Origin of the sequence: Nitrosomonas sp. (assembly GCF_019635155.1) — a bacterium.
GTDB lineage: Bacteria > Pseudomonadota > Gammaproteobacteria > Burkholderiales > Nitrosomonadaceae > Nitrosomonas.
Map to the genome: position 1 here is coordinate 1 of NZ_JAHBZY010000011.1, position 57671 is coordinate 57671.

General features: G+C 45.9%; 53 protein-coding genes (1 of these 53 running past the window's edge). 27 read left to right on the forward strand and 26 right to left on the reverse strand.

Annotated elements, in window-relative coordinates:
• The 5 genes from KF839_RS08875 to KF839_RS08895 form a co-directional block, all read left to right on the forward strand.
• Positions 1–2368, forward strand: a 2368-nt coding sequence (locus KF839_RS08875) for a S8 family peptidase (RefSeq protein WP_292917478.1), incomplete at its 5' end; no start/stop codon positions are given.
• A gap of 13 nt (positions 2369–2381) precedes the next feature.
• A complete protein-coding gene (locus KF839_RS08880) occupies positions 2382–4088 on the forward strand; it encodes a site-specific DNA-methyltransferase (protein ID WP_292917479.1) in 1707 nt (568 codons plus the stop codon).
• Positions 4089–4182: 94 nt separating this feature from the next.
• On the forward strand, positions 4183–4308 hold the full coding sequence (locus KF839_RS08885) for a hypothetical protein (RefSeq protein WP_292917480.1): 126 nt from the start codon (positions 4183–4185) through the stop codon (positions 4306–4308).
• Positions 4305–4484 carry a hypothetical protein gene (locus KF839_RS08890; protein WP_292917481.1) on the forward strand — a complete coding sequence of 60 codons (180 nt, stop codon included), beginning with the start codon at positions 4305–4307 and terminating at the stop codon, positions 4482–4484. Before KF839_RS08885 ends, KF839_RS08890 begins: the two co-directional genes overlap by 4 nt.
• Positions 4481–7168, forward strand: a complete 2688-nt coding sequence (locus KF839_RS08895; protein ID WP_292917482.1) for a DEAD/DEAH box helicase — start codon at positions 4481–4483, stop codon at positions 7166–7168. Before KF839_RS08890 ends, KF839_RS08895 begins: the two co-directional genes overlap by 4 nt.
• A 32-nt stretch (positions 7169–7200) precedes the next feature.
• Here the strand turns inward: KF839_RS08895 and KF839_RS08900 are convergent, their stop codons facing one another.
• On the reverse strand, positions 7201–8022 hold the full coding sequence (locus tag KF839_RS08900; RefSeq protein ID WP_292917483.1) for an NYN domain-containing protein: 822 nt from the start codon (positions 8020–8022) through the stop codon (positions 7201–7203).
• 366 nt (positions 8023–8388) lie between these two features.
• Here KF839_RS08900 and KF839_RS08905 point away from each other — a divergent pair, with 366 nt between their 5' ends.
• The 7 genes from KF839_RS08905 (at position 8389) to KF839_RS08935 (ending at position 13392) form a co-directional block, all read left to right on the forward strand.
• Positions 8389–9033 carry a transcriptional regulator domain-containing protein gene (locus KF839_RS08905; RefSeq protein ID WP_292917484.1) on the forward strand — a complete coding sequence of 215 codons (645 nt, stop codon included), beginning with the start codon at positions 8389–8391 and terminating at the stop codon, positions 9031–9033.
• Positions 9034–9310: 277 nt separating this feature from the next.
• A complete protein-coding gene (locus KF839_RS08910) occupies positions 9311–9550 on the forward strand; it encodes a helix-turn-helix transcriptional regulator (RefSeq protein ID WP_292917485.1) in 240 nt (79 codons plus the stop codon).
• Between the two features lies 1 nt (position 9551).
• Entirely contained in the window at positions 9552–10406 is an 855-nt protein-coding gene (locus tag KF839_RS08915; protein ID WP_292917486.1) for a hypothetical protein, read from the forward strand.
• Between the two features lie 216 nt (positions 10407–10622).
• On the forward strand, positions 10623–12299 hold the full coding sequence (locus tag KF839_RS08920) for a DUF927 domain-containing protein (RefSeq protein ID WP_292917487.1): 1677 nt from the start codon (positions 10623–10625) through the stop codon (positions 12297–12299).
• 116 nt (positions 12300–12415) lie between these two features.
• Complete coding sequence (locus KF839_RS08925; protein WP_292917488.1) at positions 12416–12655, forward strand: hypothetical protein; 240 nt, start codon at positions 12416–12418, stop codon at positions 12653–12655.
• A gap of 39 nt (positions 12656–12694) precedes the next feature.
• The gene (locus tag KF839_RS08930) at positions 12695–12985 is read left to right on the forward strand and encodes a hypothetical protein (RefSeq protein ID WP_292917489.1); all 291 of its coding nucleotides are present in this window, start codon (positions 12695–12697) and stop codon (positions 12983–12985) included.
• On the forward strand, positions 12985–13392 hold the full coding sequence (locus tag KF839_RS08935; RefSeq protein WP_292917490.1) for a type II toxin-antitoxin system PemK/MazF family toxin: 408 nt from the start codon (positions 12985–12987) through the stop codon (positions 13390–13392). The genes KF839_RS08930 and KF839_RS08935 overlap by 1 nt, the downstream gene beginning before the upstream one ends.
• Before the next feature lie 55 nt (positions 13393–13447).
• On the opposite strand, the gene KF839_RS08940 is transcribed toward KF839_RS08935, so the two are convergent.
• The 4 genes from KF839_RS08940 to KF839_RS08955 all read right to left on the reverse strand — a co-directional run bounded on the left by KF839_RS08940 (position 13448) and on the right by KF839_RS08955 (position 15686).
• On the reverse strand, positions 13448–14005 hold the full coding sequence (locus KF839_RS08940; RefSeq protein ID WP_292917491.1) for a hypothetical protein: 558 nt from the start codon (positions 14003–14005) through the stop codon (positions 13448–13450).
• 26 nt (positions 14006–14031) lie between these two features.
• A complete protein-coding gene (locus tag KF839_RS08945; RefSeq protein WP_292917492.1) occupies positions 14032–14952 on the reverse strand; it encodes a site-specific integrase in 921 nt (306 codons plus the stop codon).
• A 9-nt stretch (positions 14953–14961) separates the two neighbouring features.
• Entirely contained in the window at positions 14962–15177 is a 216-nt protein-coding gene (locus tag KF839_RS08950) for a hypothetical protein (RefSeq protein ID WP_292917493.1), read from the reverse strand.
• Positions 15178–15377: 200 nt separating this feature from the next.
• Complete coding sequence (locus KF839_RS08955; protein ID WP_292917494.1) at positions 15378–15686, reverse strand: hypothetical protein; 309 nt, start codon at positions 15684–15686, stop codon at positions 15378–15380.
• Between the two features lie 522 nt (positions 15687–16208).
• On the opposite strand from KF839_RS08955, the gene KF839_RS08960 reads away from it, so the two are divergent.
• The 8 genes from KF839_RS08960 to KF839_RS08995 all read left to right on the forward strand — a co-directional run bounded on the left by KF839_RS08960 (position 16209) and on the right by KF839_RS08995 (position 25722).
• On the forward strand, positions 16209–18557 hold the full coding sequence (locus KF839_RS08960) for a heavy metal translocating P-type ATPase (RefSeq protein ID WP_292917495.1): 2349 nt from the start codon (positions 16209–16211) through the stop codon (positions 18555–18557).
• Between the two features lie 118 nt (positions 18558–18675).
• Positions 18676–19278: an NAD(P)H:quinone oxidoreductase gene (wrbA, locus tag KF839_RS08965; RefSeq protein ID WP_292917496.1), complete on the forward strand. Its 603-nt coding sequence runs from the start codon at positions 18676–18678 to the stop codon at positions 19276–19278.
• Positions 19279–19331: 53 nt separating this feature from the next.
• Positions 19332–20150, forward strand: coding sequence for a DODA-type extradiol aromatic ring-opening family dioxygenase (locus KF839_RS08970; RefSeq protein ID WP_292917497.1), 819 nt, complete (start codon positions 19332–19334; stop codon positions 20148–20150).
• A 25-nt stretch (positions 20151–20175) separates the two neighbouring features.
• A complete protein-coding gene (locus KF839_RS08975) occupies positions 20176–20505 on the forward strand; it encodes a c-type cytochrome (RefSeq protein ID WP_292917498.1) in 330 nt (109 codons plus the stop codon).
• A gap of 14 nt (positions 20506–20519) precedes the next feature.
• Positions 20520–21434: a hypothetical protein gene (locus KF839_RS08980; RefSeq protein WP_292917499.1), complete on the forward strand. Its 915-nt coding sequence runs from the start codon at positions 20520–20522 to the stop codon at positions 21432–21434.
• 11 nt (positions 21435–21445) lie between these two features.
• Positions 21446–22990, forward strand: coding sequence for an FAD-binding oxidoreductase (locus tag KF839_RS08985; protein WP_292917500.1), 1545 nt, complete (start codon positions 21446–21448; stop codon positions 22988–22990).
• Between the two features lie 50 nt (positions 22991–23040).
• Positions 23041–24153, forward strand: coding sequence for an NAD(P)-dependent alcohol dehydrogenase (locus KF839_RS08990; RefSeq protein ID WP_292917501.1), 1113 nt, complete (start codon positions 23041–23043; stop codon positions 24151–24153).
• Positions 24154–24216: 63 nt separating this feature from the next.
• Complete coding sequence (locus tag KF839_RS08995) at positions 24217–25722, forward strand: aldehyde dehydrogenase family protein (protein ID WP_292917502.1); 1506 nt, start codon at positions 24217–24219, stop codon at positions 25720–25722.
• Positions 25723–25806: 84 nt separating this feature from the next.
• Here KF839_RS08995 and KF839_RS09000 read toward each other — a convergent pair whose 3' ends face one another.
• Both KF839_RS09000 and KF839_RS09005 read right to left on the reverse strand, forming a co-directional pair.
• Positions 25807–26670, reverse strand: coding sequence for a hypothetical protein (locus KF839_RS09000; RefSeq protein ID WP_292917503.1), 864 nt, complete (start codon positions 26668–26670; stop codon positions 25807–25809).
• Between the two features lie 141 nt (positions 26671–26811).
• Positions 26812–28101 (reverse strand): tyrosine-type recombinase/integrase, encoded by a 1290-nt coding sequence (locus KF839_RS09005; protein WP_292917504.1) that lies wholly within the window; start codon positions 28099–28101, stop codon positions 26812–26814.
• Between the two features lie 244 nt (positions 28102–28345).
• Between KF839_RS09005 and mutS the strand changes: the two genes are divergently transcribed.
• Entirely contained in the window at positions 28346–30943 is a 2598-nt protein-coding gene (gene mutS, locus KF839_RS09010; RefSeq protein WP_292917505.1) for a DNA mismatch repair protein MutS, read from the forward strand.
• Between the two features lie 165 nt (positions 30944–31108).
• Here the strand turns inward: mutS and KF839_RS09015 are convergent, their stop codons facing one another.
• Positions 31109–31588, reverse strand: a complete 480-nt coding sequence (locus KF839_RS09015; protein ID WP_292917506.1) for an FKBP-type peptidyl-prolyl cis-trans isomerase — start codon at positions 31586–31588, stop codon at positions 31109–31111.
• Positions 31589–31873: 285 nt separating this feature from the next.
• On the opposite strand from KF839_RS09015, the gene KF839_RS09020 reads away from it, so the two are divergent.
• The gene (locus tag KF839_RS09020; protein ID WP_292917507.1) at positions 31874–32494 is read left to right on the forward strand and encodes a PEP-CTERM sorting domain-containing protein; all 621 of its coding nucleotides are present in this window, start codon (positions 31874–31876) and stop codon (positions 32492–32494) included.
• Between the two features lie 55 nt (positions 32495–32549).
• On the opposite strand, the gene rnhB is transcribed toward KF839_RS09020, so the two are convergent.
• From rnhB to rpsB, 12 genes are all read right to left on the reverse strand, one after another.
• Positions 32550–33158, reverse strand: coding sequence for a ribonuclease HII (gene rnhB, locus KF839_RS09025; RefSeq protein WP_292917508.1), 609 nt, complete (start codon positions 33156–33158; stop codon positions 32550–32552).
• A gap of 15 nt (positions 33159–33173) precedes the next feature.
• A complete protein-coding gene (gene fabZ, locus KF839_RS09030; RefSeq protein ID WP_292917509.1) occupies positions 33174–33608 on the reverse strand; it encodes a 3-hydroxyacyl-ACP dehydratase FabZ in 435 nt (144 codons plus the stop codon).
• Positions 33609–33676: 68 nt separating this feature from the next.
• On the reverse strand, positions 33677–34168 hold the full coding sequence (locus KF839_RS09035; RefSeq protein WP_292917570.1) for an OmpH/Skp family outer membrane protein: 492 nt from the start codon (positions 34166–34168) through the stop codon (positions 33677–33679).
• A gap of 68 nt (positions 34169–34236) precedes the next feature.
• A complete protein-coding gene (gene bamA / locus KF839_RS09040) occupies positions 34237–36561 on the reverse strand; it encodes an outer membrane protein assembly factor BamA (RefSeq protein ID WP_292917510.1) in 2325 nt (774 codons plus the stop codon).
• A gap of 3 nt (positions 36562–36564) precedes the next feature.
• Entirely contained in the window at positions 36565–37932 is a 1368-nt protein-coding gene (rseP, locus tag KF839_RS09045) for an RIP metalloprotease RseP (RefSeq protein WP_292917511.1), read from the reverse strand.
• Between the two features lie 155 nt (positions 37933–38087).
• Positions 38088–39275, reverse strand: coding sequence for a 1-deoxy-D-xylulose-5-phosphate reductoisomerase (gene ispC, locus KF839_RS09050; RefSeq protein ID WP_292917512.1), 1188 nt, complete (start codon positions 39273–39275; stop codon positions 38088–38090).
• Positions 39272–40096 (reverse strand): phosphatidate cytidylyltransferase, encoded by an 825-nt coding sequence (locus KF839_RS09055; RefSeq protein WP_292917513.1) that lies wholly within the window; start codon positions 40094–40096, stop codon positions 39272–39274. Before KF839_RS09055 ends, ispC begins: the two co-directional genes overlap by 4 nt.
• Before the next feature lie 13 nt (positions 40097–40109).
• Complete coding sequence (gene uppS, locus KF839_RS09060; protein ID WP_292917514.1) at positions 40110–40877, reverse strand: polyprenyl diphosphate synthase; 768 nt, start codon at positions 40875–40877, stop codon at positions 40110–40112.
• 1 nt (position 40878) lies between these two features.
• Positions 40879–41436: a ribosome recycling factor gene (gene frr, locus KF839_RS09065; RefSeq protein ID WP_292917515.1), complete on the reverse strand. Its 558-nt coding sequence runs from the start codon at positions 41434–41436 to the stop codon at positions 40879–40881.
• Between the two features lie 50 nt (positions 41437–41486).
• Positions 41487–42203, reverse strand: a complete 717-nt coding sequence (pyrH, locus tag KF839_RS09070; RefSeq protein WP_292917516.1) for a UMP kinase — start codon at positions 42201–42203, stop codon at positions 41487–41489.
• A 32-nt stretch (positions 42204–42235) separates the two neighbouring features.
• Positions 42236–43120, reverse strand: a complete 885-nt coding sequence (gene tsf / locus KF839_RS09075) for a translation elongation factor Ts (RefSeq protein ID WP_292917517.1) — start codon at positions 43118–43120, stop codon at positions 42236–42238.
• Positions 43121–43320: 200 nt separating this feature from the next.
• Positions 43321–44040 carry a 30S ribosomal protein S2 gene (gene rpsB, locus KF839_RS09080; RefSeq protein ID WP_292917518.1) on the reverse strand — a complete coding sequence of 240 codons (720 nt, stop codon included), beginning with the start codon at positions 44038–44040 and terminating at the stop codon, positions 43321–43323.
• 346 nt (positions 44041–44386) lie between these two features.
• Between rpsB and KF839_RS09085 the strand changes: the two genes are divergently transcribed.
• Together KF839_RS09085 and KF839_RS09090 are read left to right on the forward strand one after the other, a co-directional pair.
• The gene (locus KF839_RS09085; protein ID WP_292917519.1) at positions 44387–45661 is read left to right on the forward strand and encodes an ATP-binding protein; all 1275 of its coding nucleotides are present in this window, start codon (positions 44387–44389) and stop codon (positions 45659–45661) included.
• Positions 45654–46214, forward strand: a complete 561-nt coding sequence (locus KF839_RS09090) for a response regulator transcription factor (protein ID WP_292917520.1) — start codon at positions 45654–45656, stop codon at positions 46212–46214. Before KF839_RS09085 ends, KF839_RS09090 begins: the two co-directional genes overlap by 8 nt.
• A 7-nt stretch (positions 46215–46221) precedes the next feature.
• On the opposite strand, the gene ribD is transcribed toward KF839_RS09090, so the two are convergent.
• The 3 genes from ribD to glyA form a co-directional block, all read right to left on the reverse strand.
• Entirely contained in the window at positions 46222–47319 is a 1098-nt protein-coding gene (gene ribD / locus KF839_RS09095) for a bifunctional diaminohydroxyphosphoribosylaminopyrimidine deaminase/5-amino-6-(5-phosphoribosylamino)uracil reductase RibD (protein WP_292917521.1), read from the reverse strand.
• A 72-nt stretch (positions 47320–47391) separates the two neighbouring features.
• Entirely contained in the window at positions 47392–47877 is a 486-nt protein-coding gene (gene nrdR, locus KF839_RS09100) for a transcriptional regulator NrdR (protein WP_292917522.1), read from the reverse strand.
• 9 nt (positions 47878–47886) lie between these two features.
• Positions 47887–49134 (reverse strand): serine hydroxymethyltransferase, encoded by a 1248-nt coding sequence (gene glyA / locus KF839_RS09105; protein ID WP_292917523.1) that lies wholly within the window; start codon positions 49132–49134, stop codon positions 47887–47889.
• A 516-nt stretch (positions 49135–49650) separates the two neighbouring features.
• Here glyA and KF839_RS09110 point away from each other — a divergent pair.
• Entirely contained in the window at positions 49651–51042 is a 1392-nt protein-coding gene (locus KF839_RS09110; RefSeq protein WP_292917524.1) for an alkaline phosphatase PhoX, read from the forward strand.
• 615 nt (positions 51043–51657) lie between these two features.
• Here KF839_RS09110 and KF839_RS09115 read toward each other — a convergent pair.
• Positions 51658–53010 (reverse strand): IS5 family transposase, encoded by a 1353-nt coding sequence (locus KF839_RS09115; RefSeq protein ID WP_292917525.1) that lies wholly within the window; start codon positions 53008–53010, stop codon positions 51658–51660.
• 756 nt (positions 53011–53766) lie between these two features.
• On the opposite strand from KF839_RS09115, the gene KF839_RS09120 reads away from it, so the two are divergent.
• Positions 53767–54753, forward strand: a complete 987-nt coding sequence (locus tag KF839_RS09120; RefSeq protein WP_292917526.1) for a hypothetical protein — start codon at positions 53767–53769, stop codon at positions 54751–54753.
• Between the two features lie 369 nt (positions 54754–55122).
• The gene (locus KF839_RS09125) at positions 55123–55872 is read left to right on the forward strand and encodes a hypothetical protein (RefSeq protein WP_292917527.1); all 750 of its coding nucleotides are present in this window, start codon (positions 55123–55125) and stop codon (positions 55870–55872) included.
• Between the two features lie 100 nt (positions 55873–55972).
• Here the strand turns inward: KF839_RS09125 and KF839_RS09130 are convergent, their stop codons facing one another.
• Together KF839_RS09130 and KF839_RS09135 are read right to left on the reverse strand one after the other, a co-directional pair.
• A complete protein-coding gene (locus KF839_RS09130) occupies positions 55973–56761 on the reverse strand; it encodes a hypothetical protein (RefSeq protein ID WP_292917528.1) in 789 nt (262 codons plus the stop codon).
• Between the two features lie 15 nt (positions 56762–56776).
• Positions 56777–57671 carry the 3' portion of a TonB-dependent receptor domain-containing protein gene (locus KF839_RS09135; RefSeq protein ID WP_292917529.1) on the reverse strand. 2498 nt of this gene lie beyond the right edge of the window, so 895 of the gene's 3393 nt are visible here — the last part of the coding sequence; the start codon falls outside the window, past its right edge; the stop codon is at positions 56777–56779.

Consider the following 57671-nt stretch of genomic DNA (forward strand, 5'->3'; position numbering starts at 1 on the left):
CTATGAGCATATTCGCATTGAGAAAGAGCCACTTATCAATGATCGACGCACAGCGAAGCAGAGAAGTATTAAAGGAATTGTTCGCCCTGATCCGGCAGCCCATGGACGATTTCTAGGTACAGCATTAAGTGAGGCAGCCCAAGTTGCCAAAGCGCAGCCAGGAGCAGAAGACGGAAATCTCGTTCTCAAATTGAGTTATTCCGGCAGCCTCGATCTCGGCAAGCTCAATAAGCATGGTGTCGAGTTCATCAGTCAGGAAGACAAAACTGTTTGCATTGTCTTCACATCAGAACAAGGCTTGGCTGAATTTGCCGATCATCTTGCCCGATTGGGTCTTCCTGAAGGTCAGGATCTAAGCTATCAGAATTTGTTGCTCGCTCTTGATGGCATCGGCAATTGGCGTCGAGAAGACAGGGAAAGCTGGGCGATCAAACATTTTGGCATTCCTGATTCGGCCACGTTCAAGCTAGATGTTGAGCTATGGCCGTTGGGTGGTGTGCATAGCCCGGAGCGGACATCAACCGTGCATCGGTTTGAAGAATGGATCAAAACTCATGGTATTCATCAGATAGACCGGATTAACCGGGATAGCCTTTTATTGTATCGGCTTGATGTAACGAAAGAACAAGTCGCGCATCTTTTGGAACATAGAGATGTTCGTTTGGTGGACTTGCCGCCACGCACGGGAATTACCTACCAGCAAATGGATGTACTTGTTACGCCTCATATTGATGGGATCAGTGCACCTCCATCGGGTGCAGCAAAAGTATGTATCCTCGACAGCGGCATCAACAGCAATCACCCTTTGCTGCGAGCAGCATTCGGTGAGGCCGAAAGTTACATAGCAGGCCAAGACGCTGAAGACGACGTCGGGCACGGTACTGCCGTGGCTGGGATTGCCTTGTACGGAAATATCGAGGAATGCCTTGCCGCAAATCAATGGAAGCCTGAGCTAGTACTGTGCAGTGGTAAGATTATGACCAAAGCTGTCGGCACAAACGAGGCGGTATTTGATGAGAAAACCATCGAGCAGACCATCGAAAAGGCTGTCGAGTATTTCGCGGGAGAGTTAGGATGCAGGATTTTTAATCTTTCCCTTGGAAACGAGAACGTTCCCTATGATGGTCGACATATTCGTGGGATTGCCTATACGCTAGACAGACTTGCGCGGGAATATGACATTCTGTTCGTGGTTTCGGCTGGTAACTTTCGCGGTACCGAAACGATACCCAAGTCGGATTGGCGGGCAGAGTATCCAGAATACCTGTTAGCCCCGGAGTCTTTCATTATTGATCCGGCACCAGCATTGAATGTGCTGACCATCGGCGCGTTGGCAAACCACACCGCAAATTTGGACGAACAGAGATACGGAGACAGGGATATCAATGCGTTAAGCCCAGCATCGGAAGATCAGCCCGCCCCATTTACACGCCACGGCCCTTCTATCAAGGGCGCAATCAAACCAGACCTGGTTGCGCATGGGGGGAACTTGGCATCACCGATGCGGCATGAAGGGCAGCAGATTCACAAAGATAATCGTCGCCTTGGCGTTCTGGTTCCGAATCATAACTTCATCGGTTCTACTCTGCTCAAAGACATTTCCGGCACGAGCTTTTCTGCACCCTATGTCACTCATTTGGCAGGGCGCGTGCTCAACAGTTTTCCACGCGCATCGGCAAACCTGCTGAGGGCATTGCTGGTCAATCACGCCGATGTTCCATCCGCTTGTATTTCTGCTTTCCCCAAACAGATGCAAGAACATATGCGCCATATTGTGGGCTACGGCAAGGTCAATACCGACACGCTGTTTCGCTCTACAGATGACAAGGTAGTACTCCTTACCGAATCAGCCATCGAGAACGACAGCCATCAGTTTTACGAACTGCCATTGCCTGATGAGTTTTTGCGCAGCAACCGCGCTACACGCCAGATCAGGGTGACACTGGCTTATTGTCCACCCGTAAAAACCACGCGCATGGAATATGTAGCGACCAAAATAAGCTATCGCTTGGTCAAAGGGAACTCCCTGGATGAGGTGCAGCGGCATTTTAATCAAGCATTGAAAAAGGAAGAAGACACCAGCGGCGATTCCGCAGCAAGCAATCGGATTATTACGTCACAAGAACGAGAACGATGCACGGTACAGTCCTCAATCTGGACATTGAAACAGCTATCACCAAAGCAGAAATGGTTCGTCGTGGTTACACGCCAGGACAAAGAGTGGGGACGCGCAATTTGTCTGGATGAAGAAAACTACGCCCTGGTGGTCTCGGTCAGCGACCGCGAAAATCTTGAGGCTCGTCTGTACACTCAAATTCAAGCGCGTGTTCGTGTACAGGTGCAGGCTAGAGTGCGTCTTGGCGTTTGATTGAAAGAACTTTATGCAGAAAAAACAAAAACTCGAACTCACCTGGGTCGGCAAGGAGAACCGGCCTAAGCTGGAGCCGCGCATTCTGCTGGAAGGTCCGGAGAAGTCGTATCACGCAAAACATCGGATTACAGATCATGACATCTTTGATAATCGTCTGATCTTTGGTGACAATTTGCTGGCGTTGAAGGCGCTAGAGCAGGAATTCTCGAGTAAAGTGAAGTGCGTTTACATAGACCCGCCATTTAATACGCAGCAGGCATTTGAGCACTATGATGATGGCATTGAGCATTCTTTGTGGCTCGGCCTGGTTCGAGATCGGCTTCAAATAATCTGGAGGCTGATGACGGACGATGGAACTCTCTTTGTTCACATTGACGATAACGAACTCGGTTATTTAATTGTTCTGTTAGATGAAATATTTGAGCGGACAAATCGAGTGTCCATAGTTACCTTCAAACAAGGTTCTGCTACTGGGCATAAATCAATCAATCCAGGCGTAGTCAGCACTTCAAACTTTTTGTTGATCTATGCAAAGAAAAAAAGTGCTTGGATGCCAAGTCGTCTATATACAGCTAGAGCCGAACGAGATAAACGATATGGACAGTTTATCGAAAATTTTGATAAACCTTATGAGGGCTGGCGTTTTATTACGCTGACACAGGCTTTTGCTCGTGATCTCAAGCTCCCCGAGAAGGGACTCAAAAAAGTCATTGGCGATGAGTACGAAGAGAAGCTCTCAGAGTTTATTTTAAGAAATGCACAGAGGGTTATTCGTCAGGCAAGACCTGACTATTCTGCCGTAAGCGAAGCTGCTCGGAAAATGATTGATGAGTCCAAGAGTAAACCAGATCAGGTATTTAAACTGATGAGAGAAGGCTATTCTGATATGTTCTTCGTAAACGGAGAACGTATTCTTTTTTATGCAGAAAAGTTGAAGATTGTTGATGGTGAATATGTTGCAGGAGAGCCACTCACGAGCATTTGGGATGACGTGCTTTCGAATAATCTACACAATGAAGGCGGAGTGGAATTTCCTAAAGGTAAGAAACCAGAAGCTTTAATCAAAAGATGCTTGGAATTGGCCACCAAACCTGGCGACTTGGTGCTCGATTCGTTCGCAGGTTCCGGCACCACTGGTGCAGTTGCGCAAAAGATGAATCGCCGCTGGATTATGGTGGAATTGGGTGAACATTGCCACACACACATCATCCCGCGCTTGCAAAAAGTAATTGATGGTGAAGACCAAGGTGGCATCAGCAAGACAGTGAATTGGCAAGGTGGCGGTGGTTTTCGTTATTACAAACTCGCACCTAGCCTGTTGCAGCAGGATGCTTATGGGCAGTGGGTTATTAACAAAGAATACAACGCCGAGATGCTGGCGCAAGCCTTATGCAAGCTGGAAGGATTCACCTATGCGCCTTCTGAAGTGCATTACTGGATGCACGGACATTCCACCGAACGAGATTTTATCTACGTCACCACAGCAAATCTGAATCACGAGCAATTGCAGCAGCTTTCCGACGAAGTGGGGGCGGAACGAAGTTTATTGGTATTGTGTACTGCTTTCCGTGGCCGGGGTGATTATCCGAATCTCACCGTAAAGAAAATCCCTAAGCAGGTGCTATCGCGCTGTGAATGGGGGCATGATGATTATTCGCTGCAGGTGGAGAATCTGCCGAAAGCTCCAGTTAAACCCGGACAACAGGGGCTGTTTTGAAACAAAACATTAATTACCTGAAAGCACAAGCGGTAAGCCGCGTGGATTGCTGCCGAATTTTGGTAATAGAAGCCTCGAACAGAAGCGCTTGGTTTTGGATCTGCGAAATCTGCGGATGAAAGAATTTGAGCAGATTTATCGTGATGAAGTGGATGCTTGGGCGTTGTATGACAATGCAGGCGATGAGCCGGTGCTGATTAATTGGGGAGAAAAAGCATGAACCAAAAAAGTATTAAACTGGCAAAAGATCCGGATTTAGCGGGTTCTTTGGTTGCAATTCGCCGTGCTGCACAGCGGGCGAGACAATTGGCGGCCAACACAAACACTGAACTCGTCGTCTTGCGCGATGGTAAGTGTGTGCATATAAAGCCAAGCGGAGAACCAAAGCCGCGATGAATCGTCATGTCAACGCCATTGCCGGAAGGCTCAGCTTGCGTGCACCGCAGCGCCGTTCGTTAGAAATTCTGGATCGGATCACGGAGATTGCTCCGCCAAGAAAAGATAGTAATCTAATTGCGACATTGGAGATTATTCGCAGTGAATTTCCATCCGTCACAGATTTCGAACGCGAGTTTCCGTCATTGTGCTTTGCACTGGCGACAGGTGTCGGTAAAACCCGATTGATGGGCGCATTCATCAGTTATCTGCATTTGGCGCATGGCATCAACAATTTCTTTGTGCTGGCACCGAATTTGACGATCTACAATAAACTGATCACGGATTTCAGTGACCGCACGCATCCTAAATATGTATTCAAGGGTATCTCGGAATTTGCCATTGATACACCAGCCATTATCACGGGTGACAATTACAATCAGCATGATCCTGTCAGTGGCACGTTATTTGGCGGTATACGCATCAATATTTTCAATATCTCTAAAATCAATTCCGAGGTGCGGGGTGGCAAAGCTCCGCGCATCAAGCGATTATCTGAGTATATCGGCGAAAGCTATTTCGACTATCTGGCCGGACTACCCGACTTGGTGCTTTTGATGGATGAATCGCATCGCTACCGTGCCAGCGCAGGAATCAAAGCGATCAACGAGTTAAAACCAATTCTTGGTTTGGAGTTGACGGCTACCCCTTTCGTAGAAGGAACTCGAGGTGCGGTGCCATTTAAGAATGTCATTCTTGATTACCCATTGGGAAAGGCGATGGAAGATGGTTTTGTAAAAGAACCCGCCGTGGTGACGCGCAAGAATTTCAATCCGACAGGTATGTCGCCAGAAGAAATCGAACGCATGAAACTGGAAGATGGGATGCGCCTGCACGAGAGCGTAAAAGTCGAGTTGGAAACTTATGCCAGAGAAACCAGCAATCCTATCGTTAAGCCATTCCTGCTGGTGATTGCCCGAGATACGACTCATGCTGGGCAGTTATTGGCGTTGATCCAATCCGATGGTTTCTTCGAAGGACGCTACAAAGACAAGGTCATTCAGGTTGATTCAAGCCGAACCGGTGCGGATGAAGAAGAAATGATCGAGCGGCTATTGAAGGTGGAGCACACTGAAGAGCCAACTGAGATCGTCATTCACGTCAATATGCTGAAAGAAGGTTGGGACGTAACCAATCTCTATACTATTGTGCCGTTGCGTGCTGCCAATGCACGTACCCTGATTGAACAATCCATTGGTCGTGGTTTGCGTTTGCCTTATGGTAAGCGTACAGGTGTAACGGCGGTTGATAGGCTAAATATTGTGGCACATGATAAGTTTCAGGAAATAATCGACGAAGCAAACCGACCCGATTCCGCCATTCATCTAAAGGCAGTGGTACTGGATAATGATGAACTCGATCAAAAGACAGCAACTATTGTTTCTCAATCCCAAGTAGCTACCCAATTAGGAATAAAGCCAGCAGATGCAACTGCCCGCACACAAATTGCGGGGCAAGATGTGCAGCCTTTTTTCACCAAGCCAGAAGAACAAAATGTAGCGCAGATTGCTTATGAGATCATCCGCAAGATGGAGAATCAACCGAAGGCTGTGCCCACATTGGCGCACTTAAAAAACCCAGAAGTTCAGGCTGCTATCGTCAAGGCAGTGCAAGAACAACATCGCCCCATACAACTGGAATTGGAAGGAGTGACAGAACTACCGGATTTTGCAGCCGTTGTGGCTAAAACGGTGGAGTTTGTGAACCAACAATCAATTCAAATTCCACGCATACTAATCGTACCCAAGGGAGAAGTGAAAGCTGGTTTTAGACCGTTCACTCTAAAACTGGATACATTGAAATACCCCGCGGTGTCCGATGAATTATGGATACAGCACCTGCGTACCAGTCAGCGAGATGAAGTGACTTTAGGCGCTGGCGGTATTGAAGAAAAGCGGATAGAAGATTATGTCGTCAGCGGCCTGATGGATTTTGATGATGTTTCTTACGATGATCAAGCAGACTTGTTGTATGACTTGGCTGCGCAGACCGTTAAGCATTTTTGCAATTATCTGTCGGAAGATGAGGCGCGTAAGGTTTTACGCTGTTATCAACGCGATATTGCACGCTTTATCCATGCACAAATGCAAGATCATAGTTGGGAAGAGGCAGTTGATTACGAAGTGGTTGTAAGTAAAGGATATGTGGAACTTAAACCTAGTGCCTACACCTATTCGATCAATGATCCAGTTGCGGATTATCGAATCTCGCCTGATGACAAAAGCAATATGTCAAAGTACGTTTTCGGCGGTTTTACACGTTGTCTGTATCCAATTCAGAAGTTTGCTTCAGATGCAGAGCGTGTGTTGGCAGTCATTCTTGACCGCGATGCTATCAAGTGGTTTAAACCGGCAAAGGGACAATTCCAGATTTTCTACAAGCAAGGAGCTGATCATCCTGAATATCAGCCGGATTTTGTTGCTGAGACAAATAACGCGATTTTCATGCTAGAACCCAAGGCCAGCAATCAAATGACCGATCAGATCGTTATAGCCAAGATGGAAGCTGCCATCAAGTGGTGCAAGAACGCTTCTGACTACGCCATGGCCAATGGCGGCAAACCTTGGCGCTATGTTTTGATCCCGCATAACGCAATTGCACAAAACATGACACTTGAAGGATTAGCGCAACAATACAGCGCATAACCCATAGAATTTAATGTAGAAAGAAACCGGAATTAAGTGGGTGCTAGTATTCTGGCACGAAGATACAGAACTTTCTGATTCGATCCCGATGCTTGCCGTTCTTCTGTTATGAATAGATCTGTCTTGGCTTTGACGAGATCAGAAAGTTTCTTGTAGCCATATAGCCTCGAATCAAAGTCGGGTTGCAATTTGGTCAGGTAACTACCAAAAGCACCAAGACCTGCCCATCCAGTATCGTCAACCGACTGCTCAAGTGCTGTCAGGACAAACTCTTTGGGAAATTGAATTTTTTGCTCAATTACCTTAGTAGAAATCTGAACGGGGGAAGACTCCTTTTTAGTTTTAACCTCTGAAGGCAGTTCGACCGATTCGCTTGCTGTACTTGGACGCAGAATTTCAGTAAACACAAACTTGTGGCAGGCATTGCGGAAAGCATCAGGTGTTTTCTTTTCGCCAAATCCAAGAACTGTAAGCCCTTCTTCACGCAGCCTCACGGCTAGGCCAGTAAAATCACTGTCACTTGTAATCAAACAGAATCCATCAAACTTACGCGTATAGAGCAAATCCATCGCATCAATAATCAAAGCGCTATCCGTAGCATTCTTGCCGGTGGTATAGGCGAACTGTTGAACTGGCTTGATCGCATATTTTTGCAGCACTTTCTTCCAGGATGAGCTAGCAGTGGCAGTGAAATCACCATATATGCGCCTCACAGTAGCTTCCCCAAATCTCGCGATTTCGGCTAGAAGACCTTCAATGACGGCTGCCTGAGCATTATCAGCATCAATTAAAACTGCCAATCGAAGAGTCGGCTCTTCAGATTCAATCTTTGCAACTAGTCGTGGGGATACCAAGATAATTCCATTTTCTGAAAGTTAATAATCTGTCCAGCAACAATACGGCTATGCGATATGAACCTTGAGGTGATAACCGTTTGCTAAGCAAAATAATTCCAGAAATATCGGGCATCTTCAACTAGCGATAAAATAAATTATCGCTGGTTAAGAGTTGATCAATGCAAGGAAATGAATGATTCTCCGTATGTCTAATATTTATCCATAATCCAAACGGTCATTCATAGCTGATTATCCAACCCCTCTAAGAAATCTATACAGAAATGACCTGTGTCTGTTTCACTTTAAATCCTTCTAAAGTCTGATAAATAAAATACCGTATTTTTAAATTAACCTAATTTATAAATTTTACATTCAAGTTCAGATATGAAAAAAGAAAGAAAATGGCCTGGATATGACTGGAAGACTGCGAAATTCTATGATCTTAGTAGTAAAAAACCACACCATATAGCTTGGGAATTCCTTCGAAGAAACAGCGAATATCTAAGGAATTATGAAATTTATAAAAAAACAGAAATTGTCCCACTGATTCCAAATGGTAACCCTAATGCTCTGGATATGCGAGAGTACTTTGGAATTCATTCTAGTTCCCAGATTACAGATCCTTTTCAATCTACCCCTCCTGTTTTTGAGGACGAGGAGCAAATATATCCAACAATATTTACTAGAAAGCCTTCTCAACGATTAGAAAAAAATGAAATATGTGCTTATTTTTCCTTTGATCACGATATAGATATGCAGCTTAAAGTAATCGGAAATTTACTAAAAGATAAACAGACGAAGATATATGGTGATATTAGGGGTAGAGAGAAACCATTTGATGTTTATTTGCGAATTCTTGATGCGGATCAGGATCCATCGAAACCAACCGATCAAACTATTTTAGACACTATATTCGGTGATCAAACAAAAGAACTCAAAGAAATAAGTAGATACAGAACACAAGCTGAAGGATTTTGTGATGGCGGTTATAGAAATATTATAAATAATAAAATTGCAAAAGATATATAACAATAAATCTGCATATTAATTGTTGATGCAATATTTTTCATCCAATGTATTAACTACAAATCTAAATTCCTCCAACTATTAGTGACTTTCCTGATTTCTATGGAAATCAAACTAATTTCCCTTCGCAAAGAATAGTAAACCGCGCTATTAATTCGACCCATTGCCATATCGGTTATTAAAAGTCAATACAAATTAAGAGTAACGCCTTAATTCGCATGTCCACTTGACTTCAGCAAGATCACACTCCTGCTTGTTACGACAACAAAAGGAGAACCATATGGGTAACAAACAGAATGAAGATCAGGAAACAAACAATAAGCCGCAGCTGGCTCGCTTAAAAGAAACAATTCAGATAACAAATTTCTCCCGCAGCAGTATCTATAGGGGAATAGCCGACGGCACCTTCCCGGCTCCCGTCCGCATCGGAAAACGCGCCATCGCTTTCAAGCTAAGCGAGCTGGAAAAGTGGGTTGAATCTCGCCCCAGAGTGCAACTAAACAGCAAGGGGGACAAATAAGATGGCCTTTCCCTTCACGCCAAACAAACAAAGCAAAAGCCGCCATTTCTACGATATTAGAACTGATCTGCCGAATTTTGAAACCTTAGAAGATGCAAAAAAAGAATCACAGATCAGGCAGAAAGCGCTAATCAAAGGAGGATATCACGATCTAGCCGAGAAACTAGCTGACTGCGCTCAGGATTACCGTTGCGAAAGCCCCGCCTGCCCCCGGTGTGTACGTCACAACCGCCGGGGTTTCTACGACGCAGCGGCCGCGCTTTCTAAACAGCACGACAGAGCTAACCAACGCACAGTTACGCTGATTTACTACTCAGAAGCCATGACAAATGAGGAACTAGAAAGCTTCGACCCCAACCGGCTAACAGAAAGGGTACGCAAACAGTTAACCCGTAGCGGCTTCCAGAACCCAGTTATCGGCGGCCTTGAACTTGATTACCACGAGGATATTGATCTATGGATTCCCCATTTCCATTTACTTGTAACGAACGACATTGAACCCCTGGAAATATTAAGGGAAAAGTATTTTAGAAAGGAAAAACGCCCGACTTCTAAAGGTACACATACCACCCCCACGAGTAGACCCATGATGGTACAGAGGTTGAAACGTCCGCCTAAGCAACTCAGCTATCTATGCAAACAGAGATGGCAATCTATTAGTGCATACATAGCCATAGTAACGGGTAAACGTAGAACCGATAAACATAGACTAGAAACGTATAAATTCATCCTATCACTCATTGTATTGGATAGTTATACCTTTAGTGATCTGATGATTTTATACAAAGTTAGAGTTGTTAATAACGAGTTCAAAGTATCCCCTTCTGTCTATGAGTTAAAAGGTAAAAACCCCTAAAGGTTACTGATAACCCCTTGTTTGAGCTAACGGGAGGGTGAGTTACGGAGGGATGATTGACAACACTACTCAGCCAAAAACACATTAATTTCAATGTGTAATTAAATCTGCATGCATTCAATAAATAACTGATCTGCTGATCTGGTGTTCCACAGATCGGCGGATCACCGGATCAGATAAATATTTAACCCAATACATTTTAAAGGAATACACACCATGGATATAAAAGTTTTATGTGACGTAAAAAGACAAAACAATTTACCAGGATCATTTAAAGCAATCGAATTTGTTGACAAATTTGGTGACAGAAAAATCGATTTGTTTCCCACTAAGCTGTTGCTAAACATCAAAGCATCAAAAGAATGGCTTATTGATCGTCATTTCGAATTACCTGCTGATAAAAATTGGAATGATATTATTAAATTGCTTGAACAGAAAACAGATAAAACAGGAGAAATCGTTGATCGAATCGGTTTTCATGGAACAAGCTATCTTCTTCCCAATGGCAAAATAATAGGACCGCAGAAAAAGCATACACTATTCTTAGATCCCGAACATGCCGCTCATTTGCCGCATTATGGCGTAAGTGGTACGTTGCAGGATTGGAAAGAAAATGTGGCACCTGCAGCTCAGCATAGTCCTTGTATTATGCTAGCCATAGGTAACGCATTATCTGGATACTTATTATATTTTGTGAATGCTGAGAGTGGTGGATTCAATCTTTTTGGCAAAAGCTCAATTGGAAAAACGACCACTGAGAAGGTGGCGATTTCCATTTCAGGTCCGCGCTCGAATTTGCGATCATGGAACTTCACTGAAGCAGGAGCCGAAGATCTTGCGTATGGCCACAATGATAGCCACTTAGCTCTAGATGAGTTAAAAACATTGGATCCCGATTCCAAGAAAGCCCATCAGAAAGCATCTGCATTCACTCACGTAATAAGCTCAGGAAAGGGAAAAAGCAGATCCAAAAAGTATGACCCTAATCTGAAAAACTGGAGAGTTGTCCTGCTTAGCACGGGAGAACTTAGTCTGGCTGAATTTGCAGAGAAAGGCGGTAGCATTCGAATGAAAGGTGAGGAAGTTCGCATCATTGATATTCCTGCCGATGCTGGTGAAGGTTTGGGTATATTTAAAACAATACCTGATGGATATACTGATGCCAGTAGTTATGTGAAATTCCTAGATGAAGCGACCCAAAAATATTACGGGACACCGCAGATCGAATTTCTCGAGAAGCTAGTTGCTGATCATAATGCACAAGATGCAGAGAGAACGGTTAGTGATTGCATTAAATGCTACATGAGTGAGTTTAATAATAAGCTCAATATTGATTCAACAGAGGGAACAACAAACCGGTTTGGCGACCGTTTTGCACTTGCATATGCTGCATTATGCATGGCGGTTGAGTATGAAGTATTGCCATTTAACAATAAGCAGATATTCAACAGAATCTCCCGCTGTTATAAAGCAGCTCTGGGTATAAGACCCAAAACACTCGAGGAGCGACTGAATATATGTGACAGAAGGTTTGTCAAATACTTGAAAGAGAATGAGTTTCCAGCGCTAAGATCGAAAGAATCTTGGACTAGAGATGAAATTGAACAGATTGATGGTTTTACGTTAACTATAAAAGGCACCAAAGTTATTGCTTTAAAACCGAAGACTATGATGTCGCAGGTATCAAAATCTCTCTACAAGGAATTGCTTAAACATTATCAATCAAAGGGATATTTGTTACCCGATTCAAAAATGACTACCAGTACTCGACAAATCTCTTTGAAAGGCAATAAAATCGGTCGCTATCATTGTTTTGTTTTTCCAAGAAAAACGGAGAATATTGAGGCCGCTAAAAAATGTATCGCGGAGTTCAATGAAAATCCAAGCAACTGATTTATAGCACAACAGCGGGTAATTACATAGATTGTATTGCCCGCTGTTATTTTGTCGATTACCTGCCTATACCAATTGCAGTTATCTCACCGTCAGCAACAAAATTCGTATATCTGTTGAAAAATATCGTTCTATTCCTGTTAGTTTCAATTCTGGCGGCAATTTCTGGTTGTGCGGTAGAAAAGCGGGTTGCGCCGATTCAGCACGAATCAACTGCCGCCCCTGCTCAAATCAGCCCCTACAATCGCAAAGATTGGCCGCATTGGATAGATGCCGATGGGGATTGTCAGAACACACGGCAGGAAATGTTGATCGCTACCAGTCGGGTGCCGGTTAAATCATTGACTTTTTCTTGATAGGTAGATATCTTATTGATATCTACCAACCAGAGGCTTATGATGCCAGAAAAAAACATTTCACCACAAATCCCATTTCGATATCGCAACTTTGACAGTCCAACCGGCGTTACTCGTGAAACAGCTAAAAAGCTTGCCGAACGTCTGGGTGTAGATGAAACCCAAGTGATTCACTTGGCGCTGCATGAACTTGCCGTGAAGATCCTTCCTCAGTACGAGCAAGACGATGGCCCTCTTAGTGCTGCACAAGTGCGTCAAATCAAAAAATTGGCACCTTCGGTAAAAAAGAAGTCTGTGCGTTCCAGTTTGCTTGAACCCGAGAACATTTAATGGTTCGATGGTGGCCAGAACCAGCGGCTGGGGATATCGTATGGTGTCATTTCCCGGACAATATCAATCCGCGTCCCAAACCTAGACCCGCTTTAATTCTTGTGGTCTTTGATGACGATGCACCAGAATTCACGGTTCGTGTTGCATATGGCACCAGTCAACGTACAACCAAGCTCTATAGAGGTGAGTTCGCAATTCTTCGTGATAAGAATCTGGCAGCCTATGAAGAAGCCAATTTAAGTTACGATACGAAGTTCAACTTAAGACAAGTTCTTGAATTGCCATTTTCGACAGAATGGTTCTCGGTACCGCCCACAGCACCACATGGGCAGATTCCAAAATTGGGTACATTGCACCCGTCAATGGTTCGTGCCGTACAGGCCGCTTTTAGGGCCGCATCTGAATAGCATAAATCCTAGAACCCCCGATCTGTCAGGATGATGCCATGAACTTCTCTTTTGTCTATTTTTCTTCGACCGACAACAAATAAGTCAAAGTCGGCCACAAGGTATACAACTCCCGGCTTTCTGTTTCAATGGTGCAGCGATCCCGGGCAATCCGCCGGATACCCGATGAGTCGGATAGAATCAGCGCATTGGGCGTAATTTTTCTGACGCAAGTCCAATGCTTGATACGACCGCTCAGGCTGATAATGACAGTCGAGTCCGGTTGGCTTAGGTGTTCAGTCAGTTTTTCCCAGTATTGATCCAGTGTCACGTCGTCGGTATCGAATGCGATTTGTTTGCGCAGTTTGCGATTCTGGTACTTTTTGACGGATTTGATGGCGATATCAATGAAACCGCCTTTGGCGTCAATATCACTAAAGCCCCAAATCAGCGCATCTTCCAGTAGATCATGCTTAGCTAAATATCCAATCAGGTTTTTATATAAAACTCTTCGTTGGCTGGCTTTGTGTTTCAGTTTGGGATCATAGTGAAATTTACCAATGACGATCTCGGTTGCATTCATCACTGAATACACGCCACACAATCCATCAATACTACCTTGCCGGATGGGCATAATACTTTCCTCATCATCCATACCGGCTACCAAATTTGGCTGACCGCATTATTCACAAACAACTGACTGTCACGGATATAGCGCTGTAACATCAGATCAGACTTATGCGCAGTTTGCTGGCGGATTTTCCAGGAACTGACCCCGGCTTGTGCTGCACTGGTAACCAGTCCCGCCCGTAGACTATGGCCTGAATATTGTTCCGGATTCAAACCGGCCTCACACGCGCGCTGTTTGACGATCAAAGCCACCGATGCCGCACATAATCCATAGTCAGTGACTTGATCGAAACGGTTCATGCGGCGAAACAATGCGCCGGTTTTGATGCCTGATTTTTCTAGCCACGTCTTTAATGCACGTACCGGGCAATGACGGCCTTTGATAAAAGGGATCGCCACTTTTCGTCCAACCCCATTTTGATCAGTCTTGCTGCGCCGGACATGGATCAGTACGCCTTCCGTTACAAATCGCACATCTTCCACCTGTAACGCCACCAATTCAGAACGGCGGAATGCACCGGCAAAGCCGATCAGCAGTAATGCCTTGTCACGGATGCCGATTAACCCACTCAGTCTCTTTGTGATCTTCATCAGATCAGCTTTTAGCAAGGGCATGACTTGCCGTTGCTTGCAACCGTTGATGCGACGGATACCGCGCAAAGTATCAGTTACCAATGCCGAGCGAGTTGGCGATTTCAGTCCTTTATCTTTATGAGCATGGTTGATGGCCACCACACGCCGGTTCAATGTCGCCAATGACAATGTATTGGCATGAACGGCCAGATAGGATGCGACGCATCGCGGTGTTGCCGGAATTTTGCCGCCGCTTTTCAGGAAATGGGCAATATCGTATTGGTAAGCCAGTTGGGTATTCTTGGCCCGTGTTGCGGCCAGATATTCGTTTACCTTTTTGCGAGTGTGATTACCTGAGAGCATTAGTTTATTTTTCATCGCACACTCCTAGCGGACATCGACGTAGCGCATACAGACGTTCAATAAATGCTCATAATCGCTGGCTGTGGCTTCACGCATGAATTCTTCAGCCAATTCCGGGCGATTGCTATTCAGGATGCCACGCCGTACTTGCCCCAGAATAAAAAAGGCATTGCCGTCTTTGCCGGTTAATTCCACTACGGCATCGGTTAACGGCGTAACCGGTTTCTCAATCAATTTCATAAATAACTCCTAAGTAATTGATAACAGAATCATCACGGTCGTCATAATGATCAGTTATCGTAAGTTGAACACAAATAAAAAAGCCCGCCAGCATTGGGTTTGCGGGCAGGCAAGTCGTTGGGTGTTTTCATTTATTTTGCTCCCATAACACCCGAAAAGAGCTTGTTGTCGATCCGAAAGCTAGAACATAGAAAACCGTTTCAATATTCCTCGGGTAACAGCAAAGTGGTGACACTGCGATCCGCTTCGGTAATGATCCATAAATTCTGATCATCGCTAATGGCGTAACTCGATAGGATGCGCCAGCCGTTTTCAATCGAACGCAGGTTTTCTTCTGCATCACAGGGTGGCACATTGCCCCAATCACCGGATTGATGACGTTTAATTAGATCAGCCGCATTGATGGCATACTGATCCAGTAGCGCCAATGCGCCGGGCGTTGCGACGATCTGGCCTAATGGAAACAGCGCAATAGATCGCTGCTCCCTTGTTGATTTGGGATTACACATTTCTTTTCTCCTTTTTAGGGCGAGCAAAAGCTGACGGGCACAAAAATGTGCCAATCCTGATTGCTACGTTTAAATGGGATTTATCTGAGGTGCTGCTGAGGTGCTACCTGTTACTTTGGTACGGATTGGTATTGCGAGGAAAGCTGCTTGAGTGAAACAGCTTTTTTGTTATGCAGTGTGCAGATAATAGAATTAAAGCGATCTGCGCATGCAATTGCAATACAGCTACATTTTAAAAGGTTATTGTATGTTCTCAAAATGGCAATGATATTTCTATCAACTACTTATGACATAAGTTATAGGACTATTCCAATTCGATACCTCAATATAGTCCTAAGTAACACTCACAGTAAAGTATTCAGCAACACTATTCAGCAACACTGGACTTTAATAATTTGACAACCAGCTTAATTCACTTTACTCTTGATTAAAGGGAGAAATTATCCAAGCATAAAATACAATCAGCAGCAAAAGTTTGTAAAGTGGAATCAGTGTTCTCGCGTTCTAAAAGGACTGCAAGTTATGACGCATGATCATCATGAACCTGAGCAGCATGACGATGAACATCATTTGCGCCACACGCTTATGGCAATTGATCCTGTCTGCGGCATGCATGTCGATACGTCTACAGCAAAATACCGCGCTGAACATGACGAGAAATCTTATTATTTCTGCTCGGCTCATTGCCACGGCAAATTCGTGGTAGAACCCAATACCTATTTAACCGGCAAATCCCCAACCGGGGAATCCCTGCCCGGCGCTATTTATACCTGCCCCATGCACCCGGAAATCCGGCAAACCGGGCCGGGAAGCTGTCCGATTTGCGGCATGGCATTAGAACCGACGGAAGTATCACTCAGTACCGGACCGAGTGCGGAACTCACGGACATGAGCCGCCGCTTCTGGATTGGCCTCATATTGACCGCGCCAGTCTTTATCCTGGAAATGGGAGGTCATCTGATCGGATTAGCGCATATAGTACCCCCCCAAACTTCCAATTGGCTGCAACTGTTGCTGGCAACACCAGTCGTCTGGTGGGCAGGATGGCCGTTCTTTGTACGCGGCTGGCAATCGATAACAAACCGCGCACTCAATATGTTCACACTCATTGCAATGGGCACCGGTGTGGCGTGGGTCTATAGCATCGTCGCAACCGTTGTACCTGATCTCTTTCCCGATGCCTTCCGTAGCAGTGATGGATCGGTCGCAGTTTATTTCGAGGCTGCGGCAGTCATCACCGTGCTAGTGTTATTGGGTCAAGTACTGGAATTACGCGCACGCGAACGCACTTCCGGTGCGATCAAAGCCTTGCTCAATTTGTCACCAACCACAGCCCGCCGTCTTGACGATGGCGATGTTGAAGAGGAAATCAACTTGGATCAGGTGGTCGTTGGCAATCGCCTGAGAGTCCGCCCCGGCGACCGCATACCTGTCGATGGCAAAGTGATCGAAGGTAGCTCCAATATTGATGAATCGATGGTGACAGGCGAATCCATGCCAGTTCGCAAGCAATCCGGAGATCAGGTGATTGGCGGCACCATCAATGGACAAGGCAGTTTTGTGATGCGCGCTGAGAAAGTTGGGCGTGACACCATGCTGGCACAAATCGTCCGTATGGTATCGGAAGCACAACGATCACGCGCACCGATTCAGCGCTTGGTGGACATCGTTGCCAGCTGGTTTGTCCCGGCAGTCATTGTGACCGCTATCCTGGCTTATACCGCTTGGTCGATCTGGGGGCCTCCACCCGCCATGACCTATGCACTGATCGCTGCCGTCAGCGTACTGATCATTGCCTGTCCATGTGCACTGGGTCTGGCGACACCGATGTCGATCATGGTGGGGGTCGGACGTGGCGCGACCGCAGGTGTCTTGATCAAGAACGCCGAAGCATTGGAGCGAATGGAAAAGATCGATACGGTCGTGATTGACAAGACCGGTACGCTGACCGAAGGTAAACCTAGGGTCACGGCAATTCACACCGCAGGCAATATCGGTAAAAACAAGCTACTGCGCCTTGCGGCCAGTTTAGAACAGGGAAGCGAGCATCCTTTGGCTGCCGCTATCGTTACTGCAGCCAAGGAACGCTCAATTGTGCTGGCCAAGGCAACCAACTTTGATTCGCCAGCTGGCAAAGGTGTACTCGGCAACGTCGATGACCAGAGGATTGTCCTGGGTAATAGCAAGTTTCTTGCAGAATTGAATATCGATACCCAAGTGTTGGAAGCGCAAGCAGATGAACTGCGTCAACATGGGGCAACTGTGATCTTCATGACAGTCGATGACGTGATTGCGGGCATTATCGCCATCGCCGATCCGGTGAAGGAATCGACACCCGCTGCTATCGAAGCTTTGCACGCCGATGGCATCCGCATCGTCATGCTGACCGGGGACAACCGCACTACGGCTGAAGCGGTCGCCCGGCAGCTGGGTATCGACGAAGTGGAAGCGGAAGTGTTACCTGATCAAAAAGCGGCAATCGTCACGCAATTGCGCGAGCAAGGGCGAGTGGTCGCCATGGCGGGTGATGGTGTCAACGATGCTCCGGCTTTGGCCACCGCCGATGTTGGCATTGCCATGGGTACGGGCACCGATGTTGCCATTGAAAGCGCGGGGATAACCTTGCTGCGCGGCGATCTGCTGGGCATTGTCCGAGCACGGCGCCTATCCGAAGCAACCATGCGTAACATCCGCCAGAATTTGTTCTTCGCCTTTATCTACAATACAGCGGGCATACCGATCGCAGCCGGAGTGCTGTATCCTTTCTTTGGTATCTTGCTGTCCCCGATTTTTGCTGCGGCAGCGATGTCGCTATCTTCGGTTAGCGTGATCGTCAATGCATTGCGGCTACGCTTAACTAAGCTGGAGTAAGCATGGAAAGTATAAGAACAACATTTCTGAATTTTTAATTTTATATATTATATAAAGCGAGTACTATCTAATTCTGGCAAAGTTTGAGTTCACAACCCCAACAGTCAGGAGGTGTGTCATGGCAAAAATTCTTGTCTTGTATTACAGCATGTATGGTCATATCGAAATTATGGCCAATGCGGTGGCTGAAGGTGTACGCAGTGTCGAGAATACCGAGGTTATCGTTAAACGCGTTCCCGAACTCATGTCGGAAGAAGTGGCACGAAGGGTCGGTGCAAAAATTGATCAGGCAGCACCCATTGCAGCGGTGGATGAATTGCCAAACTATGATGCCATCATCTTTGGCACGCCAACACGTTTCGGCAACATGTGCGCGCAAATGCGCAATTTCCTGGATCAGACTGGCCGCTTATGGCTAAGCGGAGGCCTGATTGGTAAAGTAGGCAGCGTGTTCACGTCGACCGGTACTCAGCATGGCGGACAGGAAACCACGATTACATCGTTCCATACCACCTTGCTGCATCACGGCATGATCATTGTGGGCGTTCCCTATTCCTGTCAGGAAATCATGAACATGAGTGAAATTACCGGCGGTTCGCCCTATGGGGCAAGTACGCTGGCTGGTGGTGATGGCAAACGCCTTCCGTCAGACAATGAAATAAGAATTGCGCGTTTTCAAGGTGCTCATGTCGCGCAAATAGCTAACAAACTTGCCCGATGACGGGAGGTTTTGAGAAAGATAATTTCCGCACTTTCCGCTAGCAGGAATTATTAATGACGAACCAAGTATCACAAGCCCTTTCGCCTGTTTTGTATTTACCGCACGGTGGCGGACCGTTACCTATTCTTGGTGACAAAGGGCATGAAGAAATGGTTTCTTTTCTGAAAGAAATCGCAACTGCGCTGGGCGAACCATCCACAATCTTAGTCATCAGCGCTCACTGGGAAGAGGAACAAGCAACGATAACCAGTAATAGCTACCCCGGAATAATCTATGATTATTATGGATTTTCTGCTGAGGCCTACAAAATTCAATATGCAGCACCTGGCAATCCCAAGTTGGCTAATGAAATTTACGCACTGTTAACAGCGAACGGAATACAGGCAAGACTTGATGAGCAACGAGGCTTTGATCATGGATTGTTTGTGCCGCTCAAGTTGATGTATCCGCAAGCCCAGATTCCTTGCATCCAGTTATCATTGCTGAAAAACTTAAATCCTCGATTGCATATTGCGCTTGGGAAAGCGATTGCGTCTTTACGTGAGAAAAATATTCTGATTATTGGTTCAGGTATGTCATTTCATAATTTGAAAACATTTTTCTCAAACGATATCGATAGCAGCAAAGAGAATGATGCGTTTGATGAATGGTTGATTGAAACATGCGCCAATCCAGCCATTTCAACTGAAGAGCGCGAAAAACGATTGATCGAATGGGAAAAAGCGCCGTTTGCCCGGTTTTGTCATCCGCGAGAAGAGCATTTGTTGCCATTGCATGTTTGTTATGGCATCGCTTGCGCCGGTTCTCCCATAGCCAAGACTGTATTTAATGGGCGGATTATGGGAAAGAAAGTGACGAGTTTTCTGTGGTAGCAGGATCATGGAATGGAGAATCCGTATGAAAAAGACAAAATTGGAAAATTGGGTATCCGGTTGCATATTTGCAATCTTTTTAACGATAAGCAACGCATGGTCAGCGCAGGATGAGAAAAACAGCCAAGGATTTGCGTGGAAGGATGGCGCAGAAATTTACGCCAAGATTTGCGCTTATTGTCATGAAGCCCATGTCGGTCCGCAAATTCGCAATCGGGAATTGCCGTCAGAGTATATCCGTCGCGTCGTTCGCAACGGAAATCGGGCCATGCCCGCCTTTCGCCCCTCAGAAGTCGACGATGAATCATTAATCAAACTGGCAGATTTCATTTCAAAAAAAGAAGCTCAACATTAAGGAGGGCACAATCCATGGATGAAACTCGTCGTAACCTCATCAAGGGCATGCTCACCGGCGGAACGTTGTTGGTTTTGGGGATTCCCGGCATTGTACAGGCAGCTTCCAGCAGCGCGGTGTTTTCCGGCATAACACGGGATTGCCATTTACTGCTGGGCAGCACCCCTATTGGCGAAGCATTTGCAACCGGTGCGCGTGCAGCTTGCGCTTACTATGGTCATGGCGCTCAAGACTCATTAGTCACATCCCAACTCGGGGAAACGTTGTTGGTTGATCCTCAATACACTGCCAACCTTTTGGCACAATCGAAGTACATGCGCTGGATTGCCGTCATGGATTACGCTCATGCAGCCATTTTCACTGAACTTGTACGCAATGCTAACGGGCGCTTGCTGGCCTTGGGTTCGCATGTATCGGCATCAAATACTGATGCTGCGCTATCGCTGCGGCATAGGTGGACAACGGCATCGCCAGCATACAGTGCAGGCGGCTTGCTGGCATCCATGCTGGTTCAAAACAAGCGCAGTTTTTCGATTAGAGAAAATTTTCTGATGGCATCCTCTCATGAAACTGGATTGATGAATGCCTTGTTACCGCAATTTTCTTCATATGGTTTGGCTAATCAATCTGCAACCCATTTACATTGCGCTGGCATAACTCTGCCAGAAGCCAGTCAATTAGCTGGCTGGGAAACATCAACAAGCTGGGATTCTTTAGCAACTCGACCGGCTGCTTCTTTTATTGAACACCTGCCGCTTGGGAATTGGATCGAAACTACGGGTTACGCGGTGGTGGCAGCTGCGTTAGGGATGGGAATACACCAAGAAGCCTGTGCCCAGCGTGCCTTCGTGCACCGGCCGGGTAACCGCAATCTGGATCATGATGGATTGGCGGGACAACAGTTCGTTTCATTTGTCATCGACGTGTAGGAGAAAACAGCATGACCAGTCAATATATCGCATTGCCCAAAGGTGTCTCAGAAAAAGATTTCGATGCGGCCATACGTGATTTTCGAAAGATATTGGGTGACGCTTCCGTTCTCACTAGCGCGGAACAACTTGCACCGTACATCAAGACGATGATGCCGGTTCCCGATGCCGACCATACCCCATCCGCTGCGCTATTGGCCACAACCGTCGAACAAATCCAGAAAATCGTTGCGGTTTGCAATCAATACAAAGTACCGATATGGATGATTTCCACCGGAAAGAATCTGGGCTACGGCTCGGCAGCCCCGGCAGAGCGTGGTCAGGTGGTACTTGATCTCAAACGCATGAATCGCATTCTCGAAGTAGACAAGGATCTAGCTTTTGCCTTGGTCGAACCGGGCGTGACCTATCAGCAGCTCTACGATTACATCAAGGAACATAAGCTGGGCCTATGGTTATCCATGCCCGCACCTTCAGCCATTGCCGGGCCGGTGGGCAATACGTTGGATCGCGGTGTCGGCTATACGCCCTACGGTGAACACTTCCTGTTCGCTTGTGGCATGGAAGTCGTGCTGGCGAATGGAGAAGTACTGCGTACCGGCATGGGCTCAATGCCCAATTCCAACACCTGGCAGGTATTCAAATGGGGCTATGGCCCTTATCTGGACGGCATTTTTACGCAATCCAACTATGGCATCGTCACCAAATTCGGTTTCTGGTTGATGCCTGAACCACCGGCATTCAAGCCATTTGTCATTCAATACCAACACGAAGAAGACATCGTGGAAATCGTAGAAACGATCCGGCCATTGCGTATCAGCGGAGTCATTCCCAATGCTGTGGTTATCGCCCATGCGCTCTATGAGGCACCCGTAAAAGCCAAACGTAGTGATTATGTTTCCGGGCCTGGTTCAATCCCGGATGAAGCAGTTTATCGGATCATGAAAGATCACAAACTGGGAATCTGGAACGTGTATGCGGCGCTCTATGGTACACAGGAACAGATTGATGTGAACTGGAAGATCGTGACACAAGCATTCGGTCAATCCGGAAAAGCAAAAATCCTGACAGAGCAGGAAGCAGCCGATGATCCTGCATTTGCTTACCGCGCCAAGCTCATGCGTGGAGAAATGACGTTGACGGAATTTTCGTTATACAACTGGCGCGGAGGTGGCGGGTCGATGTGGTTCGCACCGGTCTCGCAAGCGCGCGGCAGCGAAACTCTCAAACAAATGGCACTGACCAAGCAGATTCTTGCGAAATACGGATTGGATTATTCCGGTGAATTCATCGTCGGCATGCGCGATATGCATCATATCGTCGATGTACTGTACGACAAGACCGATCCCGAACAGACGAAAGCAGCCTATCAATGTTTCGATGAATTACTGACCGAATTCTCCGCGCGAGGGTATGGAACATATCGCGTCAATACGGCATTCATGGATAAAGTCGCCGAAACCTATGGCCCGGTGCAACGGAAAGTACATAAAACACTGAAAAAGGCACTGGACCCAAATGGCATCATTGCGCCGGGAAAATCAGGCATTCGATAGTTTCATCTTGACTTTGAGCAGAAAATAACGATCCCAAAGCGGAGGTACCCGTGAAAAAAATCAAGGCAGCCGTCGTCCGCCGGAAAGGCGGGCCTTTTCAGATTGAAGACCTGATGCAGGATGATCCGCGATCCGATGAAGTGCGCGTCCGCATCGTAGCGACGGGAATGTGTCATACCGATATGGTTGCGCGCGATCAGCTCTACGAAGTGCCTCTGCCAGTGGTATTAGGGCATGAAGGCTCGGGAGTGGTCGAACAGATTGGTAGCCATGTGAAGAAAGTCGCAGTTGGCGACCATGTGGTGCTGACCTATATGTGGTGCGGCCACTGCAAGCCCTGCCTGCGCAGTGATTTGACCTATTGCGAGCAATTTTATGCGCTGAATTTCAATGGTGCGCGCGAAGACGGCAGCACGTCAACCCTTACAACAGGCAACACACCAGAACCGATCCACGATCATTTCTTTGGGCAATCGTCGTTTGGCACCTTTGCGCTGGTGCATGAGCGCAACGTCATCAAAGTTCCCAAAGATGCACCCTTGGAGCTTCTTGGCCCACTAGGTTGCGGCATCCAGACCGGTGCCGGAGCTGTCATGAACGCACTCAAAGTTAATCCGGGTAGCACTTTTGCAGCTTTTGGCGGCGGCGCAGTAGGACTCAGTGCCGTGATGGCGGCACGTGCTGCCGGTGCTACGACCATCATCTCGGCCGATGTGGTTCCTTCACGCTTGGTCTTGGCGATGGAACTCGGGGCAACCCATACCATCAACAGCCGGGAAACCGACCCGGTCGAAGCGGTTCACAAAATAACGAATGGTGGCGCTGATTTCACGCTGGAATCGAGCGGACGTCCTGCGGTATTGCGTCAAGCCATTGATGCATTGGCTATCCGGGGAATATGCGGCATTGTCGGTGCACCTGCCTTGGGTACCGAAGCGAGCTTCGATGTGAACGGGGTGATGACGGCAGGAAAACGGATTATCGGAATCATCGAAGGCGATAGCAAACCCGATCTTTTTATTCCAGCACTGGTTGAGCTTTATCAGCAGGGAAGATTTCCTTTTGACAAGCTGGTGAAGTTCTATTCCCTCGATCAAATCAATCAGGCCGCTGTAGATAGTGAGAAGGGCATCACGATTAAACCGATTATCCGGCTGCAGTAACGTTTACCAACGTTCCTCCAAGTAACTTCAACTGGATTTTGGTAAAACAAACAGGAAGAGTGCATGATGGAAAATAAAAAAGAATCTCCACCGCCTTATTCAAATTTCGATCAATTATTGATCAATGGTCAATGGCGTCATGGCAAGGGAGCAAAGGTTCTAAGTGACTTGAATCCTTATAATGGCACTGTTCTTGCCGAAATTCCACATGCCAATCGCGATGACATGGATGAAGCCTATCATGGTGCCGCCAAAGCGCAGCACGAATGGGCGGCATTATTACCGGGCGAGCGCGCGGCCATCATGCGCCGCGCAGCGCAGATCATGGAAGCGCGCCGTGAAGAAATCGTATCGTGGATCATTCATGAGTCCGGCGGCACGCGTATTAAAGCCAACCTGGAATGGAACGCCGTGCATGGCGTGCTGCTCGAGGCAACCACGCTGCCTTATCTGGTGGAAGGCCGGATTCTTCCGGCGGATATCCCCGGCAAGGAAAGCCGCATGTACCGTAAACCCGTCGGCGTTGTCGGTGTGATCAGTCCTTGGAATTGGCCATTCCAGCTCACCGCTCGTTCCGCAGCGCCCGCGCTTTCGGTCGGTAACGCTGTCGTGGTCAAGCCAGCGAGCGATACCCCCATAACGGGCGGATTGCTGTTTGCAAAAATCCTTGAAGAAGCGGGGTTACCCCCAGGTGTGCTCAGCGTTATCGTGGGTGCAGGCAGCGAAATTGGCGATGCCTTTGTTACCCACCCTATTCCTCGCGTCATATCGTTTACCGGTTCAACACCGGTTGGCCGCAATATTGCCAGACTGGCTGCCGAAGGGCCAATGCTAAAACGGCTTGAATTGGAGCTGGGCGGGAATGGCCCGTTCGTGGTATTGAATGATGCCGATCTGGAACAAGCAGTAGAGGCTGCCGTATTCGGTAAATTTCTGCACCAGGGCCAAACTTGCATGAGCGTTAATCGCTTTATTATTGATGACCGGATTCACGATGAGTTTGTGGAGCGCTTTGCCGATCGGGTGCGCCAACTGAAAGCAGGTGATCCGGATGCACCTGATACGATGATCGGCCCTATCATCAACAAATCCCAATTAAATGGCTTGCAACAACGAATTCGAGACGCCGTTTCAGCGGGTGCGCATCAAATGGTCGGTGGTGAAGCGCAAGGCCTAGTACTTCCACCTCATGTATTTTCTCAAGTAACCAATCAAATGCCAGTGGCACAGACGGAATCGTTTGGCCCCATTGCACCGATTTTGCGTGCACGCAACGAAGCCGATGCATTGAATATCGCTAACGACACCGACCTTGGGTTGGCTGCCGCTGTGTTTACGCAAGATGTGGAGCGCGGCCTCCGTTTTGCACAGCAACTCGAATCAGGCATGGCGCATATCAATGACCAGCCGGTTAATGATTTACCTTACAATCCATTCGGTGGCGAAAAGAATTCAGGAGTTGGCCGCTTCAATGGCGCTTGGGCCGTGGCGGCATTCACGACTGATCAATGGATCAGTATTCAACACAGACCGCGTCACTACCCTTTTGACGCGAAAGTCATTAAATGATTTTGTGAGAAACAAGTACGATAGTTAGGTAGCAGAAAGATAGAAACCATCTTCCAGATATTTTATAAATTCGCTTAACTTTAATTAAGCAGGTTGATCAACGAATTTATTCATCAATTCAATAATATGCTCGGATTCCATCATTCCCCGCATTGGGTGCTCATCCTCAGTCAGAATAGCTTCCTTTAATTTTTTCAAGTCAGCGGAGCTGGTATCTATCTTCAACAAAATGTAGTAGATCAATTCATATCTGATTTGATTCAGGTTATTCATGATAAACGAAAGCCCATCACGCTGTACACAGGCAATCATGGCTCGCCGTTGTAGCCACAAATCCTTGCCCCACATATCAGGCACGTCTTCCAGGTTTGTTAATGCAATTTTCTGGATAATTTCAGAATTGCCGTGATGGTGGATGATAAATGACAGGGCAAAGGATATCGCAGGATATAACGCATCGAATCTATTCCATTCAGCGAGGGTGGTATTGTCAATGGGATCCATGATTCCAGTTTGTTCCATCCTCTGAAGTGGCTCACTTTTTTCTTTACCGATACCAAGCAGCCACCAGTCGTGATAGAAATTCAACAAATCCAGGGCATTTTTGAAAATGCGTTCTTTATCCGTAATGAACTGATTCCAGCAGGCTTCATCGCTTAACAGGTTTATATCACTGAGTTCCGCTTTCAATATTTCGCTGGAACTGGCTTGTCTTCTGTTGAGATAGGCTTGAATGGCTTCCTGTCCAAATCTGTCTTGCAGGGTATCGAATAATTCAACATCAAAGCCGTGGGCAAAATAATGGTCATATAATCGGCAGAATGCCAGATCAATCAGTGGCTCCGGATTGTTGGGATCTTCCAGTTGTTGAATTTCAGTTTTAATATCCTCCGATTCCTGGAGATAGCTAAACCGGTAACCTTTAGTACCTCTATGGCCAGTTTCCACAACATGCAATATGATGCATTCGTAACAATATCCACACATATCAGCCACCTTTGTATTTTAAGTTTTAGAAAAAACAACGTTCTTTCTAAAATTAGTGGAATCGGGATTGAGCATTGATAATTACTGGCTTTGGGTTATTGATTACGGTGACAACATAAGGTTATCGAGATGATCTGCCCATTTTTGTAACCATACACGGCACTCGGCTTCATAGCTGTGCAAATCATAAGTTCCTTCAATCCCTTTTTTTGAATGACCAAGGATTGCCTCAGCAACCTCGTTTCTGCAACCTAATCGTGATAAACCAGTTCGCACAGTTCTTCTTAAATCATGGGGGGTCCAATGTTCTATGTCTAGCATTCTTTTGGATTCTCTCAAATGCCAGCTTTGTTCAGTCAAAGACTTTTGTTGAATTGGTAAACCAGTTTTCTGAGAGGGGAATAAATATTCGCCGGTTGACAATCTCAAATGCATTAGAAATTCCACAGCTTGGGATGGCAACTGTACATATCTTTCTATGCCTGTTTTATCTGATTTCAAGTGCCAGGTTTTGCTCTTAAGATCAATATCTGTCCAAGAAGCGGCGCAAACTTCACCGGTTCGGCAAGCTGTCCAAAGAGTAAACCGAATTACGTTCTTTTGGGTGGGAGTGAAAACTGATCCAGGTAGCCAGCTAAGGAGTTTTTTTAGTTCATTGTCACTAAGAATACGTTTACCCTTTTGATGAGTGAGTTTTATTTTTGCTTGTCTCAATCCAGATTTTGCAAGTAATGCAGGATTTGCAAAGTCCTCACTAAATTTCTCTAAGCCGATTGCATAATCAAATGCAGCTGAAAGTTCTCTTAATACATTGCCTGCCTGTACGTTTGCACCTCGTTCCACAATTTCCATGATTAGATTAACAACATTCTTTCGTGTAACCAAACAAGCAGGCATATTGCCAAGTACTCTAACGGCGTCTCCATATAAAGTTCTCCTGACCTCTGATTGCCCTTTTGGCTTTCTTGCCCCAGAAATTATCTTTCCGTTAACTAATCTATCTTCTATATGCTGGGTAAGATATAGCTCAATCATTGCTTTAACAGTAAAACCGTTAATTGATTGTTCTTGTAGTGATTGTTGAGCTATTTGTCTTTGTTGCGATTTAAGTTCAGTCGCAGGGCAGCGCCCTAAATTTCTTATTGCTCTAAATTCCTGAAGTTTGATCCTTGCCTCAGCTAGTGACATAGTAGGAAAATGTCCAAGTCTCATTTGAACAAGTTTGTTTGTAACAGGGCTTCGGTATCTATAGAAAAAAGTTTTTGTGCCTGATCTGCCACAACTTACCCTAAGCCCACGATTCTCACCGATATCGGACTTTGTAGTATCACCCGGTTTCATTGTTGCAATTTCACGAGATGATAGTGGTTTATTATTTTCTTGATCCTTCACAATAAGATTCCAGTTTCGGTTAATTTAGTTTTATATTTGATTAAACAAACCAAGCATTTTATTCTGCTTAGTATAGTTTTTTTAGATTAACAAAAAGTACACTTATTATAGCTATACTAAATGCTACACTAATTTATGAGATTGTGTGGGATTTTAAGGAACATAGTGAGATATTATGGAACTCTTTATATTTTGCAAATAACTATATTTTAAAGATTTTATATTGATATTGGCCGGAATTCTAATGGATATAGAGCAGAAACACACACCTATGATGCAACAATATTTTCAGATTAAAGCACAGCATCCGGATATGTTGATGTTTTATCGGATGGGGGATTTTTATGAGTTGTTTTTTGGCGATGCCGAGAAGGCGGCGAAATTATTAGGGATTACCTTGACGCAGCGTGGCGCTTCCGCCGGGGAGCCGATCAAAATGGCGGGGGTGCCGTATCACGCAGCCGAGCAGTATTTGGCAAAACTGGTTAAAGCCGGCGAGTCGATTGCGATTTGCGAACAAGTAGGGGATCCGGCGACCAGCAAGGGACCTGTTGCTCGTAAAGTGACTCGTATTATTACGCCGGGTACTTTGACTGATGCAGCGCTACTCGAAGACAAACGTGATTGTATTTTGCTGGCCCTGTTTACGCAGGACTCGACATTGGGATTGGCATGGTTGAGTTTGTCGGCAGGTCAAATGCGGATGCTGGAAATATCGCCGCCGCAACTGCTGAGTGAGTTGGAGCGTTTGCAGCCTTCGGAGATTCTGTTGCCGGAGTCGTTGCCGCAAGATCATTTGCAAGGCAAAGCCTGGGCCATAAAACGCCTGCCAGCATGGCAATTCGACCGGGATAATGCGGTCAATCGCTTGACTCGGCAGTTCTCGACATACGATCTGTCCGGCTTCGGTTGTGACGATATGCCGATCGCTTTATGCGCGGCTGGGGCCTTGTTGGATTATATTCATTTGACACAAGGATCGGCAGTACCGCATATCACGTCGATGCAAGCCGAACGCACCAGCGTGTATGTGAGGATGGATGCCGCAACGCGGCGGAACCTGGAAATTTCCGAAACGATCCGCGGCGAAAATTCACCCACTTTGTTATCGCTGCTGGATACCTGTTCGACCAATATGGGCAGCCGATTGATGCAGCATTGGCTGCATCATCCGTTACGTGACCGGGTAAGGATACAGCGACGGCTTGATAGTATCGCGGCGCTCTTTGGAGAGAATGCACAGAATCATTTTTTGGCGGCAAGAATCTTGTTACGCCGACTTGCGGATGTTGAACGGATTACGGCCCGCATAGCACTCAAGACAGCGCGGCCCAGGGATTTGTCGGGTTTACGTGACAGTCTGCAGTTATTACCTGAAATTATTCAGTCATTAGGCGCTTGTACCAGTGAGCATATTGATCGATTGCTGCAAGTATTACAAATTGACCGTGATTTGGCTGAGCTTTTAAATAACGCGTTACTGCCGGAGCCGGGCGTGGTGTTGCGTGAAGGTAATGTCATTGCCAATGGCTATGATGCCGAACTCGACGAGTTGCGCGCATTGCAAAACAATTGCGGGGAATTTTTGCTGCAACTGGAGCTTCGCGAGAAAGAGCGCACGGGTATTCCGAATCTGAAGGTGGAATATAACCGCGTGCATGGTTTTTATATCGAAGTTACTCATGCACACAGTGAAAAAGTCCCGGATGACTATCGCCGCCGGCAAACGCTGAAAAGCGCCGAGCGCTATATTACGCCGGAATTAAAAGCATTCGAGGACAAGGCGTTATCCGCGCAAGAGCGGGCGCTGGCAAGAGAGAAATGTTTATACGACGAATTGCTGGAAACATTGGCACAGCACATTCAGTTGCTGCAGTCGGTGGCTACCAGTATTGCCGAAATCGACAGTTTGTGCGCCTTTGCCGAGCGTGCGCAAGTACTGGATTTTACGGCGCCGATATTGGGCGATGACGATGTGTTGTCGATTGAAGCAGGACGCCATCCGGTGGTAGAACGGCAAGTGGAAAACTTTGTTGCCAATGATGTGCAGCTGGGTTCCGAACATGCCGGCCAGCCACGCATGCTCATGATTACCGGTCCTAATATGGGTGGTAAATCAACATTCATGAGGCAAATCGCGTTGATCGCGTTGTTGGCGCACTGCGGCAGTTACGTACCGGCGAGAAATGCGCGTATCGGTTTGCTGGATCAAATTTTCACTCGCATCGGCGCAGCCGATGATTTGACCAGCGGGCGCTCGACGTTCATGGTGGAAATGACCGAGACCGCCAATATTCTGCATAACGCCACCGCGCAAAGTTTGGTGCTGATGGATGAAGTCGGGCGTGGAACTTCGACATTTGACGGTTTAGCCTTGGCGTTTGCGATTGCCCGGCATCTTTTGACCAAGAATCGTAGCTTTACGTTGTTTGCTACGCACTATTTCGAATTGACCAAACTGGCGGAAGAATTCAAACAATTGTGGAACGTTCATTTGGATGCGGTGGAGTACAAACATCGCATCGTTTTTTTGCATAAAGTAGCCGAAGGCCCGGCAAGTCAGAGTTATGGATTGCAGGTGGCAGCGCTGGCCGGTGTTCCTGAGCCGGTTATCAGGCAAGCAAAAAAACATCTGATTAAACTGGAGCAGGAAAGCGTGAAATCGGTACCGCAGATGGATCTATTTTCAATTTCGAAACCTGAACCGTTCGAGGATGTCCAGGAACAACACCCCGTTATTACGCTGTTGCATACTCTTTCGCCGGACGACTTAAGCCCCAAACAAGCATTGGAACAGCTCTACGTTTTAAAAAAGACGCTGGAAACCACTGAAAAGCAATAATCAACTATCAAGTCAATTGTTTTTTACTGAGAGACTGTTGAGAAGCACGTTCGGGAAAGTTGCTTAAGCCAAAAACAGGTGAAAAGCGCAGTTTATAAGTCATGCATGCGCTCTTAAATCTGTTTCTGACGCTGTAATGGCAACACAGAGATTCTTCAACGGTTCTTAATGTGCATGGCCATGCGGCCCGTGTACATGCTGGTGCGCAATTTCATCCGGGGTGGCAGGGCGTACATCGGTGACCGTGCAGGCGAAAACGACTTGTATGCCTGCAAACGGATGATTGCCATCGACAATCACCGAATCGTCGGAAACGTCGGTGACTTTATAGATAATAAAATCATCCGAACCTTCTGCGCCACCCTCAAAATGCATGCCGACCGCTACATTGTCCGGAAATGAACTGCGCGGTTCAACACGAATCAGTTCGGCGTCGTATTCGCCGAAAGTGTCTTCCGGTTTCATCGAAACTGAACAGGAATAACCGACTTCCATCTCATGCAATGCTTCCTCGACCAATGGAAAAATTCCACCGTAACCTCCATGTAAATAACTGATTGGAGAATCGGTTTTCTCCAGGATTTTTCCCGAAGCATCGGATAATTCGTAATTAATTGAAACTACGGTATTCTTTTCAACGCGCATTTGATATGGATCCTTTATTGAGTTATGGATTGAAGTCAAATGAAGACAAATTTTTATTCTCCAGATGACGCGTAATAACCGGCATTATACGCCTAAAGTTTTCTTCCCTTATATGAGTGCAAAATAATCGACGCGTGAAGAGGGTTGCAGCTTGGTTCTAGGACAAACCAGGACAACTGTACTAATAATATACTATTGATTGTAATATTATAATTAGTTAATTTCGACTAGTCGGCGATTTTCTAGTTGACGATCAAATTGTGCTATTTCGTTGAGGAGATTTATATGACAGCAATATACAATAAAATGTTTGGGGTGCTTGTTTTATCTGTAACAATACCTGCAACAGTAATGGCTGCATCAGCGCCCTTGATCGATAATCAAGTGATTGTCGATAATTCCCCATTCTACAGTCAGGGAGCAGAAGATCGCCTGGGGACGGGAAATTATGCATTGAATCATCCCGGTTTTATTGACATTCCATATGCGATTTTTGATTTGGGTTCGGTATCTTCGGTTGGAAGTGCTATTCTGAACTGGAATTTTGGTTCGTTATATGGAGGGTCGGGTCCTGCGGAGATTAAGCTCTACGTTGGCAACGATGCCGATGGTGTAATTTCAATCAGTGACCGTTTCATGGGGACTGCGATCGATACTTTCACTTATTCGGGCGGAGAAGTTCGTAACTTTGATGTAACGGCACTGTTAAATGCCTCGCTATTAAGCGGTCAATATTTCGCTGCACGTTTGGAAGCAACCGTCGCACCTGATGATCTAACAGGCTATTACGGAGGTCAATTCCTGATACCGTCTTTGGAGATTTCTCCTATTCCTGAGCCTGAGACTTATGCAATGCTGTTGGTAGGATTAGGATTGCTCGGCTTTTCTGCAAAACGTAGAAAGTAATCCATAGAATCTGTTTTTAAGTCGTCGCTAGAAACCCGCCTTAATGGCAGGTTTCTCATTTAATAATCCTGTTTTCTCCAATTATTCTTTTGACCGGCGCAAAACTTTTCCGGTGTATGTCGCATGCGCCGTGTTGTTGAAGTGCTTTCAAATGTGCTTGAGTCGGGTAGCCTTTATGCCGGTCGAAACCGTATTGCGGATAAAGGTAGTGTAATCGCAGCATTTCAGCGTCGCGCGCGGTTTTGGCGAGGATCGATGCGGCAGAGATTGTCGGGATTAAACGATCGCCTGCGATAATAGTCTGTACTTCGTAATCGGTGCGCGGACTGTGTTTGCCATCGACCAGTATCAGCGCCGGTGAGAGCGGCAAGCTTTCGATAGCTCTCCGCATGGCGAGCAGACTTGCTTGCAAGATATTGATCTGATCGATTTCCTGTACCGTAGCGAGTGCAATTGCCCAAGCGAATGCATGTCGCTTGATTTCAACAGTCAGCGCCTCGCGCCGCTTTTCACTGAGCTGCTTGGAATCGGCTAAGCCATCAATAGCATAGGCCGGGTTTAAAATTACGCAGGCGGCGTAAACCGGTCCGGCCAATGGCCCGCGTCCGGCCTCATCAACGCCGCAGACCCGGTCGCTCCCGGCGGTGGCTGGCAATGAATACAATGGAAGCCAATCGGATTATACGGCGCGTGAAGTGCACATTAATTGTGCTTCGGTAACGAGTTGATCATCCACTTCGGCGCGTGCGGAATATTTCCATAAGCCTTTGATCTGACGTTCGATAGCCACTTTTAGTATAAGCTGATCGCCCGGCAAAACGGGTTTTTTGAAACGTACGCCGTCAATACCGACAAAGTAATAAACCGAGTCGGTTTTGTTGACGGCATTCTCGGTTTTGAGCGTCAACAGTGCAGCGGCTTGTGCCAGCGCTTCAACGATTAATACCCCCGGCATTACCGGGTAATGTGGAAAATGTCCGGAAAAAAAAGGTTCATTGATGGATACATTTTTTAACGCAACGATGTCTTTTCCTGCTTCGAGTGAGATGACTTTATCTACCAGCAATATCGGGTAACGGTGCGGCAAATATTTCAGAATTTCGTGAATATTCATGGTGTTTTCCTTTTAGCCCTGAGTGATGCTGCTCGATACTTATTGGTGCCGCTTGTAGGTCGCGTGCTTTATTCGTTTTCGAGCACTTGAATAACTTTGTCGGTGATATCGATGCGTTGGCTCCGGTATACCGAGTCTTGCAATTGTAAGATCAAATCATAGCGTTCCTTTTCCGCGATTTGATCGATGGCGCGATTAGTGCGCTCCAGAATGGTACTGTATTCTTCGTTCTGGCGTACGCTGAGATCCTCTCGCATTTGTCTTTGTGCACGTTGATACTCCCGGCTCAGATTGGCAAGATTTCTTTCCAAATTGCGCCGTTCGTTTTCTTCCATTGTCATACCGCTTTTCTCAAGCTTGTCCTGTAGATTCTTGGCTTGTAGGGCCATTTTCTTAATTTCTTCATCACGTGGAATGAATTCTTGCTCGATTTTTTTTTGAGCTTGGATGGCCGGCATGGATTCACGTAAGATTCTTTCGGTGTTAACCACACCGATTTTGATTGCTTCCGCTAAGACGGGGCTATTTGCAACAAATCCTGCGATGACTAAGAGTATCAGTGCTATCGCATAACGTTGTTGAGTACTCTCTATTAGCTTGTTCACGTGTGACAGGATTTCAAATAAACTCAGAATTGTTGACCGAACATGAACTGAAATCTTTGCAGATTATCGCTGGGTATATCGTTCAACGGTTCGGCAAAGCTGACTTTTAACGGACCCATCGGCGATACCCAGGTGAGTGCGATCCCGGTCGAATAGCGCAAAAGTTCACCCAGGTCATTTTGTGGCCCAGGCTTGCTGAATTTATTGAATACCGTTCCGCCGTCAACAAAAAAACTGAGCCGTAATGATCGATCGTCTTTAAGAAAAGGAAGAGGGAACATGAGCTCCGCATTGCCGACTACTCGCTTGCTGGCACCGATCGCGAACAACCTTGAGTTTACCGATGATATGTTATTAAGAAATTGATCACGCGGCCCCAAGGAATTTAAGTCGTAACCTCGAATCGAATTATTACCGCCGGCAAAGAAGTTTTTGAAGAAAGGCAGGCTATGACCAGTATAACCATCACCATAACCGATTTCGGTATTGATCATTAAAGTCATCCAATCAGTGAAAGAATAAAACCATTTCTGATGGTAACTGACTTTGTAATAGTTTAAATCCCCTCCAGGAACGCTGACTTCACCGAACAAGCGGTGCGTAGTGCCTGCAGTGGTCCAAATGGCGCTATCACGCCGATCTCGCGACCAACTCAAAGTGAGTGGAAAGTTATTTGTCGAGTGACCGAACTCTTTGACAAAATCCGTATAACGCGTCGGACTATTCGCAAAGGTACTGATGTTGGTATTTTCCGCAGCCAGACCTAATGACACGATGTCATTTTCCGCTATGGGAACGCCCACACGGAAACCTGTGCCGACGGTTTCGGTTTTAAATTCACCGAATTGGGTCAACGGTCGTGTATCAAGATCACGTTTATAGATATCAAAACCAAGACTTACGCCATTTATCGTAAAGTATGGATTGGTGAAGGACGCGGCATAGGTTTTGTTGATAGCGCCAGTATTGACATCCAGGCTGAAAAAGTTACCGGTGCCAAAAATATTGTTCTGTGAGACCGAACCGTTCAGAATTAATCCCTGGCGATCCGAATAACCGGCACCAAACATGATGGACCCCGTGGGTCTTTCTTCGACTTTTACTTTAATGTCCACCTGATCCGTTTTATTCGGAACAGCCGGTGTTTCTACATTGACGCTATTGAAGAAAAACAGCCGGTCGACGCGTACTTTGGAACGGTCGATTTTACTCGTTGAATACCATGCACCTTCCATTTGACGGAATTCACGGCGTATGACTTCATCGCGGGTACGGTCGTTACCCTCGATGTCAATTCGCCGGACATAGACACGCCGCCCCGGATCTATAAAGAAAGTGAACGCCGCTTGCCGATTCTCGGCGTCTATTTCCGGATTGGCATTGATGTTGGCAAATGCATAACCGTCATCGCCCAAACGGTCGGTGATCGCCTTGATGGATTCGGTCAGTTTTTGGCGCGCAAAAACTTCCCCTGGTTTGATTAGAATTAATTTTCGGATTTCCTCTTCGCCAATCAAGGTTTCACCGGCAACTTTAATATCGGAGACTGTGTATTGATCGCCTTCGGTCAGATTGATGGTGATATAGATATCCCGTAAATCCGGTGTAATGGATACCTGCGTGGATTCGATATTAAACTCCAGATAACCTCGATCCAGGTAATATGAGCGAAGTGTCTCCAGATCGGCGGCGAGCTTTTGTTTGGAGTATTGATCATTTTTCGTGAACCAGCTTAACAAATCCGGTTTTCTAAGCACGAGCAATCCACGAAGTTCTTTATCAGGAAATTTATCATTGCCGACAAAGCTTATTTTTCTGATTCTTGCCGTGCGGCCTTCATTGATATCAAAATTGATCGCAACGCGATTACGTTCCAGCGGTGTGGTGGTGGTTGTAATCTTGACGGCGTATTTACCTCGGCTGATGTATTGGCGTTTTAATTCCAATTCGGCACGCTCCAGCAGTGAGCGGCTGAAAATTCGCGATTCCGAAATACCGGCCAGTTTTAAACCATCCAGTAACTTGTCTTTCTCAAATTCCTTGGCGCCATTGATAATTATCTGAGCAATCGCAGGGCGTTCGATCACTTCTACGATCAGAACATCATGTTCGTTTTTTAAACGAACATCCTTGAAGAACCCGGTGGCATAGAGCGCCTTGATTGCCTCCGTCGCTTTTTCTTCATTCATCAGGTCGCCGACTTTAACAGGCAAGTAACTGAATACGGTACCTGCCTCTGTCCGTTGGATGCCTTCAACGCGGATATCCTTGACGATGAACGAATCATTGGCCCAGGTTGAGAAAGCCTGAAAGAGGCAAACAAGTGCAACCAAAAGCCGGAATTTCATCATTTAACCAGTAATAAGCCGATTGATATCATTATAAATGGCAAAAGTCATTAGCATGAGTAGCATGGTCAAGCCGATCTTCTGTCCGATTAACATGGCTTTATCTGAGAGAGGACTGCCTTTTACAATTTCAATAAGATAGTACATTAAATGACCACCGTCCAAGATCGGGATTGGCAATAAATTGAGAACTCCGATGCTGACGCTGATCAATGCAAGAAACGCCAAGTAGGATACCAACCCCATTTGAGCCGATTGACCGGCATAGTCGGCGATTGAAATCGGACCACTAACATTCTTCCAAGATACATCGCCAGTGATCATTTTACCAAGCATTTGCAATGTCAGAACAGTTGTTTCCCATGTTTTCAAGATAGCTTTGTGCAACGATTGGCCGGTCGGGTAGCTGACTGTGACAAGTAGCGCATCGATTTCAGCTTGATTCACAACTGGTGCAACGCCTATTTTACCGACTTGAACGCCACTTTCAGTGGTTGTTTCAGGTGTTACCGTGAGGGTGATCATTTGACCGTGGCGCAAGATTTCCAATTCAAGCATTTTTCCAGGATTTGATCGGATCTCTTTAACAAAATCCATCCAAGTCAGGATTTCGGTATGGTTGGCGGCGATGATTTCGTCACCCGCCTGCAAGCCGGCGCGAGAACCAACGCCATCCGCAATCACTTGCCCGATAATGGGATCGAATACTGGCTGGTAGCTTGTTAAGCCGATGATTCCCGGAAAATTTTCATTGAGCTTATTCGGGTCTATTTGACTTAAATTCAGTTGACGCCAATAGGTGCTACCATTTTTATCGATGGTTTGGATTTTTACATTGGGGGATTGGTCAACCGCATATCGCAATAATGTCCAGCGTACATCCTGCCAACTGGAAACGGGTTCGTCTTCGATCTGAGTAATCGTTTCACCTTCTTCAAAGTTCGCATAAGCTGCAGGACTTCCGGATTCGACCGGTCCAAGGATGGGTTTCATTCCATGGACACCGAGGATAAAAAGCAACCAGTATAAAACAATCGCCAACAGGAAATTGGCGATGGGACCGGCGGCTACGATCGCAAAACGCCGGCCGACCGGTTGACGGTTAAAAGCACGGGGTAAATCCGCAGCAGCAACTCTGCCTTCATTCTCATCGAGCATTTTGACATATCCGCCCAGAGGAATGGCAGCGATCACCCATTCTGTGCGATCTTTTCCCCAATATCGCCGAAAAATGGGTTGCCCAAAGCCGATACAAAATCGTAAAACTTTTACACCATTCCATCGAGCAACCAGATAGTGGCCAAATTCATGGAACGTGATTAAGATGCCAAGAGCAAGAACGAAAGAAATGATGGTGTAAGTTATCGACATATCAACTGATTAAGAAGGTAATACAAGTCGATGAAGGTTTCGCTGAGTGCATGTCTTTATTATTTTTATGCATTGTGCTGTATGAACTCCGAATACTATCATTAATTGGAAAAAATGAAATCCAAACCCCTTGTGATCCGCGAATATTTTTTGCATTATTGCAAAGTGGTCAGCCATTCATGCGCTTTCTCACGAGCAAGGCTATCCGTTCTTAATACATCGTCCAACGATGTCAGATCTTCCGGCTTGATCGTGCGCATTACATTTTCAATCATTATCGGAATGGCCGTGAAGGGCATACGCCTTTGAAGAAAGGATTCTACCGCGACTTCATTGGCGGCATTGAGCACTGCCGGCATATTGCCGCCAGTAGTCAATGCCTGGTATGCCAGCCTCAAGCATGGAAATCTATTAAAATCCGGTTCTTCAAAATCAAGTTGAGCGACTTTAAACATATCCAAAGCCGAGACGCCACTTTCGATCCGCTCCGGATAACCCATCGCATGCGCAATCGGCGTACGCATGTCGGGGTTGCCCAGTTGCGCAATGACTGAGCCATCGACATAGGCAACCATCGAATGGATGACACTTTGCGGATGTACGACAACCTGAATCTTGTCTGCCGGAGCGTCAAACAGCCAATGCGCTTCAATGACTTCGAGTCCTTTGTTCATCATGGTGGCTGAGTCAACGGAGATTTTTTTCCCCATATCCCAATTGGGGTGTGCGCACGCTTGTTCAGGTGTTACCTGTTCCAGGGAATCGATCGGAGCGCAACGAAAAGGCCCTCCGGAAGCCGTGAGTAGAATGCGGCTGACTCCTGCAGTGGTAAAATCACCGTCGAATTGATGCGGCAGTGACTGGTAGATTGCGTTGTGCTCACTATCAATGGGTAACAAGGCGGCACGGTTTTCTCGTACTAAATCCATAAAAATTCGTCCAGCCATTACCAGGGTTTCTTTATTCGCAAGCAATACTAATTTCCCGGAACGTGCTGCAGCAAAAGTTGGACGGATTCCCGCAGCGCCGACAATGGCGGCCATCACTGCATCAACCTCCGGCAGGGAAGCTACTTTTTCCAATGATTCTATGCCTGATAATATTTCGGTCTTGATACCATCCGCCCGAATGGCATCGGCCAATTGTTCCGCGCTTTTTTCATTCAGCATGACCGCATAGCGCGGTTGGAAGCGGCGGCACTGCGAAAGCATTTTTTCAACATTATGGTTGGCAGTCAGTGCAAACGCTTGAAAACGGTCGGGATGACGCGCAATGACATCCAGAGTGCTGTCTCCAATGCTGCCGGTCGAGCCGAGTATGGTTATTTGGCGAATAGTTTTCATGTTGCAGGAGAATAAAAAACAAGAATGGCCAATATGGCAAATGGAAGGGCGGATATCAAAGCGTCGATTCGATCCAATATTCCACCGTGACCCGGTAATATGTTGCCGCTATCTTTAATACCAGCTTGGCGTTTGACTAATGATTCATATAAATCGCCGATAATGCCTAAAACAGCCAGTATTATCAGCAACGGTACCAATGTGAGCGTTAATGATTCTGTTTCTGACCAAAGATCCCATAGAAGGCCATAAATTAAAACCGCAACAAGCGCTCCCGCGACGCCTTCCCAAGTTTTATTGGGACTGATTTGAGGAGCTAGCTTGTGCTTTCCGAGGGATCGGCCGGTAAAATAGGCAGCAGTGTCAGATATCCAAATGGTTGCCATTAAACCCAGCAATAATAGCGGACTGATCGCGCGTAATTGATAAAGTGCCACGCAAGTTGGTAACAGTAAAATCCAGCCAATCAGCATCCAGATGATAGGTTTTGTGATTGTATAGGATTGCTTCAGAAATAGCGGCGCCGCAACGATCCAGAAAATTGCCGATAAGCAGTATACCCAGATTAACTCCGTAGAGAGCGGGTTAATTTTTACAGCTTCGCTCACTTGAAGTAAAAGTTCGCCACCCAATAACGTAGTCAATAACATAAAAATAATGGTATTTCTTACGGAAAATTGCGCGAGCCGACTCCATTCGCGAGAACCAATCACTGTCAGTGCAAGTAAAACGATGGCCCAGAAGATATCTTGAAAATAGAATAATGCGGAAAGGAATAAAGGCAAAATGATACTTGCTGTCAGGATTCGGGTTTTAAGCATGAAGAAACTCTAGTTAACCTTCAGCAGATAATACCATTTGCAGTTGTTCGCTGGTACGCCCGAATCGCCGCTCGCGTTGCTGATAAGATTGAATGGCCAGTTCCAGTTCTTGCGTGTCAAAGTCCGGCCATAAGGTATTAGTGAAATACAATTCGGTATATGCCAGTTGCCACAATAAGAAATTGCTGATTCGATATTCCCCGCCTGTGCGGATGAATAGATCCGGCTCGGGTGCATAGCTCATAGAAAGATATTGAGAGAAGGTATCTTCGTCAATATGAGCGGGCAATTCTCTTGACTGGGCCATCATTTTCCGCATTGCTTGCATGATGTCCCAACGCCCTCCATAGTTAGCTGCAATGGTAAATGTGAGCTGTGTATTATTGACTGTTAATTTTTCCCCAATATCAATGAATTCAACGATTTTAGGTTCAAATTTGGATAAATCGCCGATGACTTTGAAGCGTATGCCATTTTCATGCAATTTGGATATTTCTTGCTCCAATGCACCTAGGAAAAGCTGCATCAAAGAAGCGACTTCGTCGGACGGACGGCGCCAGTTTTCACTACTAAAAGCAAATAGCGTGAGGAACGAGACACCACGTTCCATGCACGCTTTGATTACACCACGAACAGTTTCCACGCCTTGTTTGTGGCCGGCAATTCTTGGCATGTAACGATTTTGCGCCCATCGCCCATTACCATCCATGATAATTGCAATATGTGCCGGTACTGAGCTTGCTTCAGGAGGAGAGTGAGTTGAACCGGGGCCTTCAAGCATATCAGACAGCCATAAGTTCGGCTTCCTTGACCTGCAAAACCTTGTCGATTTCGGATATGAAACGATCGGTTAGTTTTTGTATTTCATCTTGTCCGCGCCGCTCATCATCTTCAGAAATTTCTTTTGATTTCAGCAATTCTTTTAAATGCGCATTGGCATCACGGCGGATATTGCGCATTGCAACGCGCACTGTCTCAGCTTCATGTTTTACGACCTTTATCAAATCCCGACGGCGTTCTTCCGTGAGCGCAGGCATGGGAACGCGTATGGTGTCACCGACTGGCATCGGATTCAAACCTAAATCAGAATCCCGAATGGCTTTTTCGATTGCGTTAGCCATTTTTTTCTCCCAAGGAATGACGCCAATTGTACGGGCATCAATGAGATTGATATTGGCGACTTGGTTAATCGGAGTTTGCGCACCATAATAATCCACTGTAACGTGATCCAGCAAGCCTGTATGTGCTCTGCCACTTCTCACTTTGCTCAAATCCACCTTTAATGCTTCCAGGCTTTTTTGCATTTTCTGCTCAGCAGATTTTTTTACATCGGCAATCATAGTATCTATTCCTTTTACAGCTATTCTCAAGCATTTCCGATTATTCAGAGTCAAACAGTTACCAAAGTCCCTTCACTTTCTCCCGTTATTATACGTCTAAGAGCACCGGTCTTAAAAATGCTAAATACGCTGAGCGGTAATTTCTGATCCCGGCATAATGTCAATGCTGTTGCATCCATAACTTGCAGGTTCTTTGAAATGGCTTCATCAAATGATAATTTTTCAAAGCGGGTGGCATTGGGATTTTTGTTCGGGTCGCTGGTATAGACGCCATCAACTTTTGTCGCTTTCAGCATGATATCAACATTCATTTCCATGCCGCGCAGCGCCGCTGCAGTGTCGGTCGTGAAGAATGGATTTCCCGTTCCTGCAGCGAATATTACGACTTTACCATCTTTCAAGTAACGTATTGCGCGGCCACGGATATAAGGTTCTACCACTTGCTCAATGCGTAAAGCCGATTGAATGCGCGGAACCATTCCGGCTAATTTCATTGCATCCTGCAATGCCAGAGCGTTCATGACTGTAGCTAACATTCCCATATAGTCTGCAGTAACACGTTCGAGCCCGTCATTCGCGGATTTCATGCCACGGAAAATGTTTCCGCCGCCCACGACGATAGCAATTTCAACTCCCAATTTGCTGACTTCGTTGACTTCGGCAACAATCCTGCTCATAACCGCATGGTTTATTCCATATTTGTCTTCACCCATCAGGGCTTCACCAGACAATTTCAGTAAGATGCGTTTATAGACAGCAGCGGTCATTGATAGTGGATTCAGTCAGTGAAAGGGGGGCTTTAATTTTTTTGTCCCATCTGCGCTTTTACTTCTTCTGCGAAGTTTTCAATTTTTTTCTCTATTCCTTCGCCCACAACAAACATGGTGAAACCATTGACTGCGGCGGATTTTTTTGCCAGCAGTTTCTCTACAGTCTGTTCAGGATCTTTAACAAACGGCTGACCCAATAATGTTATTTCCGCAAGGTATTTTGTGATGCGGCCATCAACCATTTTCTCAACGATATTGGCAGGTTTGCCGCTCTCGGCAGCTTGTGCGGTGAAAATCTGACGTTCATGTTCTAATACTTCTGCCGGTACTTGATCTTTCGATACACAGATCGGTTTGCTTGCAGCGATATGCATTGCGATATCCTTTCCTAAAACGTCATCGTTGCCAGTATAGTCAACCATCACACCGATCTTGGTTCCATGGAGATAATAGGCCAATCGGCCTTCGGTTATGTGCCGTCCACTGCGCCGGATACTGATATTCTCTCCCAGCTTCATGATCAAAGCTTTACGGGCTTCTTCAACTGTTTCGCCATTCTGCAACGGGGTATCGCTTAATGCAGCGATATCGGTTAGATTTTTCATGGCTACCAGTTCCGCCAGATTCTTGGCAAAATTGATGATGTCGTCATTTCTGGCAACAAAGTCTGTTTCACAATTTACTTCGACCAACGCGCCGCATTTGTTATCCGCAGAAACGTATGCGCCAATCACGCCTTCGGCTGCAATTCTGCCGGCTGCTTTGCTCGCTTTAGCACCACTTTTAATGCGCAACAGATCTTCTGCTGCTTTCATATCGCCATTCGTTTCAGTCAAAGCTTTTTTGCATTCCATCATACCAAGCCCTGTCATCTCACGAAGTTCTTTAACCATACTTGCGGTAATTTCCGCCATATTTGCTCCAGATACAGTAATGATTTATGAATAATTGCTGTCGAAAAAGCAATTTTTGAGTAGTTCGATTAACTCTAAGTATTCTTGTTGCTGGCAAATTACCGATGATTTTTTTGAATCACCGGGAACGGTTTAATTTCTCTATCCCGAGTTGCCAGCAATCACTAAGACTAAGAAGAATGAATTGAAAAAGCGTTAACTTATTGAGCTTCTTCACTCATTTCAACGATTTCTTGAATGGATTGATTGCGTCCTTCCAAGATGGCATCGGCAACACCCCTTGCATACAAGCGTATCGCTCTGCTTGAATCATCGTTTCCTGGGATTATGTATTGCAATCCCTCCGGATTATGATTGGTGTCGACGACTCCGATAACAGGGATTCCCAGTTTTCTCGCTTCAGTAATAGCTCCTTTTTGATAGCCCACATCAATCACGAAGAGTGCGTCCGGCAAGCCCTTCATTTCCTTGATGCCGCCCAAGCTGCTGTTGAGTTTGTCCAGTTCTCTTTGCAGATCGAGAGCTTCCTTTTTAACGAGTTTATCCAATGTGCCATCGTTAACCATCGTTTCCATGTCATGGAGGCGTTTGATGGATTGTTTGATTGTTTTAAAGTTCGTCAGCATCCCACCTAACCAGCGCTGATCCACGTAAGGGGAGCCGCAGCGTGCAGCTTCTTCACGTACGATGTCGCGAGCTTGCCGTTTTGTGCCGACAAATAGAATAACTCCCTTGTTTGCTGATAATTGGCGGACATGTTTCATGGCTTCTTCATACATCACCAAAGTCTTTTCAAGATTGATGATATGAATTTTATTACGATGACCGAATATATACGGTGCCATTTTGGGATTCCAGAAGCGTGTCTGATGGCCAAAGTGAACGCCTGCTTCCAGCATTTGCCGCATTGTTACTGACATGAATTTCTCCTTTAGGATTGAGCCTCCATTCGCGTTTTGCTATTTCCGGATTTAAATCGAAACAACAAAACTGAATGTGTGAATTTAATTTGACTTGCACGAATGCATTTAACATTTAATCAAACTAGCGCGCGATTATAACATTTTCTGAAAGGTACTCAAGTTGATGCAAACCACTCGGGGTAGTTCTATCTATATGATGAACATCGCCTACATTGATTAAAAGCATTGTTCAATTTTGATTTTGAGAAAGACCTGAGACAATTTGTCGCATAGCCAAAATATAGAATTTGCGCTAATGTTCCAAGATTAACCAAAAGACAAAGTTTGTTGTAATTGCTATCGAATGTTTAGTGATCTAAGTCAATCACCACTCAGTAAGAACCTGTATCGTTTGTTTCTGCTGCGGAATATCGCCATCATCGCGCAATGTCTCACATTCGCAATCGTTTATTGGACAATTGATATTGTAATTCCTTGGACGGAAATGATTATTGTCGTTGTCTTATTGGCTTCGCTGAATCTGTTGACGTGTATTCGATTACGCCGGAAATGGCCGGTATCGCATTTGGAATTCTTTGTACAGTTGCTGATCGATGTTTTGGCGCTCAGCGCTTTATTATTTTTTAGCGGCGGCTCAACAAATCCATTTATCTCGCTTTATTTATTACCTCTAACCATTGCAGCTGCTACGCTGCCGTGGCGCTATACCTGGAGTATGGCGGCCATTACGATCGCTTGCTATACCCTATTGTTATTTGATTATGTGCCATTACCGCATGATCATAACAAGCATCTGGTCGAGTTTGCGTTGCATGTATCCGGTATGTGGCTGGCATTCGTCTTAAGCACCGTAATCATTGCATGGTTTGTAGTAAGAATGAGCGCATCCATTCGGGAACGGGATCAGGATCTCGCCAAAGCGCGTGAACATGCCCTACGCAATGAACAGATCATAGCGCTCGGCACGTTAGCAGCCGGTGCTGCCCATGAGCTGGGTACGCCGCTGTCGACGATGGCTGTTATCACCGGGGAATTGCAGCAGGAGTATCGGGAGGATGCTGAATTCCAGAACAGTATTCATATTCTTCGTGATCAGATTACGCACTGTAAGCAAACACTCACCCATTTGCTGGCTAAAGCGGGACAAAGCAGAACGGAACAGGGCAGTGAATTGCCGGTTGATGAATTTTTACGGCAAGTACTTGATAAATGGAAGTTGATTCGGCCTTCTGCAAAATTTACCTATCAAGCAACTGGCACGCAACCTACGCCGAAAATTATGGATAGTCAATTATTAAGCCAGTCACTGTTAAATTTGTTTAATAACGCCGCTGATGCATCTTCAGAATGCGTAACGATCCATAGCAATTGGGACCATCAGATTCTGAATCTTGACATTATCGATGATGGCAAAGGACTGTCACCTGAAGCTTTGCAGCGCGCGGGAGAAGCCTTCTTTTCCAGTAAAGCGCCCGGACAAGGTTTCGGGATAGGTCTGTTTCTCGCGAATGCCAATATCGAACGTTATGGTGGCAGTGTCAGGTTATTTAATTTAGAGGATGGCGGTGCTTGCACGCAAGTCGTTTTGCCGTTGATTGGAAATCACGGACATGGATGATCCGATTGTTATTGATAGTAGCGAGAAACCCAGTTTACTGATCGTTGATGACGATACCGTATTCTGTGAAGTATTGACCAAAGCTATGAAAAAAAGAGGCTTTGATGTCACTTGCGCGCATACGATTGACGATGCACTGAATTTGGCCGGGCAGTCGACGCCGGAATATGCGATCGTGGATCTTAAATTGTCCAGTGAATCCGGTCTGGTGTTGGTGGAAAAACTGCGGGCGCTGGATCCCGGGACCCGTATTGTGATGCTAACGGGGTATGCCAGCATCGCCACAGCGGTTGAAGCGATTAAACTGGGCGCTACCCATTATTTGGCCAAGCCGGTTGATGCGGATCAAATTATGGCTGCTTTCGAGCGTATCACCGGCGAATCCAGCATACCGATCAGCGCGAATCCGTTATCGGTTGGCAGGTTGGAATGGGAGTATATTCAACGAATTCTCACTGAAAATGACAACAATATTTCAGTGACGGCCAGAATACTCAATATGCATCGCCGGACGTTACAACGCAAACTTGCCAAACGGCCGCTGAGAGAATAACAAGAGATCAACCGGGGTGGATGGAAGCAATGATGCGGATATCTTCGCCGATTAACCGGATATCCTGAATTTTAAGCGCTATCTTCTGCTCAAGCCGCATGAGTTCGGGAAGCTTAACCATTCCCCGCGCCGTATCGCCGAGTAGATGTGGTGCAAGATAGATAATGATTTCATCCGCCAGCCCGGCTTCGATCAGAGCACCGTTGAGACCGCTTCCGGCTTCCACCAGTACTTCGTTGATTTCCAATTCGGCGAGTATGGCCGCCATTTTATATAAATCGACCGATCCTGCAGCGTTCGGCAAGATAAATGTCCTGATGCCCAAGTTATCGAGCGCGGAGATTTTTTCCAGATCATGGCCGTTAGCCGTAAAGACATAAGTGTCAGTTTTACCTTGCAACACTTTCGCATTTAACGGTATCGCCAGATGACTGTCGACAATGATTCTTCCAGGTTGCCGCGATGTTTCGATATGCCGGACGGAAAGTTGCGGATCATCCGAAAGAATGGTGCCGATACCCGTCAGGATTGCGCAAGAACGCGCTCGCCACCGGTGTCCGTCGTGCCGTGCGGCTGCGCCGGTAATCCATTGACTGATGCCATTATTTAATGCTGTTTTACCATCCAGGCTGGCGGCTGTTTTTAACCGGATCCAAGGTTTCTTACGCGCCATGCGCGAAATAAACCCAATGTTGAGTGCTTCCGCTTGTGCTTGCAATAAGTCGGACTCCACAGTGATTCCCGCATGTTCCAGTAACGCACGGCCTCGCCCGGACACCATCGGATTAGGATCCTGCATGGCCATGATGACTTGCGCAATACCTGCATCAACCAAGGCATTGGCGCATGGTGGCGTGCGCCCGAAATGGCTGCATGGTTCCAGGGTCACATAGGCGGTCGCACCTCGAGATGCTGCTCCAGCGTTCATCAATGCGTGGACTTCTGCATGCGGTTGTCCGGCTTTTTCGTGCCAGCCGCTGCCGACGATCTGATTATCGCGAACAATAACGCAACCGACGCGTGGATTCGGCGCCGTGCTATAAAGTCCTTTTTCCGCCAAACGCAGAGCTTGGGACATAAATGCATAATCGGCGGAAGAAAACATCTGGGAAGCTATGTCTGAGCTACGATTCGTATGTGCGTTGAAAAAATTCCGTAGTGATGATGCATGGCTGAATCAAGATATTTTCTTCGACGATGGCATTGACGGATATTGTTTCTGCGCTTCTTTGATTGCATCGCGGAAATCGTCAACGTCTTGGAAGCTTTTATAAACGGATGCAAAGCGAATATAAGCGACTTTGTCCAGCTTATAAAGTTCTTCCATCACGCTTTCGCCGATACTCCGTGACGAGACTTCGCGCTCGCCCATTGCTAACAGCTTCTGAACGATGCGGTCGATCGCTTCATCGACATAGCGGGTGGGAACCGGCCGTTTATGCAGTGCCCGCTGGAAACCTGTCAGCAATTTATTCCGATCGAATTCCGCCCGGCTGCCATCGTGCTTCACAACTTGCGGTAACCGTAATTCGATGGTTTCATAAGTTGTAAAGCGTTTGTCGCAAGCATGGCAGCGGCGGCGGCGGCGGATTTTGTGACCATCTTCGCTGACCCGTGAATCAATTACATGGGTATCGTCCGCATTGCAAAATGGGCACTTCATCAGGGAAATTTATCCATAGACAGGGAATTTCGCGCACATTTTCTTGGCTTCCGCAGCCACTTTGGAGATAACTGCAGAATCTTCAGGTGCCGCCAATACATCCGCGATCAGATTCGCTAATTGTTCAGCTTCGAATTCCCGGAATCCCCGGGTGGTAATTGCCGGAGAGCCGACCCGAATACCGCTGGTAACGAATGGCTTTTGCGGGTCGTTAGGAATGGCGTTTTTGTTGACGGTGATGTGCGCGTGTTCGAGCGACTCCTCAGCTTGTTTACCGGTCAAATTCATCGCGCGCAAATCAACGAGAAACATATGACAATCCGTCTGGCCGGAGACAATCCGCAACCCGCGGTTGGTGAGTACTTTCGCCATGACGCGCGCGTTCTCGATCACTTGTTCTTGATAACCTTTAAATTCTTTGCTGGCGGCTTCTTTAAATGCAACCGCTTTAGCGGCGATTACGTGCATCAGCGGACCGCCTTGGGTTTGCGGGAAAATAGCTGAATTCAACGCTTTTTCATGTTCGGGGTTGGCCATGATGATTCCACCCCGTGGTCCGCGCAGCGTTTTGTGCGTGGTGCTGGTGACGAAATCGGCGATGCCGACCGGATTCGGATAAAAACCGGCGGCGATCAATCCCGCATAATGCGCCATATCGACGAATAAATAAGCGCCGACAGCGTCGGCAATCTTACGAAAACGTTTCCAGTCGATAACCCGGGCATACGAAGAAGCGCCCGCCACAATCATTTTAGGTTTGTGTTCATGCGCTAAACGTTCCACTTCGTCGTAGTCGAGTAATTCAGTCTCGGGATGCAATCCATAAGAAATGGAATTGAAAATTTTTCCACTCATGCTGACGCTTGAGCCATGTGTCAAATGGCCGCCGTGGGCTAAGGACATTCCTAACAGCGTGTCGCCGGGCTTTAACACCGAAAGATAGACCGCCGCATTGGCTTGCGAACCGGAATGTGGTTGCACGTTGACATATTCCGCACCAAACAAAGCTTTCAGACGGTCAATCGCCAATTGCTCCACTTGATCGGCATACATACAGCCGCCGTAATACCGCTTGGTGGGATAGCCTTCCGCGTATTTGTTTGTAAGCACGGATCCCTGCGCCTGCATCACGGCAGGGCTTGCATAATTCTCCGATGCGATTAACTCGATATATTCTTCCTGGCGTTGCATCTCGCCTTTGATCGCTTGCCATAAATCCGGGTCTACATTTTCTATTGTGTGTTTTTGCGAAAACATGGTGATACCAGTCCTTTGAAATTTTGAGAATTAATTATCGCATTTTATCACTACCAGTTAAAACGCCGATAGCTGATCGGAATAAAGCCGTATATTCGGACAGATCCTGTCCTGAAATAATCCGATGGGTTACAAAAAACAATTGGTCGTTGCGCATCCCGTTACGTAACGCCCTTGCAATAGCCGCGTCATATCGCTTGCCTATACTCGTTTCCGTACTGTAAAGCCTTCACCGGCGTGAGTCGGTTACCGGAAAATTCAGGATCTGCATAACAAAAACCTATTTTTTGAATGGTGCAGACAGCCGGATTGCCTGTACATCACCCGAGACCTTTGCACGGTTACTACGCGGCACGATAATCGCGTTAAAAATTCGCAAAAATGCTCATTTACCCCGTGTAAACACCGCTTTTCCGCAAATTTTTGCCTTATTCTGGTACCGCTCATGACACTGTGCAAAAGTCTCCACCTCTTATACGCAAGGATTGTTCGATTACTTTTTTGGGAGAATACACGATGTTCAAGAAGAAACTACTCAATTCGCTGGTGACAGGCGCGATCGTTAGCATGGTTGCAGCACCGCAAGCCATGGCTGCCGACACCGGTTTCGACAATTTTACCGCGCTGACCGATAGCGTAGCTGGCGGTTCCTTGCCGGAATCCGGTCCATTGTTGCTTGCCAATCCTTCGTGGACACAAGTATCGATTGCCAACCGTGCTAACCAATTGGCACAAGGTATCGATAACAGCGGTAATTGGGACATGATTACCGCCAATGAAACCGGCGTTGACGCCGGGCGCTATTTGTTCATGCCCTTTGAAACCGGTAATGCAGGCATGCAGCGCGTTGATTTGTGGAACCCGGACTACAATACTCGTACGGTAACACTGGTGGCACCCGGTTCCCAGAATTTTGTCTCTGGCGATGCTTCGCGCTGGACGCCCTGGGGTGGTTATCTGACAGCCGAGGAATTCTGGGGCTCTGGTAGCACCAAAGGACGTTTGTTTGAACTGACCAATCCGGTGGCAGCAACCGGCTCCGGCGATTCAAACTTTATTCATCGCAATCTGTTGCCACGCGTATCGCACGAAGGTTTAACGTTTGATAAAGATAATAACTTGTATTTTATCGATGAGTTTAATGGCGGCAGTATTTACAAATTTGTTTCGGCCAATCCCAATGCAACCAATGGCGACGATTATTTTGCTGCAGGGCAAACTTTTGTGATGCTGGTGGATGGCGGTAACAATGCCAATGCAACCGGCGCCATAACTTGGGAACCTATTACCGATAGCAATGGCGCCGCCATACCGGGGGTATCGGTGCTCAATGCCGATGGCAGTATCGATGGCCGCTTGTCTGCCGACGCTGTGCTGGGTACCAATTATCAACGGCCGGAAGATCTGGAAATCAAAACATTGGTGAATGGCGATCAGATTCTCTACGTAGCAACAACGACCACCGACGAAGTGTATTCTTTCAACCTGGCGACGGATACCGCCAACTTGTTTGTAAGCAACGCAACACTGGATCAAGCAACCGGTCTTAGTGTCGGCGGGGTATTCCACAACCCGGATAATCTGGCGATCGATGCCGAAGGTAATATTTACATTGTTGAAGATCAACCAGGCGGTTCCGCCGATATCTGGTTTGCTGCCGACACCAACAACGATGGTATCGCCGAGTCGATTGGCCGCTGGGCAACACTATCGACCTTAGGAGCAGAACCAACCGGCCTTTATTTTGATAAATTTAATCCGGATATCGCGTATATAAACATTCAACATCCAACCAGCGGCGACGATCGCCTAATCATGCTGGCGGTACCTGAACCTGAAACGTATGCCATGTTCATGGCAGGCTTGGGATTGGTCGGCGCCTCGTGTTGGAAAAGAAGAAAGAATTAGCATCTTGAATTAAAAATAAGGCTTTTGTATTTCAGACTACGGTGTGGTCTGCTGTACCTGTAAAAGGAATTTCTTGAAGCGAATTGATCAGTTGACAGATTAGATTCGAGAGAGAAAGTGATCGTAATCCATTACGTACTGGTATCAGATGCAGCAGGCCGCTCGGCGTATTCGGGATTGAATCTGGCACGGTGATTTAAGCGATGAGTCGATGAATGGTATGGTGAGCTCGAATTTGCACGTGATGCGATTTCTGGGATTTTCGTTGGAAGACGATATGCCAGATCTTCCGTGTTATCGTGCTTTTGTATTCAATGAACCGGCGCATGCGTAGAATGGTTTGTTAGCGCAGGTGAGTGACAGGAAGAACAGGATGATGAGCCAGATTCCAGGCAGGTCATTGAAATTACGTTACTTTGGTGGAATGCTGAAGCGCGTTGGGTTAAAAGGGGCAGCAAGCCGGTATTCAGCTATAAGTAGCTGCCAATCTAATCACAAAGGCCCACTATGTCGTTGGATGAGCCTTCGGTAGCCAGGTCGCTGGTTCAATATGCCAAAATCCTGTGTTACCGGGGGCTGGTGAAGGTACATAGTCTGCTCTGAACAATTCTATTTTCAGGGAAAGGCAAGCCTAAGCCGCTGAGTGATTCCGTATTCATTCACTGTTAGCCGATGCAATGGCATGAGAATTAAGGCGAGAAGAAACCGGAGCTTCCTCAGAATCATCCGCAGGTTGTGTCCGCAACCGCAGAGCATGGCATGAAAGGCATCGCCTGCTGCGCCTTGCAGCCAGTTTCTGCGCAGGCGGCCGTCATTTTTCATATGCCCGATTGCCGGTTCAATGGCACTGCGCCGCCGAATATCTCGTTTCAGCCGCGCAGTGATGCCGCGTCTGAGTTTGCGGTGATAGACCTTGACCCCGGCCGGGACGGTTGCACCGCGATAACTCAGGTCTACGAACACTTCCTTCGGTTGCCGTTGCGTCAGGATGGCCGCCTGTTCCAAAGCCAGGTGCAAGGTATGCCCATCGTAAGGATTGCCCGGCAGGCTGCGCATGCCGACCACTAATCCTTCCTTGTGCGTTGTCATCACTGACACCTTTACCCCAAACTCATAAGGCTGGCGCGACTTGCCTTTGCCGATGCACTCCACTTCCGGCGCATGCAAGCTGTATAGCTTATGGCTGTCTTTCGGCTGCTGCTTGAGCAGGCGCTCGACTTTCTGCAGCAAACCGCTAACCTTGGGTTTAAGGGGCTGCGGTACCTTGGCCGATTGGCGAAATACGTCACGCCAGACGCGGCCAACCAGCGTCTTGAGCTTCTTTAAGTGGCTACGCATGCGCTGGTATTGTTTGGCATGAGCATAGCGGCTAATCTTGCCAGCCAGCTTGGGCGCTAGCCGGTTGTAGTTCTGGCGTAGCGTTATCCCAGCTTCTGCCGCCAGCTGCACCAGTTGTTGCCGTCCCTTATTCAGCAGTTGGCTGTCGGTCGGATAGGCAATAGCCTTCTCCTGCACGGTGCTGTCCACAATGACCTTATCCAGACTATGCTGCTGGATGACCTTGGCCAATGCAGCCGCCTTGATAGTCTGGGCCAAAAGCCATTCCATGCCCCCTACACCAATCCGCTGCCGCCAGCGAGTCAGTGAGCTGGAATCAATCGGCGGGTGGTGCTGAAACCAGGTTTCGCCACAGAACAATTGCCAATAGGGATTCTCTACCCAACACCTTACTACCTCTTCATCCGATAGCGCAAAGGTGTGTTGCAGATACAGCATTCCAGCCACTAGACGCGGCGCCGTCGCGGGACGGCCGCGATGCGATGGAAAAAAACCAATCCATTCGCGTTCGAACACTGACCAGTCGATGTGCTGCGCCAGTTGTACCAACGAATGTCTTGGGTTGACCAGATCATCTAGCCGTTGGCGGAACAGGTCGTCATTCTTTGGCGTGTGTGGCTTTGGTCCCATATAATCCTCACTAAATTCGCAAGAAATGGCAGTAATTTTACCAAAAACCGGTGAATTTAATCACTCAAACCTGTCAATTAAGTACACAGAATTAGAATGTTATCGATTGTTCAGATCGGACTACATACCTGGCACCTGCTTCTGGCGATGGCGTATAACTTGAAAAGACTGTCCAAACTCTTCGTCGGTCGTCAGTTGATCACGCAAACACAGGGATATTGCGTCATGTTGATCCGAAATAGCCGATGCGGATTGATTATTCTTGGTTTATTTTTCGAAAAATGACTAAAAATTAGCCGATCACTCAAAAATAAACTCAGAGTTACATAGAAATAAAAATTTCGTGTGCTCTTGCAAAGATCTCATTATATCTCCTCTCCTTTGAACAGAACATAATGTGTTCGCTCAAAGGAGCAACTCTGACTCTATTGTAGCGGCTCCAGTGGATGAATATGGAACTGCTCAGCAGTTCGGATTTATCTTTCCCTAAAAATCGAGAAGAAATATTGAAGATACAAAGTTATTTAATTTTTGTGATAAGAATCAATGAATTTTGTGATAAAGATCATTGAGAGAACTATATCTTGAACAGATAATATGTTTGTTTATGCATTAAGAGTGAATATTCAAGCAATAGGGTATCGATTCGATTTTGATTAGCTGTTGCTTAAATTCTCAGTGCATTTACTTAAGTGTATGCGATCTATACAAATCACTTAGAACTTTATCAAGATTAACTACAATGGAGACCTGTCGATGAGCACTAGTTATAGAGTTATTAACATTTTGCGCAAAATAGTTTTTATCTCAGTACTGTTAGTTTCTTCATTTGCATCTGCAAACCAAAATAAATTGCCCTCACAGATCCGTAGTGATGAAGCAATATATGCAAGTTCTTTTTTCTGGGAAGCTATGAATAATGGTTTATATTTCCTTATTCCAGATGTTCTCAACGCATTAACAGGTGCCTATCTAAATGATAAGAATGATGCAACAACAGCTGCACATATTGGTGCTGCACACGCCTGGCGCTTAAGTGAGAGAGAGCGAATGGATCCTATTCCTTCCACAATTACAGATGATGCAACATTAGCTCGTAAATATTTTGATGAGAAAATGCGTATGGAACCCACCGATGCACACTTCATGGGTTTTTTAGGAAGTTTTATGATGTCCGAGGCTGATGTACATGGAGACGAAAAATTAATGAAGAAAGGGTATGAAACATTGGTAAATAGCACCAAACTTTTTCCTGAATTCAATTATGTTACTGGGGCTCTAGCAATAACCGGTGGCGTTATTGAGTCGCCTTTCTCTGTAGATTCGGAAATTTTTAAACTTGCGCTAGAGTGGCAATGGAAAACTATAAATTTGTGTTATGGTCAAGTAGATCGTTCAAACCCTGATGTCTCAATGTATATAAGTAAAGAAATACATACAGGTCCAAAAAAAGTATGCTGGAATAGCGCTACGGCACCGCATAAATTTGAAGGCTTTTTTTTGAACATGGGCGATATGCTAGTTAAATCTGGCGATTGGAAAACCGCACAGAAAATTTATGCAAATGCACGACTAGCATCAAGTTATTCTACTTGGCAATATGCTAGCATTTTAGAACAACGTATTATTGAAGCTGAGACTAATGTCGCATTATTCAATGCGCCCAGGCAACCTTCGGGTCATTATATCAAACCAATGATGTCTCAATCTGCTTATTCTTGTACAGCTTGCCATCAAAACTAAGGTGTAAGAATTTCTAGCATTGTGTTCACAGTATTCAAGGGAATGCTTGTAGATGAATATACACATAAAACGCAATTAATTGATTCTATTTGATTATCATGAGATATAACGGTTCTGCCTAACCCGGGTCTGGAAGGTAACGCGGTTGGCGGAATGCTTTAGATCTTTAGATGTAAATGACCCTAAGTTTTCTTATATTCTAATCAAAGAACACTATTCCTGCATGCTGTGTCCTTGTTTTGCAGGTATACAATGGACAAAATACTGCTGCGTGGATGAGTAAATTTATAAATCTGATGAGGAATTCTACTTTATGCTATTTTAGATAGTTGCTGTAATTTTTAAAAACTCAAAGAAAGGGAGTAATGTATGTCAGCAGAATCGCACTTAGCTAAATTTGGAGTCACAGTTCAGCAAGCGGAAGATTTTATCAATGCAAACATCCGAAATCCTGGCGATATATTCCAAGCGGCAAGAGAATATGGCGTTACGACTGAAATGCTGAGTGAATTATCGGGTTATTCAGTGGATGATGTACGCGGATATTTCGATAGTATCGAAGTAAATAGCAGGCAGTTAGATTTTACCAAGATACTGATAAATTCTGACTTAGGCTCTTTAGAATCTTTGATTTCGACTAACCAAAAAGAAGGGCTTTTATCAAATGACTCATTGGAAAAATTAGTTTCATCAAAAATAATAGATCCAGGAGATTACAAATCTTTCTTTCAACCTGTTAAATCATATCAAGATGATGATGGTATTTATGATGCCGATGAATTAGGTGTATCCAGTTTAGGTAACATTCCTGCGACTGAGGGAAGCCTAAAATCGGTATTTTATGGCTCCTTAATTAACATATTTTCCAGACTTGATGATGCTGAAATGAATCAAATTAAAGTATTTCCAAATAAAGAAAGTGGAGAATACCAATCATTGCTTGTCAATGCATTAAACTCACCTGCTGAAATCTCTAGAAATGATGCGGATCTCGCCAATTTAGTAGTAAATGAAACAGTTGATACTATCGCAAACTATTGGAAAGGTGTTGACCCAGATACTAATTTTGTCGATTACCGTACTGGTTTATTTGATTTTGGCTTATTAGGAAATATTTAAAGATCAACAATGATTTGATTGATTTCGGGGTAATAGGTTAAATCTATTACCCCGGAATCAATATTCTACTCATTCTGAAAAAGGATCTTAAAATTTCTCATCAACAGCTACTATCCTTAACATGTGTGCAATCTCCTGATCCACCACTAATTCCACAAGATTTGCATGGATTTTGTTTATAGGTAATTACCGTCCATGTATTTAAGCTGGTAATCGTCATTTTTTCATCCTCTTTTTCCTTTGTACCGCTATCGAGACGCAATGGGAAGTTAACTTTAATTTCTGGACTGAAATAATTATCTTTCCCTAAAAACAGCTGAGGCTGTCCAGTTTTATAATCATTTAAAACAACAAGCCCAATGTTTTCAATATCTGAGACTTTACTAAGCTCTTTGACAAATTGCGAATCAAGTACCTGTAAAGTATTTGTACTTAAATTGGTTTTTTCTTTTTCTTGCTTTTCGTTGAACTTACAAATTAACTCCGATAGATCTGGGCGACTTTGATTGTCAACAGTAATATATTTGCAGTAATCATATATTGTGCCGTTTATTTTAACTCCAGAGAGCCCAAGAACAGTAATAGTTGACAGCTCTCTTATTTCTGAAGCATTGTCCTTCAATGCATTTTCATATATCTCTTTCGGTCTGATAAAAAATTCATTTTCAACTTCTTTATCTGGTTCAGATTCACGAGCTAAGAATTTGGTTTTCTTATTATCACTATCGAATAGCGTAACAAATCCGAGGTTAAAATCCTTTCCTGAATCCTCTTTAAGTTTATTCTCAATTTTTGAAACGAGATCAGTAGGAACAGGTTTTGAGGAGCAACTAGCTAGACCGAGTACCAGTCCGAATAAAACCATTACGTAAAACAAACGATTTAACATATTTCAGCTCCCTTATTAAAAATTTAATGTGACTCTTGCGAAGATTATGCGACTAGGAACAAAACGAGTAACAGTGGTTTGAGATGAGTGAAAGTTTATGTCTTGAAACAAAAAATTCTCGTCGAATAGGTTTCTTGCTTCTAAACTGAAAATACCTTTTCGATTAGGAAACCGGTAACCAATCGACGCATCAATAAGGAAGAATTTTTCGGGTTTCTCATTTTTCACTCCGTTACGCTCTATGTTTTGGTGAACATATGTTCCAGCTATACTGGTAAATAAACCGTTAGGATTAAAGTAGTTAATACTAGTCGGAATACTTAGAGTTTCAATTTTGTGAGGCTCAAAGAATCCAGAAATTGCTTCAAAACGAGCTTCACTTTTAGCGCTCCAGTTTTTATGTAAAATCCCATAAATATAACTAGAATATAATTCTTCCTTTTGTTTTTGGGTTGATGATGTGTTACTTGATGAAATCGGAAAGCTTAAATCACGTGCTGAAATTTCAAAACCACTAAATATTTTGCTGTCATAATGCGCATCAAGTCCAATTCCCATTCGACGAGATTTTGTACCATCAAGATCATCAAATAGTTGATTAAACCCAGCAATCTGAATCGGCTCTATAGTTTGATAAGTGGCTAAAGGGGCTTTAATTGTTTCGATCCAAGCCATACGTAATCGCAAGTTATTGAGGATATCCCACTGAATTCCAAATTTCGGATTAAATCCGTCAATGGTATGAAAATCTGTTTGATGATAGGAATCATAGCTAAATCCCACAGTTGCATTTAGATTTGGAACAAAGTTGAGATTGGAATAGATATAGCCATTAGTTTTATCATGGTTTCCAGTACTAGGTACTGGATTACCAATTGGATTGCTGTTAACCGCGCTTATTATTTGAGAG

Bases quoted from the DNA above. Each gene is read 5' to 3' on its own strand.
- KF839_RS08950 (WP_292917493.1), bottom strand. From the start codon at position 15,177: ATGAAATTGATTGAGAAACCGGTTACGCCGTTAACCGATGCCGTAGTG.
- wrbA (WP_292917496.1), top strand. From the start codon at position 18,676: ATGGCAAAAATTCTTGTCTTGTATTACAGCATGTATGGTCATATCGAA.
- KF839_RS09110 (WP_292917524.1), top strand. From the start codon at position 49,651: ATGTTCAAGAAGAAACTACTCAATTCGCTGGTGACAGGCGCGATCGTT.
- KF839_RS09090 (WP_292917520.1), top strand. From the start codon at position 45,654: ATGGATGATCCGATTGTTATTGATAGTAGCGAGAAACCCAGTTTACTG.
- KF839_RS09015 (WP_292917506.1), bottom strand. From the start codon at position 31,588: ATGCGCGTTGAAAAGAATACCGTAGTTTCAATTAATTACGAATTATCC.
- rpsB (WP_292917518.1), bottom strand. From the start codon at position 44,040: ATGTCAGTAACAATGCGGCAAATGCTGGAAGCAGGCGTTCACTTTGGC.
- KF839_RS08995 (WP_292917502.1), top strand. From the start codon at position 24,217: ATGATGGAAAATAAAAAAGAATCTCCACCGCCTTATTCAAATTTCGAT.
- uppS (WP_292917514.1), bottom strand. From the start codon at position 40,877: ATGCTTGAAGGCCCCGGTTCAACTCACTCTCCTCCTGAAGCAAGCTCA.
- ribD (WP_292917521.1), bottom strand. From the start codon at position 47,319: ATGTTTTCTTCCGCCGATTATGCATTTATGTCCCAAGCTCTGCGTTTG.
- KF839_RS08940 (WP_292917491.1), bottom strand. From the start codon at position 14,005: ATGCCCATCCGGCAAGGTAGTATTGATGGATTGTGTGGCGTGTATTCA.
- pyrH (WP_292917516.1), bottom strand. From the start codon at position 42,203: ATGACCGCTGCTGTCTATAAACGCATCTTACTGAAATTGTCTGGTGAA.
- KF839_RS08930 (WP_292917489.1), top strand. From the start codon at position 12,695: ATGATGCCAGAAAAAAACATTTCACCACAAATCCCATTTCGATATCGC.
- KF839_RS09020 (WP_292917507.1), top strand. From the start codon at position 31,874: ATGACAGCAATATACAATAAAATGTTTGGGGTGCTTGTTTTATCTGTA.
- KF839_RS08890 (WP_292917481.1), top strand. From the start codon at position 4,305: ATGAACCAAAAAAGTATTAAACTGGCAAAAGATCCGGATTTAGCGGGT.
- KF839_RS09085 (WP_292917519.1), top strand. From the start codon at position 44,387: ATGTTTAGTGATCTAAGTCAATCACCACTCAGTAAGAACCTGTATCGT.
- bamA (WP_292917510.1), bottom strand. From the start codon at position 36,561: ATGAAATTCCGGCTTTTGGTTGCACTTGTTTGCCTCTTTCAGGCTTTC.
- KF839_RS08970 (WP_292917497.1), top strand. From the start codon at position 19,332: ATGACGAACCAAGTATCACAAGCCCTTTCGCCTGTTTTGTATTTACCG.
- KF839_RS08960 (WP_292917495.1), top strand. From the start codon at position 16,209: ATGACGCATGATCATCATGAACCTGAGCAGCATGACGATGAACATCAT.
- KF839_RS08945 (WP_292917492.1), bottom strand. From the start codon at position 14,952: ATGAAAAATAAACTAATGCTCTCAGGTAATCACACTCGCAAAAAGGTA.
- KF839_RS09125 (WP_292917527.1), top strand. From the start codon at position 55,123: ATGTCAGCAGAATCGCACTTAGCTAAATTTGGAGTCACAGTTCAGCAA.
- nrdR (WP_292917522.1), bottom strand. From the start codon at position 47,877: ATGAAGTGCCCATTTTGCAATGCGGACGATACCCATGTAATTGATTCA.
- KF839_RS09055 (WP_292917513.1), bottom strand. From the start codon at position 40,096: ATGCTTAAAACCCGAATCCTGACAGCAAGTATCATTTTGCCTTTATTC.
- KF839_RS08920 (WP_292917487.1), top strand. From the start codon at position 10,623: ATGGATATAAAAGTTTTATGTGACGTAAAAAGACAAAACAATTTACCA.
- KF839_RS09115 (WP_292917525.1), bottom strand. From the start codon at position 53,010: ATGGGACCAAAGCCACACACGCCAAAGAATGACGACCTGTTCCGCCAA.
- KF839_RS08905 (WP_292917484.1), top strand. From the start codon at position 8,389: ATGAAAAAAGAAAGAAAATGGCCTGGATATGACTGGAAGACTGCGAAA.
- KF839_RS09130 (WP_292917528.1), bottom strand. From the start codon at position 56,761: ATGTTAAATCGTTTGTTTTACGTAATGGTTTTATTCGGACTGGTACTC.
- KF839_RS08975 (WP_292917498.1), top strand. From the start codon at position 20,176: ATGAAAAAGACAAAATTGGAAAATTGGGTATCCGGTTGCATATTTGCA.
- glyA (WP_292917523.1), bottom strand. From the start codon at position 49,134: ATGTTTTCGCAAAAACACACAATAGAAAATGTAGACCCGGATTTATGG.
- KF839_RS08895 (WP_292917482.1), top strand. From the start codon at position 4,481: ATGAATCGTCATGTCAACGCCATTGCCGGAAGGCTCAGCTTGCGTGCA.
- KF839_RS08955 (WP_292917494.1), bottom strand. From the start codon at position 15,686: ATGTGTAATCCCAAATCAACAAGGGAGCAGCGATCTATTGCGCTGTTT.
- mutS (WP_292917505.1), top strand. From the start codon at position 28,346: ATGGATATAGAGCAGAAACACACACCTATGATGCAACAATATTTTCAG.
- fabZ (WP_292917509.1), bottom strand. From the start codon at position 33,608: ATGAATATTCACGAAATTCTGAAATATTTGCCGCACCGTTACCCGATA.
- KF839_RS08880 (WP_292917479.1), top strand. From the start codon at position 2,382: ATGCAGAAAAAACAAAAACTCGAACTCACCTGGGTCGGCAAGGAGAAC.
- KF839_RS09120 (WP_292917526.1), top strand. From the start codon at position 53,767: ATGAGCACTAGTTATAGAGTTATTAACATTTTGCGCAAAATAGTTTTT.
- frr (WP_292917515.1), bottom strand. From the start codon at position 41,436: ATGATTGCCGATGTAAAAAAATCTGCTGAGCAGAAAATGCAAAAAAGC.
- rseP (WP_292917511.1), bottom strand. From the start codon at position 37,932: ATGTCGATAACTTACACCATCATTTCTTTCGTTCTTGCTCTTGGCATC.
- ispC (WP_292917512.1), bottom strand. From the start codon at position 39,275: ATGAAAACTATTCGCCAAATAACCATACTCGGCTCGACCGGCAGCATT.
- KF839_RS08910 (WP_292917485.1), top strand. From the start codon at position 9,311: ATGGGTAACAAACAGAATGAAGATCAGGAAACAAACAATAAGCCGCAG.
- KF839_RS08980 (WP_292917499.1), top strand. From the start codon at position 20,520: ATGGATGAAACTCGTCGTAACCTCATCAAGGGCATGCTCACCGGCGGA.
- tsf (WP_292917517.1), bottom strand. From the start codon at position 43,120: ATGGCGGAAATTACCGCAAGTATGGTTAAAGAACTTCGTGAGATGACA.
- KF839_RS08985 (WP_292917500.1), top strand. From the start codon at position 21,446: ATGACCAGTCAATATATCGCATTGCCCAAAGGTGTCTCAGAAAAAGAT.
- KF839_RS08915 (WP_292917486.1), top strand. From the start codon at position 9,552: ATGGCCTTTCCCTTCACGCCAAACAAACAAAGCAAAAGCCGCCATTTC.
- KF839_RS08935 (WP_292917490.1), top strand. From the start codon at position 12,985: ATGGTTCGATGGTGGCCAGAACCAGCGGCTGGGGATATCGTATGGTGT.